At 71.1% G+C, this 55,589-nt stretch carries 49 protein-coding genes, 15 tRNA genes and 1 pseudogene (1 of these 65 running past the window's edge); 30 read left to right on the top strand and 35 right to left on the bottom strand.

The genetic code is table 11. The features are described from left to right. A protein-coding gene (locus tag ACN28A_RS02145; protein WP_421391729.1) for an alpha/beta fold hydrolase crosses the window boundary here: on the bottom strand, positions 1–314 show its 5' portion. 469 nt of this gene lie to the left of the window's left edge; the window shows 314 of its 783 coding nt (coding positions 1–314); its start codon is at positions 312–314; the stop codon falls past the left edge of the window. A 2-nt stretch (positions 315–316) separates the two neighbouring features. Further along, positions 317–1,768: an MFS transporter gene (locus tag ACN28A_RS02140; protein ID WP_421391726.1), complete on the bottom strand. Its 1,452-nt coding sequence runs from the start codon at positions 1,766–1,768 to the stop codon at positions 317–319. A gap of 225 nt (positions 1,769–1,993) precedes the next feature. Between ACN28A_RS02140 and ACN28A_RS02135 the strand changes: the two genes are divergently transcribed. Further along, positions 1,994–2,881, top strand: a complete 888-nt coding sequence (locus ACN28A_RS02135; RefSeq protein WP_421391724.1) for a LysR family transcriptional regulator — start codon at positions 1,994–1,996, stop codon at positions 2,879–2,881. A gap of 180 nt (positions 2,882–3,061) precedes the next feature. Here ACN28A_RS02135 and sigJ read toward each other — a convergent pair whose 3' ends face one another. After that, positions 3,062–3,970 (bottom strand): RNA polymerase sigma factor SigJ, encoded by a 909-nt coding sequence (gene sigJ, locus ACN28A_RS02130; protein WP_421391722.1) that lies wholly within the window; start codon positions 3,968–3,970, stop codon positions 3,062–3,064. A 261-nt stretch (positions 3,971–4,231) separates the two neighbouring features. Between sigJ and ACN28A_RS02125 the strand changes: the two genes are divergently transcribed. After that, positions 4,232–4,588 carry a DoxX family protein gene (locus tag ACN28A_RS02125; RefSeq protein ID WP_421391719.1) on the top strand — a complete coding sequence of 119 codons (357 nt, stop codon included), beginning with the start codon at positions 4,232–4,234 and terminating at the stop codon, positions 4,586–4,588. Positions 4,589–4,678: 90 nt separating this feature from the next. On the opposite strand, the gene ACN28A_RS02120 is transcribed toward ACN28A_RS02125, so the two are convergent. Further along, positions 4,679–5,173 (bottom strand): Lrp/AsnC family transcriptional regulator, encoded by a 495-nt coding sequence (locus ACN28A_RS02120; RefSeq protein ID WP_421391718.1) that lies wholly within the window; start codon positions 5,171–5,173, stop codon positions 4,679–4,681. Between the two features lie 29 nt (positions 5,174–5,202). On the opposite strand from ACN28A_RS02120, the gene ACN28A_RS02115 reads away from it, so the two are divergent. The 3 genes from ACN28A_RS02115 to ACN28A_RS02105 all read left to right on the top strand — a co-directional run bounded on the left by ACN28A_RS02115 (position 5,203) and on the right by ACN28A_RS02105 (position 8,462). Beyond that, complete coding sequence (locus tag ACN28A_RS02115) at positions 5,203–6,264, top strand: EamA family transporter (protein WP_421391716.1); 1,062 nt, start codon at positions 5,203–5,205, stop codon at positions 6,262–6,264. Continuing rightward, positions 6,251–7,018: a hypothetical protein gene (locus tag ACN28A_RS02110; protein ID WP_421391715.1), complete on the top strand. Its 768-nt coding sequence runs from the start codon at positions 6,251–6,253 to the stop codon at positions 7,016–7,018. Before ACN28A_RS02115 ends, ACN28A_RS02110 begins: the two co-directional genes overlap by 14 nt. A gap of 643 nt (positions 7,019–7,661) precedes the next feature. Next, positions 7,662–8,462: a transcriptional regulator gene (locus tag ACN28A_RS02105; protein ID WP_421391713.1), complete on the top strand. Its 801-nt coding sequence runs from the start codon at positions 7,662–7,664 to the stop codon at positions 8,460–8,462. Between the two features lie 143 nt (positions 8,463–8,605). Here ACN28A_RS02105 and ACN28A_RS02100 read toward each other — a convergent pair whose 3' ends face one another. Continuing rightward, the gene (locus ACN28A_RS02100) at positions 8,606–10,024 is read right to left on the bottom strand and encodes a non-reducing end alpha-L-arabinofuranosidase family hydrolase (protein ID WP_421391710.1); all 1,419 of its coding nucleotides are present in this window, start codon (positions 10,022–10,024) and stop codon (positions 8,606–8,608) included. Between the two features lie 560 nt (positions 10,025–10,584). Next, positions 10,585–10,657 (bottom strand) — tRNA-Leu (locus tag ACN28A_RS02095). A gap of 86 nt (positions 10,658–10,743) precedes the next feature. Here ACN28A_RS02095 and ACN28A_RS02090 point away from each other — a divergent pair. From ACN28A_RS02090 to polA, 11 genes are all read left to right on the top strand, one after another. Beyond that, entirely contained in the window at positions 10,744–11,361 is a 618-nt protein-coding gene (locus tag ACN28A_RS02090) for an ANTAR domain-containing response regulator (protein ID WP_377427159.1), read from the top strand. A 75-nt stretch (positions 11,362–11,436) separates the two neighbouring features. After that, entirely contained in the window at positions 11,437–12,606 is a 1,170-nt protein-coding gene (locus tag ACN28A_RS02085) for a hypothetical protein (protein ID WP_421391708.1), read from the top strand. Positions 12,607–12,884: 278 nt separating this feature from the next. Then, positions 12,885–14,045, top strand: a complete 1,161-nt coding sequence (locus ACN28A_RS02080) for a branched-chain amino acid ABC transporter substrate-binding protein (RefSeq protein ID WP_421391706.1) — start codon at positions 12,885–12,887, stop codon at positions 14,043–14,045. 103 nt (positions 14,046–14,148) lie between these two features. Beyond that, positions 14,149–15,099 carry a branched-chain amino acid ABC transporter permease gene (locus tag ACN28A_RS02075; protein ID WP_421391705.1) on the top strand — a complete coding sequence of 317 codons (951 nt, stop codon included), beginning with the start codon at positions 14,149–14,151 and terminating at the stop codon, positions 15,097–15,099. Further along, positions 15,096–16,205, top strand: coding sequence for a branched-chain amino acid ABC transporter permease (locus ACN28A_RS02070; RefSeq protein ID WP_421391703.1), 1,110 nt, complete (start codon positions 15,096–15,098; stop codon positions 16,203–16,205). The genes ACN28A_RS02075 and ACN28A_RS02070 overlap by 4 nt, the downstream gene beginning before the upstream one ends. 130 nt (positions 16,206–16,335) lie before the next feature. Further along, entirely contained in the window at positions 16,336–17,100 is a 765-nt protein-coding gene (locus tag ACN28A_RS02065; RefSeq protein ID WP_421404077.1) for an ABC transporter ATP-binding protein, read from the top strand. Next, positions 17,090–17,800, top strand: coding sequence for an ABC transporter ATP-binding protein (locus tag ACN28A_RS02060; protein WP_421391701.1), 711 nt, complete (start codon positions 17,090–17,092; stop codon positions 17,798–17,800). Before ACN28A_RS02065 ends, ACN28A_RS02060 begins: the two co-directional genes overlap by 11 nt. 33 nt (positions 17,801–17,833) lie before the next feature. Then, positions 17,834–18,748: an ABC transporter substrate-binding protein gene (locus ACN28A_RS02055; protein ID WP_421391699.1), complete on the top strand. Its 915-nt coding sequence runs from the start codon at positions 17,834–17,836 to the stop codon at positions 18,746–18,748. 6 nt (positions 18,749–18,754) lie between these two features. Further along, positions 18,755–19,759, top strand: coding sequence for an amino acid ABC transporter permease (locus ACN28A_RS02050; RefSeq protein WP_421391696.1), 1,005 nt, complete (start codon positions 18,755–18,757; stop codon positions 19,757–19,759). Between the two features lie 56 nt (positions 19,760–19,815). Beyond that, positions 19,816–20,568 (top strand): amino acid ABC transporter ATP-binding protein, encoded by a 753-nt coding sequence (locus ACN28A_RS02045; RefSeq protein WP_421404075.1) that lies wholly within the window; start codon positions 19,816–19,818, stop codon positions 20,566–20,568. Between the two features lie 117 nt (positions 20,569–20,685). Continuing rightward, a complete protein-coding gene (gene polA, locus ACN28A_RS02040) occupies positions 20,686–23,373 on the top strand; it encodes a DNA polymerase I (protein ID WP_421391693.1) in 2,688 nt (895 codons plus the stop codon). A 214-nt stretch (positions 23,374–23,587) separates the two neighbouring features. Here the strand turns inward: polA and ACN28A_RS02035 are convergent, their stop codons facing one another. Genes ACN28A_RS02035 through ACN28A_RS02020 form a run of 4 tightly spaced genes read right to left on the bottom strand, consistent with a single transcriptional unit; the run spans position 23,588 to position 25,766 of the window. Continuing rightward, the gene (locus tag ACN28A_RS02035; protein WP_421391691.1) at positions 23,588–24,025 is read right to left on the bottom strand and encodes a DUF3140 domain-containing protein; all 438 of its coding nucleotides are present in this window, start codon (positions 24,023–24,025) and stop codon (positions 23,588–23,590) included. After that, positions 24,018–24,230 carry a DUF2945 domain-containing protein gene (locus ACN28A_RS02030; RefSeq protein ID WP_421391688.1) on the bottom strand — a complete coding sequence of 71 codons (213 nt, stop codon included), beginning with the start codon at positions 24,228–24,230 and terminating at the stop codon, positions 24,018–24,020. The genes ACN28A_RS02035 and ACN28A_RS02030 overlap by 8 nt, the downstream gene beginning before the upstream one ends. A 59-nt stretch (positions 24,231–24,289) precedes the next feature. Then, positions 24,290–24,892, bottom strand: coding sequence for a Uma2 family endonuclease (locus ACN28A_RS02025; protein WP_421391685.1), 603 nt, complete (start codon positions 24,890–24,892; stop codon positions 24,290–24,292). 4 nt (positions 24,893–24,896) lie between these two features. Beyond that, on the bottom strand, positions 24,897–25,766 hold the full coding sequence (locus tag ACN28A_RS02020) for a class I SAM-dependent methyltransferase (RefSeq protein ID WP_421391683.1): 870 nt from the start codon (positions 25,764–25,766) through the stop codon (positions 24,897–24,899). A 316-nt stretch (positions 25,767–26,082) separates the two neighbouring features. Here ACN28A_RS02020 and rpsA point away from each other — a divergent pair, with 316 nt between their 5' ends. The 3 genes from rpsA to uvrB all read left to right on the top strand — a co-directional run bounded on the left by rpsA (position 26,083) and on the right by uvrB (position 31,501). Then, a complete protein-coding gene (gene rpsA / locus ACN28A_RS02015) occupies positions 26,083–27,588 on the top strand; it encodes a 30S ribosomal protein S1 (RefSeq protein WP_421391681.1) in 1,506 nt (501 codons plus the stop codon). Between the two features lie 217 nt (positions 27,589–27,805). After that, positions 27,806–29,008 (top strand): dephospho-CoA kinase, encoded by a 1,203-nt coding sequence (coaE, locus tag ACN28A_RS02010; RefSeq protein WP_421391680.1) that lies wholly within the window; start codon positions 27,806–27,808, stop codon positions 29,006–29,008. A gap of 381 nt (positions 29,009–29,389) precedes the next feature. Then, on the top strand, positions 29,390–31,501 hold the full coding sequence (gene uvrB, locus ACN28A_RS02005; protein ID WP_421391677.1) for an excinuclease ABC subunit UvrB: 2,112 nt from the start codon (positions 29,390–29,392) through the stop codon (positions 31,499–31,501). 134 nt (positions 31,502–31,635) lie between these two features. Here the strand turns inward: uvrB and ACN28A_RS02000 are convergent, their stop codons facing one another. Beyond that, on the bottom strand, positions 31,636–32,415 hold the full coding sequence (locus ACN28A_RS02000; protein WP_421391676.1) for an SDR family oxidoreductase: 780 nt from the start codon (positions 32,413–32,415) through the stop codon (positions 31,636–31,638). 284 nt (positions 32,416–32,699) lie between these two features. Between ACN28A_RS02000 and ACN28A_RS01995 the strand changes: the two genes are divergently transcribed. Beyond that, positions 32,700–33,542, top strand: coding sequence for an STM4013/SEN3800 family hydrolase (locus ACN28A_RS01995; RefSeq protein ID WP_421391674.1), 843 nt, complete (start codon positions 32,700–32,702; stop codon positions 33,540–33,542). A 91-nt stretch (positions 33,543–33,633) separates the two neighbouring features. On the opposite strand, the gene ACN28A_RS01990 is transcribed toward ACN28A_RS01995, so the two are convergent. Next, positions 33,634–33,933 carry an antibiotic biosynthesis monooxygenase family protein gene (locus ACN28A_RS01990; RefSeq protein ID WP_421391672.1) on the bottom strand — a complete coding sequence of 100 codons (300 nt, stop codon included), beginning with the start codon at positions 33,931–33,933 and terminating at the stop codon, positions 33,634–33,636. Positions 33,934–34,040: 107 nt separating this feature from the next. On the opposite strand from ACN28A_RS01990, the gene pnuC reads away from it, so the two are divergent. The 3 genes from pnuC (at position 34,041) to ACN28A_RS01975 (ending at position 37,209) form a co-directional block, all read left to right on the top strand. Beyond that, entirely contained in the window at positions 34,041–34,691 is a 651-nt protein-coding gene (gene pnuC, locus ACN28A_RS01985; protein ID WP_421391671.1) for a nicotinamide riboside transporter PnuC, read from the top strand. After that, on the top strand, positions 34,688–35,914 hold the full coding sequence (locus ACN28A_RS01980; protein WP_421391670.1) for an AAA family ATPase: 1,227 nt from the start codon (positions 34,688–34,690) through the stop codon (positions 35,912–35,914). Before pnuC ends, ACN28A_RS01980 begins: the two co-directional genes overlap by 4 nt. 296 nt (positions 35,915–36,210) lie before the next feature. Continuing rightward, the gene (locus ACN28A_RS01975) at positions 36,211–37,209 is read left to right on the top strand and encodes a TerC family protein (RefSeq protein ID WP_421391668.1); all 999 of its coding nucleotides are present in this window, start codon (positions 36,211–36,213) and stop codon (positions 37,207–37,209) included. Positions 37,210–37,317: 108 nt separating this feature from the next. Here ACN28A_RS01975 and ACN28A_RS01970 read toward each other — a convergent pair whose 3' ends face one another. The 4 genes from ACN28A_RS01970 to typA all read right to left on the bottom strand — a co-directional run bounded on the left by ACN28A_RS01970 (position 37,318) and on the right by typA (position 42,370). Beyond that, complete coding sequence (locus ACN28A_RS01970; RefSeq protein WP_421391667.1) at positions 37,318–38,241, bottom strand: NlpC/P60 family protein; 924 nt, start codon at positions 38,239–38,241, stop codon at positions 37,318–37,320. Positions 38,242–38,374: 133 nt separating this feature from the next. Beyond that, positions 38,375–39,469: a mandelate racemase/muconate lactonizing enzyme family protein gene (locus ACN28A_RS01965; RefSeq protein ID WP_421391664.1), complete on the bottom strand. Its 1,095-nt coding sequence runs from the start codon at positions 39,467–39,469 to the stop codon at positions 38,375–38,377. A 24-nt stretch (positions 39,470–39,493) separates the two neighbouring features. After that, positions 39,494–40,429, bottom strand: coding sequence for a serine hydrolase (locus ACN28A_RS01960; RefSeq protein ID WP_421391663.1), 936 nt, complete (start codon positions 40,427–40,429; stop codon positions 39,494–39,496). A 72-nt stretch (positions 40,430–40,501) separates the two neighbouring features. Continuing rightward, on the bottom strand, positions 40,502–42,370 hold the full coding sequence (gene typA, locus ACN28A_RS01955) for a translational GTPase TypA (RefSeq protein WP_421391662.1): 1,869 nt from the start codon (positions 42,368–42,370) through the stop codon (positions 40,502–40,504). 134 nt (positions 42,371–42,504) lie between these two features. On the opposite strand from typA, the pseudogene ACN28A_RS01950 reads away from it, so the two are divergent. The 3 genes and pseudogenes from ACN28A_RS01950 to ACN28A_RS01940 form a co-directional block, all read left to right on the top strand. Then, a pseudogene (locus ACN28A_RS01950) lies at positions 42,505–43,896 on the top strand (DedA family protein); the annotation flags it as partial. A 263-nt stretch (positions 43,897–44,159) separates the two neighbouring features. After that, complete coding sequence (locus ACN28A_RS01945; protein WP_421391659.1) at positions 44,160–45,008, top strand: transglycosylase SLT domain-containing protein; 849 nt, start codon at positions 44,160–44,162, stop codon at positions 45,006–45,008. A gap of 151 nt (positions 45,009–45,159) precedes the next feature. Continuing rightward, positions 45,160–46,032 (top strand): N-acetylmuramoyl-L-alanine amidase, encoded by an 873-nt coding sequence (locus ACN28A_RS01940; RefSeq protein ID WP_421391657.1) that lies wholly within the window; start codon positions 45,160–45,162, stop codon positions 46,030–46,032. A gap of 93 nt (positions 46,033–46,125) precedes the next feature. Here ACN28A_RS01940 and ACN28A_RS01935 read toward each other — a convergent pair whose 3' ends face one another. Further along, positions 46,126–47,232: an NAD-dependent epimerase/dehydratase family protein gene (locus tag ACN28A_RS01935; protein ID WP_421391654.1), complete on the bottom strand. Its 1,107-nt coding sequence runs from the start codon at positions 47,230–47,232 to the stop codon at positions 46,126–46,128. A gap of 181 nt (positions 47,233–47,413) precedes the next feature. Between ACN28A_RS01935 and ACN28A_RS01930 the strand changes: the two genes are divergently transcribed. Both ACN28A_RS01930 and ACN28A_RS01925 read left to right on the top strand, forming a co-directional pair. Then, complete coding sequence (locus ACN28A_RS01930) at positions 47,414–47,986, top strand: ArsR/SmtB family transcription factor (RefSeq protein WP_421391651.1); 573 nt, start codon at positions 47,414–47,416, stop codon at positions 47,984–47,986. A gap of 83 nt (positions 47,987–48,069) precedes the next feature. Then, positions 48,070–49,344, top strand: a complete 1,275-nt coding sequence (locus tag ACN28A_RS01925; protein WP_421391650.1) for an MFS transporter — start codon at positions 48,070–48,072, stop codon at positions 49,342–49,344. Here the strand turns inward: ACN28A_RS01925 and ACN28A_RS01920 are convergent. Beyond that, complete coding sequence (locus ACN28A_RS01920) at positions 49,325–49,528, bottom strand: cold-shock protein (protein ID WP_278063023.1); 204 nt, start codon at positions 49,526–49,528, stop codon at positions 49,325–49,327. The two genes, ACN28A_RS01925 and ACN28A_RS01920, sit on opposite strands and share 20 nt — an antisense overlap. A 324-nt stretch (positions 49,529–49,852) precedes the next feature. Here ACN28A_RS01920 and ACN28A_RS01915 point away from each other — a divergent pair, with 324 nt between their 5' ends. Together ACN28A_RS01915 and ACN28A_RS01910 are read left to right on the top strand one after the other, a co-directional pair. Continuing rightward, the gene (locus ACN28A_RS01915; RefSeq protein WP_421391649.1) at positions 49,853–50,461 is read left to right on the top strand and encodes a DedA family protein; all 609 of its coding nucleotides are present in this window, start codon (positions 49,853–49,855) and stop codon (positions 50,459–50,461) included. A 188-nt stretch (positions 50,462–50,649) separates the two neighbouring features. Beyond that, a complete protein-coding gene (locus ACN28A_RS01910) occupies positions 50,650–50,901 on the top strand; it encodes an SCO4848 family membrane protein (RefSeq protein WP_421391647.1) in 252 nt (83 codons plus the stop codon). 213 nt (positions 50,902–51,114) lie between these two features. On the opposite strand, the gene ACN28A_RS01905 is transcribed toward ACN28A_RS01910, so the two are convergent. The 17 genes from ACN28A_RS01905 to ACN28A_RS01825 form a co-directional block, all read right to left on the bottom strand. After that, positions 51,115–51,187: transfer RNA gene (locus ACN28A_RS01905), tRNA-Cys, on the bottom strand. 5 nt (positions 51,188–51,192) lie between these two features. Continuing rightward, positions 51,193–51,275 (bottom strand) — tRNA-Tyr (locus ACN28A_RS01900). A 47-nt stretch (positions 51,276–51,322) separates the two neighbouring features. Continuing rightward, positions 51,323–51,395: transfer RNA gene (locus ACN28A_RS01895), tRNA-Val, on the bottom strand. 2 nt (positions 51,396–51,397) lie between these two features. After that, positions 51,398–51,469: transfer RNA gene (locus ACN28A_RS01890), tRNA-Met, on the bottom strand. A 2-nt stretch (positions 51,470–51,471) separates the two neighbouring features. After that, positions 51,472–51,544, bottom strand: a tRNA-Lys gene (locus ACN28A_RS01885). Between the two features lie 431 nt (positions 51,545–51,975). Then, positions 51,976–52,722 carry a hypothetical protein gene (locus ACN28A_RS01880; protein WP_421391645.1) on the bottom strand — a complete coding sequence of 249 codons (747 nt, stop codon included), beginning with the start codon at positions 52,720–52,722 and terminating at the stop codon, positions 51,976–51,978. Between the two features lie 64 nt (positions 52,723–52,786). Further along, positions 52,787–52,860 (bottom strand) — tRNA-Pro (locus ACN28A_RS01875). A gap of 6 nt (positions 52,861–52,866) precedes the next feature. Then, positions 52,867–52,939: transfer RNA gene (locus ACN28A_RS01870), tRNA-Arg, on the bottom strand. A 12-nt stretch (positions 52,940–52,951) separates the two neighbouring features. After that, positions 52,952–53,024, bottom strand: a tRNA-Leu gene (locus ACN28A_RS01865). A gap of 74 nt (positions 53,025–53,098) precedes the next feature. Further along, positions 53,099–53,173 (bottom strand) — tRNA-Leu (locus ACN28A_RS01860). Between the two features lie 6 nt (positions 53,174–53,179). After that, positions 53,180–53,250: transfer RNA gene (locus ACN28A_RS01855), tRNA-Gln, on the bottom strand. Between the two features lie 36 nt (positions 53,251–53,286). Next, a complete protein-coding gene (locus ACN28A_RS01850) occupies positions 53,287–53,727 on the bottom strand; it encodes an HNH endonuclease (protein ID WP_421391644.1) in 441 nt (146 codons plus the stop codon). Positions 53,728–53,777: 50 nt separating this feature from the next. After that, a tRNA-Gly gene (locus ACN28A_RS01845) sits at positions 53,778–53,850 on the bottom strand. Positions 53,851–53,858: 8 nt separating this feature from the next. Beyond that, positions 53,859–53,932 (bottom strand) — tRNA-Leu (locus ACN28A_RS01840). Between the two features lie 40 nt (positions 53,933–53,972). Continuing rightward, positions 53,973–54,044 (bottom strand) — tRNA-Glu (locus ACN28A_RS01835). Positions 54,045–54,254: 210 nt separating this feature from the next. After that, positions 54,255–54,327 (bottom strand) — tRNA-Trp (locus ACN28A_RS01830). 440 nt (positions 54,328–54,767) lie between these two features. Continuing rightward, the gene (locus ACN28A_RS01825; protein ID WP_421391642.1) at positions 54,768–55,571 is read right to left on the bottom strand and encodes an alpha/beta fold hydrolase; all 804 of its coding nucleotides are present in this window, start codon (positions 55,569–55,571) and stop codon (positions 54,768–54,770) included. Positions 55,572–55,589: the final 18 nt, after the last annotated feature.

Genomic DNA, 55,589 nt, shown 5'->3' with positions numbered 1-55,589 from the left:
GCCGCGACGACCGCGGCGACGACCGCGCCGAGCGAGAAGCCCACGAGGTCGACGGGGGTACCCGGGCAGACCTCGTCGACCACGGCCGCCACCTGCTCGGCGAGCATGCGTTCGGTGAGCCGCCCGCCGGAGTCGGTGGTGGCGCCGGCGCCGGAGAAGTCGGGGCGGATCACGGTGCGTCCCGGGAACTCCTCGACCAGGTGCCCCCAGGTGCCGGCGGAGTCGAAGGCGGTGCCGTGGACGAGGACCAGCGGAGGGCCCTCACCCTCCACCGTGTAGGCGATCCTGGCGTTCTCGAGGGTGACGAAGGGCATGATCATCCTTTCAGTGCGGACTGTGCGTCGTCCGGAGGCCGGACCGACGCGGTGCTGGCTGAGATTTCTGCTGGTCGGCGCAGCCCGGCAGGCAGGAGCAGCGTCGCCACGACGCCGAGGGCGATCACCAGGATCGCGGTACGGACGCCGTCGGTCGTCGCCTCGACCGGGGCCTGCGCGCCGAGTCGCCCGGATCCGCCGTTCGCCACGGCGACCAGCACCGCGAGGCCCAGAGCGCTGCCGACCTGCTGTCCGGTCGAGACCATGCCTGAGGCGACCCCCTGGTCCGCCCCGGCGACACCCGCTCCGGCGGCGGCGAACATGACCGGATAGATGACACCCTGGCCCGCTCCGAGTAGGACCAGGCCGGGCACCAGAGCGGGATAGCTCGTCTGCGTCCCGATGGTCATCGCGAGCAGCGCCGCACCGCAGGCACCCACGGCCAGCGCGGCCGTGAGGACGGTACGCGCACCGAATCGGGTCAGCAGCCACCCACCGGAGAGCGAACCGACGAACATGACGGCCACCGGCAGCCCGAAGGCGAGGCCGGTCCGCAGCGCGCCGTACTCCCGGACCTCCTGGAAGTAGACCGTGAGGAAGTAGAGCGAGGTACCGAACGTCGCCATGAACGCGGTGGTGAGGGCCAACCCGACGGTCAGGTTGCGGTGCGAGAGCATCCGCGGCGGCAGAAGCGGATCGCGGGTGCGCCGCTCGACGAGTACGAACCCAGCGAGCAGCGCGACCGTGACCGTCGCGAGCAGCACGATCGGCGGACTGGTCCAGCCGATCTCCGCGCCCTGCACGATGCTGAACACCAGCAGTGTCACACCGGCGGTGCCGAGTACCGCGCCGGGCAGGTCGAAGGAACGCCGGACCCGTATCGCGGGGTCTGGCGGGATCAGCGTGGCGGCGCCGAGCAGGCCGATCGCGGCCAGCGGGACGTTGACCAGGAAGACCCACTGCCAGCCCAGCGTCTCGGTAAGTACCCCGCCGAGCAGCGAGCCGAGGATCAGACCGGCCCCGCCCGCGCCGGCCCAGACGCCGAACGCCTGGTTGCGCTGCCGGCCGGCGGGGAACCCGGTGCTCACCAGTGCCAGGGTCGCCGGGTAGAGCAGCGCCCCGCCGACACCCTGCACGGCCCGCGCCGCGACCAGCACCGCAGCCGTGCCGGCGAGGGCGCCGGCCACCGACGAGACCGCGTACAGCGTCAGGCCGGCGACGAACAGGCGACGACGCCCGAGTACGTCGGATGCCCGGCCGCCGAAGAGCAGGAACCCGCCGAAGGCCACCGCGTAGGCGCTGACGACCCACTGCAGGTCGGTCGCCGCGAAACCCAGGTCGTTGCCGATGGCCGGAAGAGCCACGTAGACGATGTTGTAATCCACCGAGGTGATGAGCTGGGACAGCGCCAGAAGTGCCAGGAACAGGCGCGGGCGGGAGGGTGGCTGGGCCACCGGCGGCGCAGCCCGCTCGGTCCGCTGTCGTGGTCCGCCGTGGCCCGGGCCGACGGATCGGCCGTTTTCGCCGTGCGGTTGAGGTTGCCGGAAGCTCAATTCTGACGATCCTCTCGATCCTTGACGGGCTGCCCCGGTGCCGTGCCAAAGATCCGTCGTTCCGGTAGCCGCAACAACGCCGAAGATCGGAACGTACGATAAGCCAGGCTTATCGAAGGGCTGCGGATGGACGAACGGGACATGGACGTCTTCCTGACGCTCGCCCGGGAACTGCATTTCGGGCGGACCGCACGGCAATTGCATCTCTCGCAGGCGAGCGTCAGCCAGACCATCCAGAAGTTGGAGCGGCGGATCGGCGCGGCGTTGTTCGACCGGTCCAGCCGGCGGGTGGCCCTGACGCCGATCGGCCGGCGGCTGCGGGAGGATCTCGAGCCGGCGCGGCAGCGGATCCGGGAGGCCCTGGCACGGGCCACGACGGCGGCGCGGGGTGCCGCCGGAGTGCTCCGCCTCGGCTTCGAGGCACCCTCGCTCGCCGATCTCGTCGCCGCGACCCTCGAAGAGTTCCAGCGCCGGTATCCGGACATCGACCTCGAGATCCGGGAGGTGGACTTCCGTGATCCGCTGCGGATGCTCGTGGACGACGAGGTCGACCTTCTGTTCACCCTCTTCCCGGTCGACGGACCCGACCTGCGCGGCGGCCCGGTGGTCTACCGGGAGCCGATGGTTCTCGCGGTCAACGCCGGGCACCCACTCGCCGGCCGCGAACGCGTGACGTTGGACGACCTCGCCGAGGCGCCGGTGTTGCGGGCGTCACGCCCGCCACCCGGCTACTGGGTCGACGCGGGGCCGTGGCTCACCCCGGCAGGCCGCCAGGTACGCCGGGGACCGTGCCTCGGGACCTTCCAGGAGTTGATGCTCGCCGTCTCCCGCGGCGTCGGGCACGTACCCCTCGCGGCCCATGCCGCCCGTTACTTCGCCCGGCCTCAGGTGGTGTTCGTGCCGTTCGTCGGCGCGCTCGACGCGGAATGGGGGGTGGTGTCCCGGACGTCCCGGGACACCGAACGGATCCGGGCGTTCATCGCCGTCGCCGAGGAACTCGGCCGACGGGGCTGACCGCTGCCGCCCCGGCCCGACGGCGACGCCGATGCCCGAGCGGCGATGCCCGAGCGCCGTGCCCGAGCGGCGATGCCCGAGCGCCGTGCCCGAGCGGCGATACCCGGACGCCCGGGGCACCCCTACGCCCCGGATGGGCCGGGGTGGCGGCCTCCTCGGCGGGCGGCGGTACCGGCGAGGTCAGGCCGCCGTGCCGTCCGGCTTTGTCGAGCCGAGACCGCTCAACTTGTCGGGATTCCGGACCATGAGGATCTGGTCGACCCGATCGCCGGCGAGCACCAGGTGCACGGAGACGGCGACGCCGGAGTCCGCCCAGCCGACCAGCGCCGGCTGGCCGTTCGCCTCGACCATCCGCATCCGGATCCCGAGACCCCGGCCCGTGGCGAGCGCCACCAGCAGATGGGCCACCTTCTCGGGCCCCACCACCGGTTGCCGGGCGGCCCCGACCCGGCCGCCGCCGTCGGCGAGCAGGGTGGCCCCCGCGCTCATCGCCTCGATCAGCTCGTTGACGTTGCCGCTGGAACAGGCCCGCAGGAAGCGCCGGGTCACCTCGGCATGCCGCCGACGATCGGTCTCGAAGCGCGAGCGGCGGGCGCGGACGTCCGCCCGTGCCCGGTTGGCCATCTGGCGCACGCTCGGCTCGGAACCGCCGAGATATTCGGCGATCTCCCGGTACGAGTACCCGAACACCTCGCGAAGCACGAAGACGGCGCGTTGGGTCGGGGTCAGCGTTTCCAGTACGACGAGCAGCGCCATCGACACCTCGTCCGCGCGCTCGACGTACTGTGCCGCGTCCGGCCCCGTGGCGACCGGCTCGGGCAACCAGGGGCCGACGTACGTCTCACGGCGTGCCAGACTGTCCCGGAGCCGGTTGAGCGCCAGCCGGCTGGCCATCCGGGTCAGGTAGGCCCGTGGATCCCGCACGTCGTCCACGGGCGCGTTCGACCATCTGATCCAGGCGTCCTGGGCGACTTCCTCGGCATCGGTCAGGGTGCCGAGGATGCCGTAGGCGATCGCCAGGATCCTGCGGCGATTCTCGACGAACGCCCGGGTGGCGCTCTCGTCGACGCCGTCGTCGGCTCCGGTCACTGCTGGTCCGCCTCCGGTTGTCAGGACATGCGGCCATGGCTCGCACCAATTCTCCGGTACGCGCCTTGAAACCACCTTCAAGACGCCTCGAACCGGGTGCCGGAGTGTGTTTCCGGCAGTGGTGATGTCACAATCCGCCCCCCGGCGGGTGTCCTTCTTCCGCAGGGTACGACAACCGTGAGGAGTACAGATGCGCTACCCGACGGAGAGCCACCCCCCGCACGGGGCAGGCTTCCCGACCGTGCGGGGGGGACGACCGCGATGAGACTGCCGGATCCGGTGTGGCCGGTCGTCGCGCTGGCCCTGGTCCAGATCGTCGACGCGCTCTTCTGCGTGCGGCCGGTCGCCTTCGTGCGCCGTTGCCTGACAAACGTCGGGTTTCCCCGCCGGTACTGGCGGCTGTTGACGCCGTTGAAGCTCGCCGCCGCCGCCGGCCTGCTCCTCGGCATCGTCGTGCCATACCTGGGGCTGGTCACCTCGGCTGCCCTGGTGGGCTATTTCGGGGTCGCCATCACCATGCACATCCGGCGACGCGATTTCGGCCGGGACCTGTTCCTGAACGCCACCGGGATGCTGCTGATCTGTGTCGCGGTCACCTGGTGGTCGTTCCTGCGGTGAACCCGACGTTGCCCGCAGCAGGCGTCCGCCGCCCCCGCACCGGCTGCACCGGGCGTCCGCCGCCGACGGCGTCAGCCGGTCCGGGCGGTGTCAGTCCGGTCCGGGCAGCGTCGGGCGGGGCGGCACCGGCGTGGAGACGATGATCGCGCTGGTGGTGGTGCCGTGCAGGAGGAACTCGTCGAGTACGACCGCCAGGTCCTCGACGTCGGGCACGTGCACGCGCAGGAGGAAGCAGTCCTCGCCGGTGACCCGGTGGCACTCGCTCACCTCGGGCCGGCGTCGGGCGAGTGCCACCACCCGGTCGAGTTGGCCCGGACCGGGCCGCACCCGCACCCAGGCGGAGACCGGAAGCCCGACGGCGGCGGGATCGATGTCCACCCGGTAGCCCCGGATCACCCCCGACTCCTCGAGCTGCCGGAGGCGGTCCCGGACGGTCGGCGTCGAGACGCCGAGGGTACGCGCCAGCGCGGTCACCGAACTGCGCGGATCGATCGTCAGTTCGGCGAGCAGCCGCAGGCTGAGTGGATCCAGATCGCGTTTTCCGCTTCGGAGGAAGTCTGGCCTCCCAGGCTTCTCTTTGGTCACCAGGATCGTCCCTCGGTTCGCAGTACGTCATGGATTCGCCACACAGGTCTCTCGATAATAGGCCGGTGTCCACCACCGCCCCGGCGTCGGCCGGCAGTTCGGTCCCGCCGGCCGAGCGGGCGGGCCCGGCCGATCGGGTCCCGGCCGCCGCCTACTTCGCCACCAGCGCGCTGTTCCACAATCTCGGGCCGGCCTTCGCGGTGCTCCTCTTCGCCCGGCTCGACGTACTCGGTGTCGCGTGGCTGCGGATCGCCGCCGCCGCGCTGGTGTTCGCGGTCTGGGCCCGGCCGTGGCGGGTGTTCGCCGCGTCGAGTTGGCCGCAGCGGCGCCTGCTGGTCGCCCTGGGCGCGGTGCTCGGGCTGATGAACAGCAGCTTCTATCTCGCCCTGGAGCGGCTGCCCCTGGCCACCGTCAGCGCCGTCGAGTTCCTGGGCCCGGTGCTGCTGGCCGCCGTCGGGGTCCGCACCCGGCGCAACCTGCTGGCCTTCCTGACCGCCTTCGGGGGCGTGGCCCTGCTCGCCGACGCCCGGCTCGTCGACGAACCTCTCGGCTTCGTGTTCGCGGGCCTGAACTGCGTACTGTTCCTGCTCTACGTCGTCCTCGGGCACCGGGTGGCCGGGGCCGGCGGCACGACGGGCATCCACCGGCTGGGTGCCGCGATGCTCGTCGCGGTCGTCCTGGTCAGCCCGTTCGGGTTCGACCAGGTCGCGGCGGGACTCGACGAGCCGCTGCTGGTCGTCGCCGGGCTCGGGGTCGGCGTCTGCTCGTCGGTGATCCCGTACGTGTGCGACCAGTTGGCGATGGCCCGACTCTCCCGAGCCACCTTCGCGCTGATGCTCACGCTCCTGCCGGCCACGGCCACGGTCGTCGGCATAGTCGTTCTGGGGCAGATCCCGACGGCGATCGAAGCCCTCGGGGTGGCCCTGGTCGTTACCGGAGTAGCGGTGCACCGACAGGAACGGCGAGTCCCCGGGCGGCCGACGCCGCCGGCTGCTCGCCCGCGGCTCGTCCGCCGGCCGGAACCGATGTCACGTTCCGAGGGTGCCGATGGGTCCTACCTACATGACAGAGGACCAGATGCCACGCCATGAACCGCAACCCGGCTCGACCCGGACCACCGCCCCGGCACGCTGGCCCGCCACCCGTCTGGTCGAGCCCTCCACCGCCGGCTTCGTCTTCGTGGGGATCGCCTCAGGGCGATGGCGGCTCCCCGTCGCCCTGCCGAACGCCCGACGACGACAGCTGCTGACCCGGGTCGAGGAGGTCGCCACTGCGCTGCGTGGCCGATCGGCCGTCCTCCGGGCCGACATCTTCCGCGGCCTGGTACGTCCGCCGGGCACCCGCTCCCTGCCCGGACAGCGGGTACCGGCCGCCGAGTACGACGTCGTCCTCCTCATCGAGGCGAAATCCGTCGCCGCCGCGACCGAACTCCTCTCCGATACGCCCCTGCGGGAGCTGGTCGAAACGGCGCGGCGCCGCCATGGCAACGTCCTGGCCTTCGCCGCCTCGAATGTGCGGCGGATCGGTCCCGTGGATCACGAGCGTCAGGGTGTCTTCCTCTTCAACTACTTCGCCGCCGACCAGGTGACCGAGAACCTGGCCGCCTGGCAGTACACGGCCGGGTGGTTCCAGGCGGAGACGGGGCTGGACAACTCGACGGTCCTCGCGCCCGTCGACGGCAGCGCGGACGGGTTCACCCTGGTCAACCACTGTCGCTGGTCCCGGCTGACGGAGGTGCTGCCGTCGTTGGTCCTCAAGCCCAGCTTCCGGAGCTACGTCCTGGCCACCTTCGCACGTCACCGGACCGCACCCCATCCCGTCCTCTACCGTCTCCACCGCTCCTGACCGTCCCGGCGGCGGGATGGCGCCCACCCGCGGCGTACAACTGCGGAGGGATCGGTTGAACATCCGACCGCCTCCGCCGCCGCGCCCGACAACGGCGCGGCGCGGGCGGTCGCAAGCTGCCCCGACGCCCTCTTTCCGGGGACATGACGGCCCGGGTGGGGACACCGCGCGACGCATTGATCCATTGCGTTCTCTTCGGGCCGGAGGGTAGGGTCGATCACGGCGCAGTTGGAGACGGTTACAACAGCGATTGCACGGGGGCCTGCCGTCGCATAAACATCATTTCCTTCCATCGGTGTGGAGTCGTGTCGACGATTCCACAACGGCGAGTTCTCGTGCCGTCCGAACTGGCTGGTGAATTGTCGGGTCGACGATCTTCGTCGCGACCTGCTTCACGGCCGGGTTGATCGAACGGAGGAAGTGGATGGCTGTCGACGTCGCAGTTGCCGGGTTATCGTCCGCCCAGGTGAGAGGCGCCCGGGCCGTCGTCGATGATCCCCGGGGCATCCCGGTCGTCGAGGTGGCCGTGGCCGCGCTCCGAGCTGCCGACTCTCCGCGACTCGGCGGAATCGACTCCGATCACGTGCGCGCACTCGCCGAAGTGGGAGCGGGCCTTCCGGCGATCTTCGTACACCGTCAGACGATGCGTGTGATCGACGGGATGCACCGGCTGACGGCAGCTCGGCTGATGGGTCGGGACAGGATAGCCGTACAGTTCTTCGACGGTGACGAGGCCGATGCGTTCTGGCTGGCGGTGAAGGCCAACGTCACGCACGGGCTGCCATTGACCCTGGCCGAGCGCCAGGCCGCCGCGGGGCGGATCATCCAGTCCCATCCGGAACTGTCCGACCGGGCCATCGCCTCGACCGCCGGCCTCGCCGCCAGGACCGTGGCGGCCATCCGGCTCAGGTCGGCCGTACAACCGGCACCGGTCCGGATCGGCCGGGACGGCCGGGCCAGGCCGCTGAACGCCGCCGAAGGACGCCGGCTGGCCAGCCAGGTGATCGCCGCCCGGCCCGGCCTGTCGCTCCGGGAGATCGCCAGGGCCGCCGGCATCTCGGTCGGGACGGCCCGGGACGTCCGCGCACGGGTGCGTGCCGGCCAGGACCCGGTGCCGCCCCGGCAACGCAACGGATGCGACCCGGCCGGCGGGGCCGTGCGCCCGGAACCGCGTACCGCCAACGGCGTTGGGCTCGATCCGGTCGACATCCGCTCACTGCTGGAGGGGCTGCGGCGCGACCCCTCGCTCCGGTACACCGAGTCGGGCCGTCACCTGCTCCGCTGGCTGAGCACCCGCACGGTCGCGCCGGCCGAGTGGCGGCAGGCCGTGGACGACGTCTCGCCGCACTGCGCCATCCTGATCGAGCGGATCGCCCGGGAGTGCGCCCGGGTGTGGATGGAACTGGCCGACGAACTCGACCAGCGCAGCACCGGCCGCCCCTGAGCCTGGGGCCGATCGGCGCGACGCTCCGCCGCTGTCGTCCGGGCTCTTCAGCTGGCCGGGCGGGCTCGGCTGGTGCCGAGCCCGCCCTGTCGCTCCCGAACCCGTCGGTCGGATCGTGGGTCGGTTGGGTGTTGGTCGGGTGGTCAGCGTTGCAGGGTGAGGAGTCCGGGGCGGTAGGGCAGCAGGCCGTAGTCGCCGCCGGAGTTGGGGGAGCGTCCCTGGTAGAGGAGTTGGAGGTTGCAGGGGTCGACGGTCATGGTCTGGTCGGCGTTGGTGCGGATCAGTTCGCCGTGGCTGATGTCGTTGGTCCAGGTGGCGCCGCTGTTGGCTTTGCCGGCGAAGGGGTTGCTCTCGGTGGTGGCGTTCGGGGTCCAGGAGCCGCCGAGGCTGGTGGCGGTGAAGGAGCGGAAGTAGCGGCCCTGTGCGCCGATCGCTTCGACGATCATCAGGTAGCGCTGTTGGCCCTGGAGTTTGTAGACCTGGACGGCTTCGAAGAGGTTGTTGGTGGAGTCGGTCATGATCGTGGTGTAGTTCGAGCCGAAGCTGCCGGGGAAGTTCCCGATCGGCATGCTGGAGCGGTAGATCCGGCCGTTGTCACCGGCGAAGAAGAGGTACATGTTCTGGTCGTCGCCGATGAGGGCCTGGTCGATCGGCCCGGTCCCGGAGTTGGAGATGCTCGCGGTCGACAGGGTCTGGTGTGCCGACCAGCTGTTGACGTTCGTGGGGTTGGTGGAGGTCCGGTAGGAGAACGCGGGTCCACCCCACTGGTAGGCGAGCACCCAGATGTTGCGGGGGGCGAAGTAGAACAGCGACGGCGCCACGGCGGAGAACGGCATCGCGTTCTGGCTGGCCGAGCCCATCTGGTTCCAGTTGGAGAACAGGCCGAAGTTCATCGAGCCCCACGAGGTGCCGGTGTCGTGGGTGGTGGCGTAGACGAGGTGCTGGCCGTTGTAGGGGGCGTGGGTGAAGTCCTTCAGCGACACCCAGCCCGACCTCGGCTGGGCCAGGGCGCCGGTCGACGACCACCGGTACGACGACGGCAGGTTGCACGTACCACCCGGCGGCGGAGTCGTGGTCGGTGCCGTGGTGGGCGGGTTGGTCGGAGGATTGGTCGGCGGGTTGGTCGGGTTGGTGGTCGGCACGGTGCCACCGGTGCACGTCACGCCGTTCACGGCGAAGCTCGTCGGCACCGGGTTGCTGCCGGTCCACGATCCGTTGAACCCGAAGGACACCGAGGCGTTGGTGCCGACCGAACCGTTGTAGCTCACGTTCCTTGCCGTCACCGTCGAACCGCTCTGGGTCAGCGTCGTGTTCCACGCCTGCGTCACCGTCTGTCCGGCGCCGAACGACCACGTCAACGTCCAGCCGTTCAACGGGTCGCCCAGGTTCGTGATCGACACGTTGGCGCCGAATCCGCCCTGCCACTGGGACGACACGGCATAGTTCACCGAGCAGCCGGCAGCCGCGGCACCTGCCGGCAGTGCCACGACAACCGCGGACGACGCCAGTAACGCGACGGCGGCCGACGCCAGGCCGGCATTTGTCGCCCTGGACCTAGTCATAAAACATCCTCCTGACGGAGAGCGGGCCTGCGCACGCATGGAGGTCGCTCCATGTGAGCGCTAACAGTGCGCCGGTATGTTACGGCTGTGTTCCGCAACGCTCAACCTCGATGGATTGCCGGAGATTAATCCTTATTCGTCCGTTTCGCTCTGGCCGCTCGATCCGGTGGCGCGGGCCCTCGCATGCCGGGCGTTGCGGGTAGGTGATCGTGACAATCGGGCGAACCACCCGTAACACTTTTTCGGCCGGCGCTTCTTGCGGATGGGGCGAACCATCAACGGAGCCCGATGTGTCGGTTGCCCGCATAGCGGGACGATGGCCAGGAAAACACTTTCCTGGCCATGCGCCCGGCCGGGAAAACTCTTTCCTCACCCTGATCGCACGGATGGGGTTGGCGCCGCCGCGTCCGCCGGTGCCGCTGCGGCGGCTGCGCGGATGGCCCGCCCCGTCGCTACTGGCCGCCCCCGGAGCGGTCCGGGCCCGCCGGCGGCGCGCTGGAGGATCGGGCGAGTGTCGTTGTGCTGGTGCCTCTGAACAGGCGAGACACGGATGTGTGCGGTGCCCCCGGTGGGATTCGAACCCACACTGTCGATCTTTTGAGAATCGCGCCTCTGCCGTTGGGCTACAGGGGCCTGGCGTCGATAAGACTACCCACTACGCTGAGGGCGGCGACACCCGGCTGGGCAGGTGTCGGAAACGTAGTTGGGGGTAGGGGCTCGTGGCCGACATTCAGGCTGGTGCCGAGCGTAGGCGGGTGTTGATCGCCGAGGACGAGGCGCTCATCCGGCTGGACCTGGCCGAGATGCTGGTCGAGGAGGGTTACGACGTCGTGGGGGAGGCGGGCGACGGCGAGACCGCGGTACGGCTCGCCGAGGAGCTGAAGCCCGACCTCGTCATCCTCGACATCAAGATGCCCATCATGGACGGGCTGGCCGCGGCGGAGCGGATCGCCGGTGGCCGGATCGCCCCGGTGGTCATCCTCACCGCGTTCAGCCAGCGGGACCTGGTGGAGCGGGCCCGCGCGGCCGGTGCGATGGCGTACCTGGTGAAGCCGTTCCAGAAGAGCGACCTGGTGCCGGCGATCGAGATCGCGCTGTCGCGCTACTCGGAGATCGCCGCCCTGGAGGCCGAGGTGGCCGGCCTGACCGACCGCCTGGAGATCCGCAAGACGGTCGAGCGGGCCAAGGGTGCCCTGATGACGACGTACGGGATGACCGAGCCGCAGGCGTTCAAGTGGATCCAGCGCACCGCGATGGACCACCGGATGACGATGCGCGAGGTGGCCGAGCGGATCCTGGCCGAGGGGACCGGCGCGGAGCCGGCCGAGGCGGGCTGACCCGGACGACGGCGTGGACGTCAGTCAGGTGTGCGGCAGAGTGGATCTCGGGCGTCGGCTCCGTACCATCGCCCCATGTTCCCCGGGCTGAGGATGGCGGCGCTGTCCGGCGGGCTGGTCGCCCTGCTGCTGGCCGACGGCTGCCGTGAGCCGGCCCCGGCCGACCTGCCCGGGGTCGCCCCGGTCGGCCTCACCTGGCAGCCGGTGGCCCTGCCCGGCGGAGATGATCGGCTGATGCTGCGGGACGTGGCTACCTGCGCCGGCCGGTGGTACCTGGTCGGGGGAGCGGCGGCGACCGACGGTACGGAGCGCCCCCTCGCCTGGCGCAGCGTCGACGGCCGGCACTGGGAGCCGCTGGTCGTACGCGCCGCCAGCTTCTACGGTCGGCAGAGCGTGCTGTACGCGGCGGCCTGCCGGGACGGGCGGCTGGCCGGGCTCGGCTCCCGGGTCGGCGGTGTGCACGGCAATCCCCGGGTGGCCGGCTGGCGGCAGGCCGCTGACGGTTCGCTGGTCGAGGTGCCCGCAGGTGCCGAGCTGTACGGCGGGCCCAACGCGGCCGGCGTCACCCGGATGACCGCCGGCCCGGCAGGTTGGCTGACCGTGGGCAACCGGATCAGTGGTGCTGCCGTCTGGGTGGCGACGGACCCGGCCCGCTTCGAGATCGTCGAGTCGGCTCGCGAACTGGCCAGCGACGCCGCCGGCCGTACCTGGGTGTTCGACGCGACCGCCAGCCCCGGCGGCTGGCTGGCCGTCGGAGGCGTGGGCCGGTCCGGACGGGTCGAGAGGGATTCGGTGGCCTGGGCCTCGCCCGACGGCCGGACCTGGCGACGGCAGGAGGTGCCGGCCGCCGCCGGTTACGACGAGCTCCAGCGGGTGACGACAGTGGCCGACCGTCCGGTAGCGGTCGGCCCGCGTGGCCCGGCGTTCGGGGCCTGGCGGGACGACGGCGCCGGGTGGAGCGCGGCGGGTGAGTTCGACAGTACACAAGGCGGTGGCGTCGCTACCGTGAGTGATCTGGTCGCTCTGGACGGCCGCCTCTATGTGGCGGTCTCCGACGGCACGGCGCACCGCCTGTGGGCTTCCGACGACCGGGGTGACTCGTGGCGCCCGGTCCTTGCCCCGACGCCGGTGCTGCCGGCCGGAGCCGGTCGGATGGTGACTCTGGGTGCCCAGGATCACCGCCTGTTGGTGGTTGTCGACGACGGGGCAGGCGTCGCGATCTGGTCGGCGGTGTCGCCGGCCTAACGCCCCGGGCTGCGGTCCGGCCGGTCTGCGCCACCCGGCGCGGGACGGGATGATCGTGCCGAAAGGGCCCGGTTGGTCTTACAGCCACGCAGTCGATTGGCCACGCCTTGTAACGTTTAGGTCAACGCCCTCCTGCGGGTCTATCGTCGCTGCGATCGGTGGGATAACGTCCCGCCCCAGACCGCGACAACGGTCTGGTTCACCCATCTGCGCGTTTGCCGGCAAGAGCCAATTCGCGGCGGGTGGTTTGGACCCCTGGACGGAGGAGGGTTCGGGCCTTGAGGCAGAGAATCGCACGCACACTCGGTGGCGTTGCCCTGGTGGCGCTCGTCGCTAGCGGAGCGGCGTGCTCCGGCGGCGGCGAGGAGAATGCCGCCGAGGGCGACGCTTGTGGCAGCAAGATCGCCTTTTTTGGGGCGCTGACCGGAAGTTCGGCGGCGCTGGGCATCAATGAGAACAATGGCGTCAAGCTCGCGGTTGACCAGTACAACAAGGCCAACCCCGACTGCAAGGTCGAGCAGGTGGAACTCGACTCGCAGGGCAGCCCGGACCAGGCACCGCAGCTCGCGCAGCGGGCCATCGACGACGAGAAGCTCCTGGGAATTGTCGGGCCGGCCTACTCGGGTGAGTCCGAGGCCGCCAACCCGCTCTTCTCCGAGGCGGGCCTGGTGCACATCACGCCCTCCGCGACCCGGCCGAGCCTGGCCGAACAGAACTGGAAGACCTTCTTCCGGGCGGTCGGCAACGACCTGAGCCAGGGTCCGGCGGCCGGTGCGTACATCAAGAACGTCCTCAAGGCCGAGAAGGTCTACGTGATCGACGACCAGTCGGCGTACGGCGCCGGCCTGTCGGACGAGGTCAAGAAGATCCTGGGCAGCGCGGTCGTCGGTAGCGACAAGGTGCAGGGCGAGGGTAAGCAAACGGACTTCTCGGGTACGGCCACCAAGGTCAAGTCGTCTGGCGCGACGGCCGTCTTCTACGGCGGCTACTACCAGGAGGCCGGTCTGATCCGCAAGCAGCTGACCAGTGCCGGTGTGAACGCGACGATGGTCGCCGGGGACGGCGTCAACGACCCGGCCTTCATCTCGAGCGCCGGCCAGTCCGCTGCCGAGGGCACCATCCTGACCTGCCCCTGCCAGCCGGCGAACAAGGCCCGAGGCAGCTTCGCGACGGACTACCAGACGCTGCACGGCGTGGCGCCGGGCACCTACAGCGACACGGCGTTCGACGCGGCGAACATCCTGCTCGCCGGCATCAAGGCGGGCAAGACCAGCCGCGCCGACATGCTGGAGTTCGTCCGGTCGTACAGCGGCGAGGGTGTGGCAGCGACCTACAAGTTCACCGAGAAGGGTGAGCTCGACCCGGCCCAGGTGAAGGTCTGGGCGTACAAGGTCCAGGGTGGGCAGGTTGTGCCGGACCAGGAAATCCCCAAGGTCTGACCGTTCTTCGCCCAATTGATCGATCTCGGGTGCGGCCGGGAGCAGTAGAGCCCCGGTCGCACCCGATGTTCGTCGCCGAGCACCTCACCAGGAGCACCCTTCCTTGGACTTCAACGGACTGTTCTCCAACTTCGGGGAACTCACCACGACGGGCCTGACCCAGGGCGCCATCTATGCCCTGGTCGCGCTCGGCTACACGCTGGTTTACGGCGTGCTCAAGCTGATCAATTTCGCCCATTCCGAGGTCTTCATCGCCGGCGCCTTCGCCGCGATCTGGACGTGGGGCGCTCTCGGCCTCAACCAGGACTCGACCGTCTCCGGGATCGGCACGATCATCCTGTACCTGGGCATCGCGATGATCGTCGCGGCCCTCGCCTCGGCGGTGACCGCGAGCGTGATCGAGCGGGTGGCCTATCGCCCCCTGCGCCGACGCAACGCGCCGCCGCTCGCCTTCCTGATCACGGCCATCGGCGCCTCGATCGCCATCTCCGAGGCGTTCGGCATCTACACCCGGCGGCTGCCGCAGGGCGTGCCGAACCTGGTCAGCGGCGAGCCGCTGTTCACCATCGCCGGTACGCCGATCCGCCCCATCGAGCTGCTGATCGTCGGCGCGGCGCTGACCATGATGGTGGTGCTCGACGTCTTCATCAACCGCACCCGGTTCGGTCGCGGCATCCGCGCCGTGGCACAGGATGCGAACACCGCGGCGCTGATGGGGGTCAACAAGGACCGGATCATCCTGCTGGTCTTCGTCGCCGGTGGCGTCATGGCCGGCGTCGCCGGGCTGCTGTACGACATCAGGATCGGCGCGCTGAGCTACAGCGTCGGCTTCCTCCTGGGCCTGAAGGCGTTCACCGCCGCGGTCCTCGGCGGCATCGGCAACCTTCGCGGCGCGTTGCTGGGCGGATTGCTGCTAGGCCTGGTGGAGAACTACACGGTCGGTTTGGGGCTCTCGCAGTGGAAGGACTTTGCCGCGTTCGTGGTTCTGGTCGTCCTGCTGATGTTCCGGCCGACCGGACTGCTGGGCGAGTCGTTGGGAAGGGCGCGGGCATGAGTGACTTCGCGGGGCGGATTCGTAACGATCTGCACGGCATCGGCGAGCGCTGGCACAGGGCTCCGAAGTGGATGCGCTGGGTCGTCCTGGCTGCAGTGATCATCTTCTTCTACGCCCTGCCGAACAAAGAGTTCTACCAGTACCTGGGACCGATCCCGACCACCGAGTCCAACTTCGGCCAGGTGCTGTTCACGGTCTCCATCTACGTACTGCTGGCGGTCGGGCTGAACATCGTGGTCGGCTTCGCCGGCCTGCTGGACCTCGGCTACTTCGGCTTCTTCGCGGTCGGCGCGTACACGGTGGCGGTGCTCACCTCGCCGAGCAGCGACCTGAAGACGCTCTGGCCGTGGTTGGCGGTGGTGCCGATCGCGATCGCGCTCACCATGCTCTCCGGAGTCACCCTCGGCACGCCGACCCTGCGGTTGCGTGGTGACTACCTGGCGATCGTCACGCTCGGCTTCGCCGAGATGATCCGGATCGCGGCCACCAGCTCGACGTTCCTCAAGGGACAGCGGGGCTTCAACCAGATCCCGCACCCGCCCGGCGAGTACGCCGACGGCCGCCCGGTCTTCGGCGTACTCGACGCCCGTCCGTACTACTGGCTGGTGCTGACGCTGATCATCCTGGTCGTGATCGGGGTGCGGAACCTCAGCCGCAGCCGGGTCGGCCGGGCCTGGGTGTCGATCCGCGAGGACGAGGACGCGGCCCAGCTGATGGGCGTGCCGACCTTCAAGTTCAAGCTCTGGGCGTTTGCCGCCGGGGCCGCGATCGGCGGTCTGGCGGGCGCGCTGTACGCCGGCAAGCAGAACTTCGTCAACTCGCAGAACTTCGAACTGCTGAACTCGATCATCATCCTGGCTGCGGTGATCCTCGGCGGGTCGGGCAACATCGTCGGCGCGATCGTCGGCGGCGGCCTTGTGGCGTACCTGATCGAGCGGTTCCGGGGCATCGAGATGTTCGGCGTGGAGCTGTACGAGTACCGCTTCCTCTTCTTCGGCGTCATCCTGGTGGTCATGATGATCTTCCGGCCGCAGGGTCTGATCCCGAACCAACGACGAGCGGCCGAGTTCAAGGACCGCCGCAAGGAGGTGACGGTCGGTGGCTGACACCGGACGGAAACCGGCGGTACCGGCACAGCCGACTCCGGCGGAGACGGGACCGGCGAGCACCGCCCCGGAGCCGACCGCGTCCGAGCCGACCCCGGACCCGGCGGCGAGGGCCGGCAGTCGCGAGCCGCTGCTGGAGGTCGACAACGTCACGCTGCGTTTCGGCGGCGTGGTCGCGCTCGACCAGGTGGACTTCACGCTCTACAAGGGCGAGATCCTCGGTCTGATCGGCCCCAACGGCGCCGGCAAGACCACCTGCTTCAACGCGATGACCGGCATCTACCAGCCGACCGAGGGCGAGATCAGGTTCCGGGGATCGCGGATCACCGGCAAGAAGCGGCACCAGATCACCAAACTGGGCATGGCACGTACGTTCCAGAACATCCGGCTCTTCCCCGAGATGACCGCTCTGGAGAACGTCCAGGTCGGTGCGGACGCACACCACCGGACCAGCGTCGTCTCGGCGCTCTTCCGGCTGCCCAGGCACTGGAAGGAGGAGCGGGACGGCCGGGAGAAGGCCGAGCAGCTGCTGGAGTTCGTCGGCATCCGGCACCGGATGCACGAGGTGGCCCGCAACCTGTCCTACGGTGAGCAGCGCCGGCTGGAGATCGCCCGGGCGCTCGCCACCGACCCGGTCCTGCTCTGCCTGGACGAGCCGGCGGCGGGCTTCAATCCGGCGGAGAAGGAGGAGCTGCTCCAGCTCATCCGGCAGATCCGCGACCGGGGCGTGACCGTGCTGTTGATCGAGCACGACATGCGCCTCGTGATGGGGGTCACCGACCGGATCGTCGTGCTGGAGTTCGGTAAGAAGATCGCCGAGGGCCTGCCCGCCGAGGTGCGCGAGGACCACCGGGTGATCGCCGCATACCTGGGGGTGCCGGAAGATGCTGCTTGAGATCGAGGACGTGAGCCTGCTCTACGGGCGCATCCAGGCGCTGCACGGCATCAGCCTGACCGTCGACGAGGGTGAGATCGTCGCGCTGATCGGCGCGAACGGCGCCGGCAAGTCGACGACGATGCGGGCCATCTCCGGAATCCGGCCGGTCGCCTCCGGGCGGATCAGCTTCGCCGGGGAGGACATCACCAAGCTCCGGGCGGACCTGCGGGTCCGGCGCGGGCTGTGCCAGGCGCCGGAGGGCCGGGGCATCTTCCCGGGCATGACGGTGCTGGAGAACCTGGACATGGGCGCCTACACCCGGCGGGACCGGGGCGAGGTGGCCAAGGACCTGGCCCGGGTGCTGCAACTCTTCCCCCGGCTCGCCGAACGACGCAAGCAGCTCGGCGGCACCCTCTCCGGTGGCGAGCAGCAGATGCTCGCGGTGGGTCGGGCCATGATGAGCCGGCCAAAGCTGCTGCTGCTCGACGAGCCGTCGATGGGGTTGGCGCCGATGCTGATCCAACAGATCTTTTCGATCATCACGGAAATCAACCAACAGGGCACCACGATCCTGCTGGTGGAGCAGAACGCTCAGCAGGCGCTGGCCCGGGCACACCGGGCGTACGTGCTGGAAACCGGTCGGATCGTCAAACACGGTACCGGCGCTGAACTGCTGCACGACCCTGCGGTGAAAGACGCGTACCTGGGTGTGGCCTAACCTGTCGGCTGGCTCAGTTATCAGGAGGAGTGCATGTTCAACATCTACAGCGGCCGGCGGCGGGCCGTGTTCGGCATCGCCGGCGCGGCGCTGCTGAGCCTGACGCTCGCCGCCTGCGGCGAACAGGAGGATGGTGGCGGCGACGCCCCGGGAGCCGGCCCCACGGTCAGCGCGGGTGCTGACTCGGCACTCGCGGCCAAGGTGCCGGACGCGATCAAGGCGGACGGCAAGATCGTCGTTGGCACCGACTCGTCGTACGCCCCGGCGGAGTTCCTCGACCCGGACGGCAAGACCGTGATCGGGTTCGACGTCGAGCTCTTCACCGCCGTGGCGGCAAAGCTCGGCCTGCGGGCGGAGTTCGTGTCGGCGAACTTCGGCGAGATCATCGAGGGTGTCAACTCGGGCAAGTACGAGGTCGGCGTCTCGTCGTTCACCATCAACGACGAACGCAAGGCGCAGACCAACATGGTCAGCTACTACCAGGTCGGCACCCAGTGGGTGACCAAGAAGGGCAACCCGGCCGGGGTGGCGATCGACAACGCCTGCGGCAAGAAGATCGCCGTACAGCGGGACACCGTCCAGGTCGAGGACATCACCGCCCGCTCGAAGGCGTGCACCGACGCCGGCAAGCCGGCGATCGTCATCGAGCAGTTCCCCGGCCAGGACGCGGCCACCGCCGCGGTGGTCTCCGGCAAGGACGACGCGATGCTCGCCGACTACCCGGTCGGGGCGTACGCGGTGACCCAGGCGGGCGGGCAGCTCGAACTGCTGGACAAGATGTACGACGCGGCCCCGTACGGCTACGTGATCGCCAAGGACCAGACCGCGTTCGCCGAGGCGGTGCGGGATGCCACCAAGGCACTGATCGCCGATGGGGCCTACCGGACGGTGCTGGACAAGTGGCAGGTGGGCGACGGCGCGATCACCGATCCGGCGATCAACCCGTGAGATGAGATGACCATCGAGGAAGAATCGACCGTACGGGCACGGCCAGAACCGATCAAGGCCGTGCCCGTACGGCATCCCGGCCGCTGGATGACCGTCGCGGTGCTCGCCGTGCTGACGGCGATGTTCCTGCACGTCCTGCTGACGAACGACGCGTTCCAGTGGTCGTTCATCGTCGACAACATGTTCCGGCCGCCGGTAATCGACGGGCTGGTCCAGGGCACCGTGCTGATGACGGTGAGCGCCATGCTGATCGGCGTCGCGCTCGGCGTGGTGGTCGCGGTGATGCGGCTCTCCCCGAACCCGGTCCTCCGGGCGGTCGCCTGGCTCTACACCTGGTTCTTCCGGGCGGTGCCCCGACTGGTCCTGCTGGCGGTCTTCGGCAACGTCGGGATCCTGTGGAGCCGGCTCGAGTTCGGGGTGCCGTTCGACACCCAGCTCGGGCAGCTCTTCGGCATCGACGGGCTGGAGCTGCGGCTCTTCGGCTTCGACTCGCGGGACGTGCTGACCGGGTTCGTGGCCGGGCTGCTCGGGCTCGCGCTCTCCGAGGCCGCGTACATGGCGGAGATCGTCCGGGCCGGGATCCAGTCGGTGGACCCGGGACAGACCGAGGCGGCGGGTGCGTTGGGCATGTCCCGGGGGCAGACGCTGCGCCGGGTGGTGCTGCCACAGGCCATGCGTGTGATCATCCCGCCGACCGGCAACGAGACGATCGCGATGCTCAAGGACACCTCGCTGCTGATGTACGTACCGGTCAGCATGGAGCTCTTCTTCCAGCTCGACGCGGTCGGCAAGCGAACCTTCCAGATCTTTCCGATGTACGTCGCCGCCTGCCTGTGGTATTTGCTCCTCTCCAGCATCCTGCTGATCGGGCAGTACTTCCTCGAGCGGCACTTCGGCAAGGGCTACGGCGGGGCCGAGCGGGCTCGGTTCCGGCTGCGGAACATAGCGGCGGAGGCCGGGGGTGGCGCCATCGGCGCCGGCGGCACCGGACCGGGAACGGGATCGAGATGACCATTCCGGAGCAGGCTGGTCCGGTCGACCTCCGGCCCGGGGCCGTGCCCGCCGTGATGGTGCGGGCGGAGAACGTGCACAAGTCCTTCGGACACCTGGAGGTGCTGCGCGGCGTCGATCTCGAGGTGCGGACCGGCGAGGTGTGTTGCGTGCTCGGCCCGTCCGGCTCGGGCAAGTCGACCCTGCTGCGCTGTGTGAACCACCTGGAGAAGATCAACGCCGGCCGGATCTGGGTGGACGGCGAGCTCGTCGGCTACCGGGAGCGCGGCGGCAAGCTGCACGAGCTGCGCGAGAAGGAGGTTGCCGCACAGCGCCGGTCGATCGGCATGGTGTTCCAGCGGTTCAACCTGTTTCCGCACATGACCGTGTTGGAGAACGTGATGGAGGCGCCGCTGCGGGTCCGCCGGGAGCAGCGGGACGAGGTTCGGCGGCGCGCCGGCGAGCTGCTCGACCGGGTCGGCCTGGCGGACAAGCTGAACACCCATCCGGGACAGCTCTCCGGTGGCCAGCAGCAGCGGGTGGCGATCGCCCGGGCGCTGGCCATGCGGCCCAAGGTGATGCTCTTCGACGAGCCGACCAGCGCGCTGGACCCGGAGCTGGTGGGCGAGGTGCTGGACGTCATGCAGGACCTGGCCCGGGACGGCATGACGATGGTGGTGGTCACCCACGAGATCGGGTTCGCCCGCGAGGTGGGGGACTCGCTCGTCTTCATGGACGGTGGTGTGGTCGTCGAGTCCGGCGTGCCGCGAGAGGTGATCGCCAACCCGAAGCACGAGCGGACCCGGGCTTTCCTGGCCAAGGTTCTGTAGCGCGCGGGGGGCGCAGCCTCCGGGCCTGACCGCCCCGAGCTGCGCCTCTCGGCGGCGATCGGTGTTCCGCCGGGCTGGGCGGCAATCTGTCGGGGACCCGGGCTAGAGTCGCCTATCGTGACAGCCTCCACGCCGCGCCTGCTGCTGCTCGACGGTCATTCGCTCGCATACCGGGCGTTTTTCGCCCTGCCGGTGGAGAACTTCTCCACCACGACCGGGCAGCCGACGAACGCGGTCTACGGCTTCACCTCGATGTTGATCAACGTGCTCCGCGACGAGCGCCCCACGCACATCGTGGTGGCCTTCGACGTCTCCCGACGCTCCTTCCGCACCGAGCGCTACGCGGACTACAAGGCCGGCCGCTCCGAGACGCCGGGCGAGTTCGCCGGACAGGTCAGCCTGGTCAAGGAAGTGCTGGCCGCGCTCCGGGTGCCGACGGTGGAGAAGCCGGGTTACGAGGCCGACGACGTGCTCGCCACCCTCGCCACCCAGGGTCGGGAGGCCGGCATGGAGGTGCTGATCTGCACCGGTGACCGGGACGCGTTCCAACTCGTCGACGACCGGGTGACAGTGCTCTATCCGCGCAAGGGCGTTTCCGACCTGGCCCGGATGGACCGGGCGGCGGTCACCGAGCGCTACGGCGTCGGCCCCGAGCAGTACCGCGACCTGGCCGCGCTTGTCGGCGAGACCAGCGACAACCTTCCGGGCGTGCCGGGGGTGGGCCCGAAGACGGCGGCGAAGTGGATCGTCCAGTACGGCGGCGTCGAGGGCGTCATCGCCCGGGCCGACGAGATCAAGGGCAAGGCCGGCGACAACCTGCGCGAGCGGCTCGCCGACGTGATCCGGAACTACGAGATCAACTGTCTGGTCTCCGACCTGGAGCTGTCGCTGCGGGCCGAGGACACCCGCTGGGCCGGTTGGGACCGGGAGGCGGTGCACCAGGTCTTCGACACCCTGGAGTTCCGCATCCTGCGGGACCGCCTCTACCAGTACCTCGACGCGGTGGAGCCGGAGGCCGAGGCCGGGTTCGACCTGGCCGGCCGGGTGCTGCCGACCGACGAGGTGGCCGGCTGGCTGGCCGAGCACGTCCGGCCCGGCATTCCGGTCGGGATCGCGGTCTCCGGCTCGTTCGGCCGGGGGACCGGCGCGCTGACCGGGGTCGCCCTGGCCACCGCGGCGGGCACGGCGGGCTGGTTCGACCCGGCCGGGCTGACCCCGGAGGACGAGACGGCGGTGGCCGACTGGCTGGCCGACCCGGAACGGCCCAAGGTGCTGCACGACAGCAAGCCGGCGTTGCTGGCCTTCGCCGCGCACGGCTGGACGCTGCGCGGGGTGCACCGGGACACCGCGCTCGCCGCCTACCTGGCCCGCCCCGACCAGCGCTCCTACGACCTGACCGACCTGGCCCTGCGCTACCTGCACCGGGAGTTGAAGGTCGACGCGCCGGAGACCGGCCAGCTCACCCTCGACGGCCTCGGCGACGACGGCGAGGTCGAGCAGAACCTGATGCTCCGGGCCCGGGCCACCCTGGACCTGGCCGACGCCCTCGCCGCCGAGCTGTCCCGGGACGGCGAGCAGTCCACCCGGCTGCTGGCCGAGGTGGAGCAACCGCTGGTCGAGGTGCTCGCCGCGATGGAGCGGACCGGCATCGCCGCCGACACCGACTACCTCTCCGAGCTGGAGGCACACTTCGCCGGTGAGGTGAAGGCGGTGGCCCAGGCGGCGTACGGGGTGATCGGCCGGGAGTTCAACCTCGGCTCGCCCAAGCAGTTGCAGGAGATCCTCTTCACCGAGCTGGGCCTGCCCAAGACCAAGAAGATCAAGACCGGCTACACCACCGACGCCGACGCCCTGCAGTGGCTCTACGCGCAGCAGCCGCACCCGCTGCTGGAGCACCTGCTGCGGCACCGCGACGTGGCCCGACTCAAGTCGACGGTCGACGGCCTGCTCAAGTCGGTCTCCGACGACGGCCGGATCCACACCACCTTCCACCAGACGGTGGCCGCCACCGGCCGGCTCTCCTCCACCGACCCGAACCTGCAGAACATCCCGATCCGCACGGAGGAGGGCCGGCGGATCCGCCGCGCCTTCGTGGTCGGGCCGGGCTACGACTGCCTGCTCACCGCCGACTACAGCCAGATCGAGATGCGGATCATGGCCCATCTGTCGGCCGACACCGCCCTGATCGAGGCGTTCAACTCCGGTGCCGACTTCCACGCCGCGACCGCGTCCTCGGTCTTCGGGGTGTCGGTGGGCGAGGTCACCGCGGATCAACGGCGCAAGATCAAGGCAATGAACTACGGCCTGGCGTACGGGCTGAGCGCGTTCGGCCTCGGTCAGCAGCTCGGGATCGCCGCCGACGAGGCGCGTGCCCTGATGGAGGAATACTTCAGCCGCTTCGGCGGCGTCCGGGACTACCTCCAGTCGGTGGTGCGCAAGGCGGTCAAGGACGGTTACACCGAGACCATCCTCGGCCGTCGGCGCTACCTGCCCGACCTGGTCAGCGACAACCGGCAGCGCCGGGAGATGGCCGAGCGGATGGCGCTCAACGCCCCGATCCAGGGCTCGGCGGCCGACATCATCAAGGTGGCGATGCTGCACGTCGACAGCGCGCTGCGGGCCGCCGGCCTACGTTCCCGGATGCTGCTCCAGGTGCACGACGAACTCGTCTTCGAGGTGGCGCCGGGCGAGCGGGCCGACTTGGAAACGCTGGTCCGACGCGAGATGGGCGACGCCTACCCGCTGGCCGTTCCGCTCGAGGTCTCCGTCGGCGTCGGGTCGGACTGGAACAGCGCCGACCACTGAGCGCCGACCACTGAGCGCCGACCACTGAGCGCCGACCACTGAGCGCCCACCACTGAGCGCCGGCTCCGAAGCCGGAAGGCGGAGCCGAACCCGACCCCGACCCCGAGCCCGGACCCGAGCCCGACCCCGAGCCCGGAGCCGAGCCCGGAGCCGAGGCCGAGAGCCGAAGCCCGGTGCCGAGCGCCTGGGCCCGGCGTCGAAAGCCGGGTCGAGGTCAGCGGCGACGGTTCCGGCCGGAGGAGCGCTCGGCCTCGCGGTGCCGTTGCTGTGCCTTCCGGGACGGTCCGCCGACCTGCGGCAGCGGCTCCTTGAGCGGGTCGTGACCCCAGTTCATCAGCGAGTACCGCCACCTGGTGTTGCGTACGTCGCCGGCCGGTCGTTGCGCCATGTGCCGCCGGACGTACCCGACCACCTTGCGCATGTGCGCGAAATCCCGGTCGGTGAACTGGTTCGCCCGCTTGCGCAGCAGGTCGATGATCCGCCGGCCGGACTCGTGCCCGACGGACTCGCCGCCGCCCTTGCCGCCCCTGCGCCAGCCCGCCGCCTTCGAGTCGTCGGTGTCCAGCCACTTGCCCAACTCGCCCGGGTTCATGTTGACGGCGTCCCGGAACTCCCGGACGGTGTCCCGGCCGTCGTCGGCGCGACTACTCATCGAACAACGCCTCCGATCTGTGCACCGCGTCCCGCCCCTCGTCGGTACGGACCCGGTACTGCGGATCCTGCTGCGACGCGGCGACCGTCCGCTGCGCGGCGTACGTCCGTTCGGTGATCTCCTCCTGCACCGTGCCGTACGCCCTGGAGCCGTGGCTCCGCCAGCTCACCCGGTCGCCCCTGCGCAGCTTCCTCCGCTCTGGCATACGGCGGACTACCCGGCTGCCCCGGGCGGTAACGCGGGACGGCGGGGCGGGAAGGGGAGTTACGGGGTGATCTCGCTGATCGGCAGTTCGACCGGGAACGGCTGGGTCAGCTCCAGCGACTCGTCGGCCTCGGCGAGCAGTTCGTACTCCCGGTTGCCGCTGCGTCCGGGCCGGTCCGCCAGCCGGTACGCGTACACCCGGACCGGGTTCTGCTCGACCCGCCAGTAGCACGCGATGCCGGCCGCCGCGTACTCCGCCGGCTTGCTGAACCGGTCGGTGCGCCGGGTGCCCGGCGAGACGACCTCGACCGCGAGCACCACCTCGTGCGGCAGCAGGAAGTGCCGGTCACCCGGAACCTCCGCCCGGTAGACCAGGACGTCCGGTTCCCGGGTGAAGTCCGGACCCAGCGCGACGCCGACCGCCTGGGCCACCCGCAGGTGCTCCGGTGCATGACGGTGCAACCAGCGCCAGAGCAGGCTGGCGATGTGCTGATGGCCCAGGGTGGGGGAGGGGACCACGTGGATGACTCCGTCGACGAGTTCGACCCGGGGGGCGTCCGGCGGCAGGTGCAGCAGGTCTTCCAGCCGGTAGCCGGCCTGGCGCTGCCGGACCGGGTCCGGCTGCCACGGCCCGGGCGTCTCGGCCACCGGCTCGGCGCTCATCCGCTCAGCTTACTGAGCCGGACCGGTGCTGACCGGACCCGTTGTCCGGTTTGTCGCAGACGAAGATGGCGGTGCCGGGAAAGAGCCGGCCGCGCAGCGGGCTCCACTGCCCCCAGACCTGTTCGTGTCCGGCCGGCCACTCCGGCTCGAGCACGTCGTGGAGCACGAAGCCGGCACCGACGATCTCGCGTACCCGGTCGCCGAGGGTGCGGTGCTGCTCGACGTAGCTGGGTGTGCCGTCGGCGTCCTGCTCGACGTAGGGGCGGCGGTCGAAGTACGAGTGCGTGGCGACCAGCCCACGCTCGCCCGGGTCGTCGAGGAAGATCCACCGCATCGGGTGGGTGACCGAGAACACCCACCGGCCGCCGGGGCGGAGCACCCGGTGCACCTCGCGCAGTGCCGCCGCCGAGTCGGCGACGAACGGGATGGCGCCGAACGCCGTACAGACGATGTCGAAGCTGGCCGCCCGGAACGGCAGGGCGAGGGCGTCGGCCTGGACCAGCGGGACGCGTACCCCGGAGGTGCTGGCGCCGAGCGCGGCGTGCCGCAGCATGCCGGCGGAGAGGTCGAGTCCGACCGGCCGGGCGCCCTCGGCGGCCAGCCAGCGGGCGGCCGAGGCGGCGCCGCAGCCGAGTTCGAGCACCCGCCGGCCGGGCAGCTCGCCGAGCAGCCGGGCGTCGGCCTCGCGCAGCCGCTCCGGACACCACACGAAGTCCGCGTCGCCCAGGAAGGCCCCGTGTTCGGCCTGGTAGGCGTCGGCGTCCGCGTCCCACCAGCGACGGTTGGCCCACCGGCTCTCCCGGTCGCTGACCGGGCGCCGGAGCACCCCGGGCGGGTCGTCCTCGGCCACGCCGGCCAGGCTGTTCTCGGACATCCCGTCACGGTAGTGCCCGGGCTGGGCCCGGACACCGCTCGGGTACGGCGCGCCCGGCCAGCTCTTCCCGAGCAGTGGACAGCGGATCTCATCACGTGCGGGGAGGGCTTGCATGCTGTGGTAATGCGCACGGTAAGCTGTTCGATGCGCTCGCGGATCGTGTGCCTCGGCAGGGAGAAGGTCCGCGGTCGTCGGATACATCCCAGCGGTCGCCAGCAGTGGCCGCCCGGAGACCTGACGACGGATCCGCAGGCGTAAACGGGTCACCGCGACACAAACCTGCTGTGACATCCATCCGACCGGAGCAACCGCCCACATGACGAGCAGCATCGAGGCCCCCTCGAGCGCCACCAAGGTCACCGTCGACGACCTCGGTTCCGAGGAAGCTTTCCTCGCCGCCATCGACGAGACCATCAAGTACTTCAACGACGGCGACATTGTCGAAGGCACCGTCGTCAAGGTCGATCGGGACGAGGTCCTGCTCGACATCGGCTACAAGACCGAGGGTGTCATCCCCTCGCGCGAGTTGTCGATCAAGCACGACGTCGACCCCGCCGAGGTGGTGTCGGTCGGTGACCACATCGAGGCCCTCGTCCTCCAGAAGGAGGACAAGGAGGGGCGGCTGATCCTCTCGAAGAAGCGGGCCCAGTACGAGCGCGCCTGGGGCACGATCGAGAAGATCAAGGACGAGGACGGCGTCGTCCGCGGCTCCGTCATCGAGGTGGTCAAGGGCGGCCTCATCCTCGACATCGGGCTGCGTGGCTTCCTGCCCGCCTCCCTGGTCGAGATGCGTCGGGTGCGGGACCTCCAGCCGTACGTCGGCCGGGAGCTCGAAGCCAAGATCATCGAGCTGGACAAGAACCGCAACAACGTGGTGCTGTCCCGCCGTGCCTGGCTGGAGCAGACCCAGTCCGAGGTGCGCACCGAGTTCCTCAACAAGCTGCAGAAGGGCCAGGTCCGCAAGGGCCTCGTCTCCTCGATCGTCAACTTCGGCGCCTTCGTCGACCTTGGCGGCGTGGACGGCCTGGTGCACGTCTCCGAGCTCTCCTGGAAGCACATCGACCACCCGTCCGAGGTCGTCGAGGTCGGCCAGGAGGTCGAGGTCGAGGTGCTGGACGTCGACCTCGACCGCGAGCGGGTCTCGCTCTCGCTCAAGGCGACCCAGGAGGACCCGTGGCGGCAGTTCGCCCGCACCCACGCGATCCAGCAGATCGTGCCGGGTAAGGTCACCAAGCTGGTGCCGTTCGGCGCGTTCGTCCGGGTCGACGACGGCATCGAGGGTCTGGTGCACATCTCCGAGCTGGCCGAGCGCCACGTGGAGATCCCGGAGCAGGTCGTCCAGGTCGGCTCGGACGTCATGGTCAAGGTCATCGACATCGACCTCGAGCGTCGGCGGATCTCGCTCTCGCTCAAGCAGGCCAACGAGGGCTTCGTCGAGGGCGAGGAGCACTTCGACCCGACCCTCTACGGCATGACCGCGACCTACGACAACGAGGGCAACTACATCTACCCGGAGGGCTTCGACCCGGAGACCGGGGAGTGGCTCGAGGGCTTCGACAAGCAGCGCGAGGCCTGGGAGACGCAGTACGCCGAGGCCCGGAACCGCTGGGAGGCGCACACCAAGCAGGTGCAGAACTCCCGGGCGGCCGACGCCGAGGCGGCGGCCAACCCGACTCCTGCGACCGGTGGCGGCGGTGGCGGCGGTGGCGGAACCTCGTCCAGCAGCCCCGCTCCCGCCCGCCAGGCGGAGGAGCCGGCCGGCACGCTGGCCACCGACGAGGCGCTCGCCGCCCTGCGGGAGAAGCTCGCCGGCGGCAAGTAGCCGACGGGTACAGCGCGCACGCGGCGGAGGCCCGCTTCCACCGACCGGCTCGTCCGGTCCGGGGGAGGCGGGCCTTCCCCGCGTTCTCCGGCACCGCCAACGGCTCGGCGGCTCGGCCGACCAGCGGCTCGGCGGACCGGCGGACCGGCGGACCGGGGGACCGGCCGACCAGCCGACCAGGTTTGGTGGCGGGCGGCCGATCCGGTTGACTGGACCGGTGCTGAAGGTCGGACTGACCGGTGGGATCGGATCGGGAAAGAGCGTCGTCGCAGCCCGGCTCGCCGACCTCGGGGCGTTGGTGGTCGACTCCGACCGGATCGCCCGGGAGGTGGTCGAGCCCGGCACCGACGGGCTGCGCGAGGTGGTGGCCGAGTTCGGCACCCGGGTGTGTGCGGAGGACGGCAGCCTGGACCGGGCGGCGCTCGGGGAGCTCGTCTTCGCCGACCAGTCGGCGCGGGCCAGGCTGGAGGGGATCATCCATCCCCGGGTACGCCGGCGCACCGCCGAGCTGGTCGACGGGGCGGCTCCGGACGCGGTCGTGGTGAACGACGTACCGCTGCTGGTGGAGGTCGGGCTCGCCCCGACGTACCACCTGGTGCTGGTGGTACGGGCCGCCGAGGCGACCCGGATCGGGCGGCTGGTCCGGGACCGGGGCATGACCGTCGAGCAGGCGGCCCAGCGGATCCGGGCACAGGCCGGGGACGAGCGGCGGGCGGCCGCTGCCGACGTACTGCTGGACAACGACGGTGGGCTGGCCGAACTGCACGCCGCGGTGGACGCGCTCTGGCGGCACCGGCTGACGCCGTACGAGCGGAACGTCCGGCAGCACCGGCCGGTACGAGCCGCCCGGGTGCGACCGGTCGAGCCCGATCCGAGCTGGCCGGCCCAGTACCGTCGACTGGCCGCCCGGCTCCGGCACGTCCTGGCCCCCACCGGGGTACGCGTCGACCACGTCGGCCCGACCTCGGTGCCCGGCCTGGCGGCAGAGGACGTCCTCGACCTCCAGCTGGGCGTCGCCAGCCTGGCCGAGGCCGACGCACTGGCCGACCGGCTCGCCGACGCCGGCTTCCCGCGTTGTCCGGGCGACTGGTGGGACAGTGCCCGCTCGTCCGGCGGCGCCTTCCGGTGGCCGAAGCGGCTGCACGGCAGCGCGGACCCTGGCCGGCCGGTCAACCTGCACGTCAGGGAGCTCAACTCGCCGGGCTGGCGGTTCGCCCTGCTGATGCGCGACCACCTGCGGGCCGACCCGGAGCGCCGGGCGGAGTACCTGGCGGTCAGGCGGCGGCTGGCGGCGGCCGGCCCGGACCTGGACGCCTACGCCGAGGCGAAGGAGCCGTGGTTCGACCTGGAACACCAGTATGCCGAGGAGTGGGCGGCGACCGCCGGCTGGCAGCCGGAGCCGCTCGACGAGCAGAGCTGACCGGGCCACCGGACGGTGCTGCCGGCTGGACGGGGCCTGCCGAAGGTGCTGCCGGCTGGACGGGCCTGCCGGACGGTGCTGCCGGTTGCCGAGGTGAGCTGACTGGTCGGAAGGCGACGAAAGGGCGCTCGCGGCGGCCGGTCTGCGCTCTCGCGCGACCACAGCGGTGCGCTCGCCGGCCTGAGCCGGGGCTGCAACCCCTGCGCCGGATGCGACACAGCCGGTGTGGCGGCTGGCGTCGCAGACCCGGTCGGCCGCCGCGAGCGGCCTACCCTAGAACGGTAGCGCGGTGATCTTTGCCACACAATGACCATATTGAAGCCGGTCGTGTACCCACCGTGGCCCGGCGGCCTGTCACACCGTCGGCGTACGGTTGAGGTCATGGCGCTCGACATTCCGCGGCTCGACGGCCGCTTCCAGGTGGTCTCCGAGTTCCAGCCGTCGGGCGACCAGCCGGCCGCCATCGACGACCTGGAGCGCCGGGTGCGGCGGGGCGAACGGCACACCGTGCTGCTCGGCGCCACCGGCACCGGCAAGAGCGCGACCGCCGCCTGGTTGATCGAGCGGTTGCAGCGCCCCACCCTGGTGCTGGCACCCAACAAGACGCTCTGCGCCCAGCTCGCCAAGGAGTTCAGCGAGCTGCTGCCGCACAACGCGGTCGAATACTTCGTCTCGTACTACGACTACTACCAGCCCGAGGCGTACATCCCGCAGACCGACACCTACATCGAGAAGGACTCCTCGATCAACGAGGAGGTCGAGCGGCTGCGGCACGCCACCACGATGTCCCTGCTGACCCGGCGGGACGTGGTGGTGGTGGCCACCGTGTCGGCGATCTACGGCCTGGGCACGCCGCAGGAATACCTGGACCGGTCGGTGCGGATCCAGGTCGGCCAGGAGGTCGAGCGGGACAAGCTGCTCCGCCGGCTGGTCGACGTGCAGTACACCCGCAACGACATGGCCTTCAACCGGGGCACCTTCCGGGTCCGGGGCGACACCCTGGAGATCATCCCGGCGTACGAGGAGCTGGCGCTCCGGATCGAGTTCTTCGGCGACGAGGTGGAGAAGCTCTACTACCTGCACCCGCTGACCGGTGAGGTGGTCCGGGAGGTCGACCACCTGCTGATCTTCCCGGCCACCCACTACACCGCCGGCCCGGAGCGGATGGAGCGGGCGCTCGCCGACATCGAGGTCGAGCTGGCCGAGCGGCTGGCGGAGCTGGAGCGGCAGGGCAAGCTGCTGGAGGCGCAGCGGCTGCGGATGCGCACCAGCTACGACGTGGAGATGATGCGCCAGGTCGGCTTCTGCTCCGGCATCGAGAACTACTCGATGCACATCGACGGCCGGTCGCCGGGCAGCGCCCCGCACTGTCTGCTCGACTACTTCCCGGACGACTACCTGACCGTGATCGACGAGTCGCACGTCACCATCCCGCAGATCGGCGGCATGTACGAGGGCGACGCCTCCCGCAAGCGGATGCTCATCGACCACGGTTTCCGGCTGCCCAGCGCGGCCGACAACCGACCGCTGCGCTTCGACGAGTTCCTGGAGCGGGTGGGCCAGATGGTCTTCCTCTCCGCCACCCCCGGCCCGTGGGAGCTGGAGCAGGCCCAGGGTGAGGTGGTCGAGCAGGTGATCCGGCCGACCGGCCTGGTCGACCCCGAGGTGGTGGTCAAGCCCACCAAGGGGCAGATCGACGACCTGATGCACGAGATCAAGCTGCGCACCGAGCGGGACGAGCGGGTGCTGGTCACCACGCTGACCAAGAAGATGGCCGAGGATCTCTCCGACTATCTGCTGGAGCACGGCATCCGGGTCCGCTACCTGCACTCCGAGGTCGACACGCTGCGCCGGGTGGAGCTGCTGCGCGAGCTGCGCAAGGGCGACTACGACGTGCTGGTCGGGATCAACCTGCTCCGGGAGGGGCTGGACCTGCCCGAGGTGTCGCTGGTGGCGATCCTCGACGCCGACAAGGAGGGCTTCCTACGCAGCGGCCGGTCGCTGATCCAGACCATCGGCCGGGCCGCCCGGAACGTCTCCGGCCAGGTCCACATGTACGCGGACAAGATGACCCCGTCGATGGCCGAGGCGATCGAGGAGACCAACCGGCGCCGGGCCAAGCAGGTGGCGCACAACGAGGCGAACGGGATCAGCCCGGAGCCGCTGCGCAAGAAGATCCACGACATCCTGGACGACATCTACCGGGAGGCCGAGGACACCGAGGGGGCCACCACCAGGGTCGGCGGCGCGGTCCGGCAGATGTCCCGGGGCAAGGCGCCGGTGAAGGAGACCCGCAGCCGGGGCCGGGTCGGTGCGGCGCCGGCCCGGGAGGGGATGGCCCGTGCCGAGCTGGCACAGCTCATCCAGGAGCTCAACGACCAGATGCTGGCCGCCGCCCGCGAGTTGCAGTTCGAGCTCGCCGCCCGGATCCGTGACGAGGTCTCCGAGCTGAAGAAGGAACTGCGCGGCATGGACGCCGCCGGGGTGAGCTGACTCCGGCTGCCCTCCGCTCCGGCCGATGTGTGACGGGCCGGTCCGGGCGGGCCCCCGCCCGGAGGCGACCGCACCGCCGGCCGGGCGGGCACCCGGCCGGGAAGGCGGGCGAACGGCGGGCGCGGGTGGAACGGTCAGCCGTAGCGGTTGAAGCCGCCCTCGGAGTCGATCACCTGGCCGGTGACCCATCTGCCCTCCACCGAGCAGAGCCACTCGACGAGCCGGGCCGCGTCGTCCGGCTGGCCCCACCTGCCGCCCGGGAACAGGTGACCGCCCGCTGCCAGGTCCTCCGCCGAGGCCCACCCGGTGTCGGTGGGGCCCGGATTGACGCAGTTCACCGTGATCCCCCGCGGCATCAGCAGGAAACTCAACTGCCGGGTCAGGTTCTCCACTCCGGCCTTGCTGGCCGCGTAGGCCAGCTCGGTCGGCATCGGGCCGAGCCGCTGCCCGCTGGAGAAGAGGACCAGCCGACCCCCGGAGCCGGCCCGGAACGCCGCCGCGAACGCCTCGGCCAGCAGCAGGTTGGCCCGGACGTTCACCACCAGGTGCCGGTCGACCTCGTCCGCGTCGAGCGTGCCCAGGGCGGTCTCGGTCGAATACGTGTGCGCGGAGACGACGACGTCGAGCCGGCCGTGTGCGCGTACCGCCGTCTCGACCAGCTCGGCCGGGGCGGTCGGCGAGGTCAGGTCGGCGGCCCGGAACCGGGTCACGTCGGGGTCGCCGGTCACCTGTTCGAGTTCGGCGAGCAGCCCGGGGATGCCCTCGGGGTCACCGCCGTACGGCTGTGCCTCGTCGTAGCCGGGCAGGCCGGTGAGCTGTAGCCGGTAGCCGTCTGCGGCGAACCTCCGGGCGACCGCCGCGGCGATCCCGGCCCGGCGGCTGACCCCGGTTATCAGGGCAACCCGTTCTTCCATGCCGCAGAGTCAACCCGATCCGCCGGGTCGCGGCCAGTATCGGCACGCCCCACCGACGGGCCGGCCGGGCGGTCGTCCACTGTGAACCAGGCCCGGACACCGCACCGGCCAGGCGATTCGCGGCGGACCCGGTCGTCGTACCGGACCGGTCTGATCGTCGCACCGGACCGGTCGTCGTGGCGGACCCGTCGGGTGGGCCGGCCGCAGGGGGGTCAGTTGCGCGGGCGACGGTGGCACCGGGCAGCATGACACCACGGACGTGACCGAAAGGTGGAGAGGGCGGCATGAGGGAGCTGATCGGCAGCCACGACCTGTTGTTCGTCACCCTGGACACACTCCGGTACGACGTCGCGGAGGAGTTGGCCGCCGCCGGGCGCACTCCGAATCTGGTGCGCGCGTTGCCGGGCGGGGTCTGGGAGCGCCGGCACAGTCCGGCCAGCTTCACGTACGCGGCACACCAGGCGTTCTTCGCCGGCTTCCTGCCCACCCCCACCACACCCGGCCCGCACCCCCGGCTCTTCGCGGCAGCCTCCCCGGGCAGCGGGACCACCGGTGAGCAGACCTGGGTCTTCGACGCCCCGGACGTGGTCCGGGCCCTCGCCTCGGCCGGCTACCACACCGTCTGCGTCGGCGGGGTCGGCTTCTTCAGCGGCAGGTCCCCGCTCGGCGGGGTGCTGCCGGCGCTCTTCGCCGAGGCGCACTGGGAGCCCGAGTTCGGCGTCTCCGCGCCGCGCTGCTTCGAGGCACAGCTCGACCGGATCGCCACCGTGCTGCCGACGGTGCCAGAGGAACGGCCGCTCTTCCTCTTCGTCAACGTCGCGGCGATCCACCAGCCGAACCGGCACTACCTGCCGGGTGCCGACCGGGACAGCCGCGACAGTCACGCCGCCGCGCTGGAGTACGTCGACCGGCACATCGGCCGGCTCTTCGCCCTGGCCACCTCCCGGGACCGGCCGTGCCTGGTGCTGGTCTGCGCCGACCACGGCACCGCGTACGGCGAGGAGGGGCACAGCGGTCACCGGCTCGGTCACGAGGTGGTGTGGACGGTCCCGTACGGGCAGTTCGTCCTCGAACCGGGTGACTGGGGCAAGCCCGGCGACTGGCCGGGGTCGGACCAACCCGGGTGACCGGCCCGCCGGGGCGCACCGGCCGCCGCGCCCGACCGGGCGGACCGGGCCGCAGCCGACGCTGACTGCGGCCTCGGCGAGGGTGCGGGCGTCAGGCCGGCGGCGGTACGTCGGTGAAGTGCTCGACCACCGGCGGGGCGGCGAAGTACGGGCCGATCAGCGAGCGCCAGGTGTCGAAGCGTTCGGTCGCCCGGAAGTTCTCCAGGTGCGCCTCGACCGAGTCCCACTCCACCAGCAGCACGAACCGGGACGGCGACTCGATCCCTCGGGTCATCCGGACCGACCGGCAGCCGGGGGTGCCGGCGAGCGTCAGATGACCCTTGGCGTACGCCTCGGCGAACGCCTCCTCCTGACCGGCCAGCACGTCGATAAGCGCAACTTCGAGCACCACGACCAGAGGATGACACGGGTCGGGCCGGGGTGGTCGATCGGGGTATACCCGTCCCGCCCGCAGGTACCTACGGTAGGAACTCCGGAAGATCTTGCGGGAGGTGCGGCATGCTCGACTGGCTGACCGGTACGGCGTTCACCGTGGCGGGTACCCCGACCAGCCGTGCCGAACTGCTCGGCTTCGCGACCGGCGTACTCAACGTCTGGCTGCTGACCCGGCAGAAGATGTGGAACTGGCCGGTCGGCATCGCAAACGTGCTGCTGCTGATGGTGCTCTTCTGGACCGCCGGGCTGTACGCCGACGCCGGCCTCCAGATCGTCTACGTCGGGCTCGGCCTGTACGGCTGGTGGGCGTGGCTGTTCGGCGGTGCGCAGCGGAGCCGGCTGGTGGTGAGCCGGACCGGCCGTCGGGAGTGGACCGTGCTGGTCGCCGCCGGTGCGGTGCTGACGCTGCTGCTCTGGTTGCTGCTGGACCGGGCGACCGACTCGACGGTGCCGTTTCCGGACGCGGTGACCACCGCGCTGTCCCTGATGGCGACCTACGGCCAGTGCCGCAAGCTGGTGGAGAGCTGGTGGATCTGGATCACCGCCGACCTCGTCTACATCCCGCTCTACGCCTACAAGGGGCTCTATCTGACCGCCGGGCTCTACCTGGTCTTCCTCGGGCTCTGCGTGCTCGGGCTGCGCAACTGGCGGGCGGACCTGCGCCGGCTCTCGGCCGCCGCCCGGCCGCTGGCGCCCGGTCCGGCCCCGGCATGACCGCCGGGCACGACGGTGGCCCGCCGGCCGCCCCGCGCTCCGGCCGGGCGGCCCGGCCGACCGCGCCGAACACCGGCAACTTCTCCGGCGGCCCGGCCGTGCCCCGGCCGCGTCGGGGCGCGGAGGTGGCGGGCCCGGCCCGGGCGGGCACCGGAGCGCCGGGGTTCGGGCACGGGCTGGTGGTGGGGAAGTTCTACCCGCCGCACGCCGGGCACCACGCGCTGATCGCCGAGGCGGCCCGCCGGTGCGCCGCGGTCACCGTGCTGGTGACGCCGTCCCGGCGGGAGTCGATTCCGCTGGAGCTGCGGCTGGACTGGCTGCGCGAGGTGCACGCCACCGACCGGCACGTCCGGTTCGTCGGCCGGTACGACGAGCATCCGGTCGACTACGCCGATCCGGCGGCCTGGGACGCGCACTGTGCGGTGTTCCGGGCGGCGCTGGGCGGTGCCCGGGTGGACGCGGTCTTCTCCTCCGAGGCGTACGGGGCGGAACTGGCCCGCCGGTTCGGCGCGGTGGACGTACCCGTCGATCCGGCCCGGAGTGCGGTGCCGGTCTCCGGCACGGCGGTCCGGGCCGATCCGGTGGCGCACTGGGGGATGCTCAGCGCGCCGGTGCGGGCCTGGTTCGTCCGCCGGGTCGTCGTGGTGGGTGCCGAGTCCACCGGTACCACCACGGTGGCCCGGGCGCTGGCCGGGCACTACCGGACCGGCTGGGTACCGGAGTACGGCCGGGAGTTGACCGCCGCCAAGCTGGACCGGCTGCGCCGGACCGATCCCGATGCGACGATCTTCGACGTGGTCTGGGACCGGGCCGACTTCGTCACGGTGGTCCGGGAGCAGCAGGCCGCCGAGGATGCCGCCGCCCGGCGCAGCGGTCCGCTGCTCTTCTGCGACACCGATGCCCGGGCCACCGCGGTCTGGGAGGAGCGGTACCTCGGTTCGACCTCGCCCCGGGTCCGGGCCGCCGCCCGCCGACCCGACCTGTACCTGCTGACCGACCATCGGGGCGTGCCGTTCACCGACGACGGGCTGCGGGACGGCGCGCACCTGCGGAGCTGGATGACCGAGCGGTTTCGCACGGTGTTGGCCGAATCCGGGGTACCCGTGATCGAACTCACCGGTCCGCTTCCGGACCGGCTCCGGACCGCGACCGGGGCCTGCGACGACTTGCTGGCGGCCGGTTGGTCCCTTGCCGACCCGATACTGCCCCGGAAGAGCACCTAGGGTCCTAGGATGGCTACCGGAGGTGACCCGGGTAGCGCCGACCGGGGGGAGATGCGAAACGGGCGGGGAATGGTGAACAATGGCGCTGTAGGAGGGGAGTATTCCTTCGCGACGGTGTCGTCAACACGGTCGTCCGCCGGTGGACCGGCGCGAGGACCCGGCACCGTAGGTTGTCGCCGTGGTGTCCTGACACGGCGATGGCGGAAGAGACCTCCGACAGTCACCACCGTCCACACCGCCTGAGGTGCGCCGCCCGCGTGCTGACGGCGGTGCCGCGTGCCTGCCGGAGGAGTGCCTTGAACGTGTCCACCTGGGTGTGGGTCATCTCGCTTGTCGCACTGACAGCGATCCTGCTGCTCGATCTCGTGATCATCGGTCGGCGACCGCACGAGCCGAGTCTGAGGGAGTCCGGCCTCTGGGTCGCCTTCTACGTCGGTCTCGCCATCGTCTTCGGGATCGGCCTGGCCCTGACCACCAACTTCACGGTGGCCGGAGAGTTCTACACCGGTTGGCTCACCGAGTACAGCCTCTCGGTGGACAACCTCTTCGTCTTCGTGATCATCATGTCCCGGTTCGGTGTGCCCCGGCAGTACCAGCAGAAGGTGCTGCTGATCGGCATCGTGCTGGCGCTCGTGATGCGCGGCGGCTTCATCGCCGCCGGTGCCGCCCTGATCAACCAGTTCTCCTGGGTCTTCTACATCTTCGGCGCCTTCCTCATCTACACGGCGATCAACTTCTTCCGCCAGGGTGAGCCGACCGAGGACGACTTCAAGGAGAACATCCTGATCCGCTGGACCCGGCGGGCTCTGCCGGTCTCCCGGGACTTCTCCGGTACCCGGATCATGGTGCACGAGAACGGCCGCCGGCTCTTCACCCCGATGCTGATCGTGCTGATCGCGATCGGCACCACCGACCTGGTCTTCGCGCTCGACTCCATCCCGGCGATCTTCGGGATCACCCAGGAGCCGTACCTGGTCTTCACCGCCAACGTCTTCGCGCTGATGGGGCTGCGGCAGCTCTACTTCCTGCTCGGCGGGCTGCTCGACCGGCTGGTCTACCTCAACATCGGGCTCGCCGTGGTGCTCGGCTTCATCGGCGTCAAGCTGGTGCTGGAGGCGCTGGCCGGCAACAACCTGCCGTTCCTCAACAACGGTGAGCACATCAGCTGGGCGCCGCACATCCCGATCTGGCTCTCGCTCACAGTCATCCTGGGCACGCTGGCGGCGGCGACCGTCGCCAGCCTGATCAAGTCCAGCCGGGATCGCAGGTCGGCCGAGAAGGTGCCGGTCGCCTGACGGTCGCGGTGCCGGTCGCCTGACGACGAACGGCGCCGGTCGCCCTGCCGGGCGACCGGCGCCGTTGCCGTTCGGTCGAGGTCAGCCGAGAGTGGGCCTCCGTGGAGGTCAGCCGACCCGGTGCGCGCCGACCAGGGTCGCGGCCCGCTCGGCGGGCATCGGTTCCTCGAGGACCCGACGCCTGGTGTAGCAGGCGTGCAGCATCCGCCGGTCGCCGTGCGGTCCCGGTCGGGCGGTGACGATGCCGATGTGGTGCACCCGGCGGCCGGGCCGGGCGAAGAAGTACAGGTCGCCGGGGCGTTCGGCGCCGAGCGGTACCGGCGCGGTCGCCGCCGCCTGGTCGTCGGCGTCCCTCGGCAGGCGTACGCCGAAGCGCCGCCAGGCCAGGTGCACCAGCCCGGAACAGTCGATGCCGTACGCCGAGACGCCGCCCCAGAGATAGACCACGTCCCGCAGCCGGTTGGCCACGGCGAGCACCTCGGTCGCGCTGGGCTGCCGGCTCGGCGCCGGCGCCAGGTGGGTGTCGGGTGCCCATAGCGGCTGCTCCCGGTCGGGGACCCAGACCGGCCGCCAGCCGGCCCGGACCGGCCCCGCCCCGGTCAGCCGGGTGCCCAGGACGACGCCGGGCAGCACCACCGCGCCGGCCGGGGCGTCGTGCAACCGGGTGACCATCGCCGCGACGACCAGGTCCGGCGGTGCGGGTGCCGGCTCGGCGGGCTCGGCGAGCTGCTGGAGCGGCAGCCAGCCCGGATAGCCCCGGGGATCGAGCTTGGCCGCCGGCTGCTCCAGCGCGACCAGCCGGACCCAGCCGTCCGGGCGGACCTCCTCGATCAGTACCCGCTCGCCGAGCAGGAGCTGGCTGAGCACGCATTCGCCGACGCGCTGGTCGGCGGTCATCCCGGAGATCCAGCCGGCGATGTCGGTGCGGCGGGACAGGGCCGGCGCGTCCACCGGCCGGACGGCCTCGGGCCTCGCCCACAGGGTCGCGACGGCGACCCGGACCACAGCCTGCTGCCCCGAGCGCAGCACCATGCCAGTACCACCACCCGTCCTCGCCCGCCCTCCGCCCGAACGATATGAAAGTTAGCGCCGGACTGCAACAGGCGAATGAATGTTGCCTTCATAGTGCCGCTCGTCGGCCCGGGACCGGACAGCGGCGGGGGCGTCAGGGGGTCGGTGCCGGGGTGCGGTGCAGGCCGGCGACGCCCAGGCCGGGTGCGTCGGGGAGCACGACGGTGGCCTGCTCGTACCGGATGCCGCCCTGGACCGGCGTCCAGGCCAGCCACCACGCGGCGTCCAGGTCCGCGACCGCGCTGGTACCGTGCGCCGCCACCAGGCTGGCCGCCGCGCCGAGCCCGATCTGGCTCTCCATCATCGAGCCGACCAGGGTGCCGAGGCCGTGCTCGGCGGCGAGTTCCAGCAGGGTACGGGCCGGACCCAGGCCGCCGCACTTGGCCAGCTTGACGTTCACCAGGTCGGCGGCCCGGCGCTGGATCACCTCCATCAGGTCGCGCACCCCGTAGACGGACTCGTCGGCCAGGATCGGCACGTCGACCCGGTCGGCGACCCAGGCCAGCCCGGCCAGGTCCCGGGCGTGCACCGGCTGCTCCACCAGCTCCACGTCGAGTCCGGCGTCGGAGATGCTGCGGATCACCCGGACCGCCTCCCGGGGCGTCCAGCCCTGGTTGGCGTCGAGCCTGATCCGGACCTGCGGCCCGGCGGCGGCCCGTACCGCCCGGACCCGGGCCAGGTCACCCGCCGCGTCGGTGCCGACCTTCACCTTGAGTACGTCGAAACCGTCGGCCACCCGCTGTTTCGCCGCACCGGCCAGCTCGACGGCGTCCCCGGCCGACAGGGTGACGTCGGTGGCGACCCGCCGGGAGGTCCCGCCGAGCAGCCGGTACAGCGGTACGCCGAGCCGCCGCGCGGCCAGGTCGTGCAGTGCGACGTCCACCGCCGCCTTCGCCGCCTCGTTGCCGACCACCGCCCGGCGCACCTCCGCGCACCGGGCCACCAGGTCGTCCGGGTCGCGCCGGACAAGCAGCGGGGCGAACACCTCCTCGACACAGGCCCGCGCACCGCCGATCGACGACCCGGTCACCTGCCACACCTGGGGCGCCTCGCCGAACCCGGACCGCCCGTCGGCGTCGACCACCTCCACGACAAGGGTCTCTACTGTGGAGGTACGGCGCAGCGCGGTGACGAACGGGGTGTGCAGCGGAGCGGAGAGCCGGTGGGTGCGTACCGAGGCGATCGACATGCAGGCACCATATCGACCGTCGGATCAGCCGACGGTCCCCAGTCGGTGCCGGGCGGCCCAGACCAGGGCCGAGATCCGGGCGATCAGCCGACGCGCCCGCCCGTCGGTGTCCTCGTCGGCCGTGCCGCCGTCGCTCGTGCCGGCGTCGGTCGTGCCAGTGCTGCTCGTGCCAGTGCTGGTCGTACCGCCGTCGGTCGCACGGTTCCCGGTCGGGGGCGGGACGCTGGTGCAGACCACCACGGTGTATGGCGGGGCGTCGTCCGGGAAGACCACGCCGGCACCGTGCCGGACGCCGCGTACCCAGCCGTTCTTGTGCGCGATCCGGGTCCCCGGCGGCAGTCCGGCGGCCAGGTCCTCGGTGCGCTCCTGGCCGAGCAGTACGTCGAGCATCGCCGCGCAGGCGGCCGGGGAGCCGAGCCGGGACCGGGCGATCCCGCCGAAGAGTCCGGCCAGGTCGGCGGCGGTGACCCGGTTGTCGAGCCCGGCGTCCCGGGCGGCGAAGTCCTCGATCCCCCGCTCGGTACGGCTGTGCCGGGCACCGCTGTCCGCCCAGACCTCGGCGACGGCGGCCAGCCCGACCTGCCGCAGCACCAGGTTGGTGGCGAGGTTGCTGGACCGGACGATCATCCGTTCGGCGAGCCAGCGCAGCGGTGCGGTGCCGCCGAGCCGGGCCCAGACCTGCTCGTCGTTGTCGTAGTCGGGCGCGCAGGAGAACCGGCCCGCGCCCGGCCGGGCCGAGTCGAACTCGTTCACCACCGGCACCGGCGCGTCCAGCGCCAGCTTTCCGGCCTCGGCCGCCCGGTGCAGGGCGGCCAGCACCGCCACCTTCATGGTGCTGGCCGCGTAGTGCGGTGCGTCCGGCAGCCGGGTGTAGCCGGGCCGGCGGCCGAGCCGGCCCGCGTACACCGAGACCGTGCCGGGCACCGCCGCCAGTTCGGCGTCGATCTCGTCCCAGGACACCTGAGCAGGGTACGACCGCATCCGGGCAGCCTACGACCCGTTCCGGAACCTCCGCGCGGCCCGCTGCCGGGGTCAGTTGGCGTGCTTGCGCCGGGCGGCGGCCCGGGCCCGCGACGGTGCGTCCAGCACCACCTTGCGCAGCCGGATCGCCACCGGGGTCACCTCGACGCACTCGTCCTCGCGGCAGAACTCCAGGGCCTGCTCCAGGGAGAGCCTGCGCGGCGGGATCAGCTTCTCCGTCTCCTCGCTCGTCGAGGAGCGCATGTTCGTGAGCTTCTTCTCCTTGGTGATGTTGACGTCCATGTCGTCGGAGCGGGAGTTCTCGCCGACCAGCATCCCCTCGTACACCTCGGTGGCCGGCTCGACGAAGAGGGTGCCGCGCTCCTGGAGGTTGAGCATCGCGAAGGCCGTCGCCACCCCGGACCGGTCGGCGACGAGCGAACCGGTGTTCCGGGTACGCAGCTCGCCGAACCACGGCTCGTAGGACTCGAAGACGTGGTGCAGGATGCCGGTGCCACGGGTGTCGGTGAGGAACTCGGTGCGGAAGCCGATCAGCCCCCGGGCCGGCACCAGCCACTCCATCCGGATCCAGCCGGTGCCGTGGTTGACCAGTTGCTCCATCCGGCCCTTGCGGGTGGCCAGCAGCTGGGTGATCGCGCCGAGGTATTCCTCCGGGGCGTCGATGGTCAGCCGCTCCACCGGCTCGCAGGTCTTCCCGTCGATCTCCCGGGTCACCACCTGCGGCTTGCCGACGGTCAGCTCGTAGGACTCCCGGCGCATCTGCTCGACCAGGATCGCCAGGGCCAGCTCACCCCGGCCCTGCACCTCCCAGGCGTCCGGCCGGTCGGTGGGCAGCACCCGCAGCGAGACGTTGCCGATCAGTTCCCGGTCCAGCCTTTCCTTGACCATCCGGGCGGTGACCTTGGCGCCCTTGACCCGGCCGACGAGTGGCGAGGTGTTGGTGCCGATGGTCATCGAGATCGCCGGCTCGTCCACGGTGATCAGCGGCAGCGGCCGGGGGTCCTCCGGGTCGGCCAGGGTCTCGCCGATCATGATCTCCGGGATGCCGGCGATCGCGATGATGTCGCCCGGCCCGGCCGAGGTGGCCGGCTTGCGCTCGAGTCCCTCGGTCATCAGCAGTTCGGAGACCCGGACCCGGGCCACGCTGCCGTCGGTGCGGCACCAGGCCACGGTCTCGCCCTTGGTGACGGTGCCCTGGCGGACCCGGCACAGCGCCAGCCGGCCCAGGAACGGGGAGGCGTCCAGGTTCGTCACGTGCGCCTGCAACGGCGCGTCCTCGTCGTAGGCCGGCGGCGGGATGGTGTCGAGCAGGCTGCGGAAGAGCGGCTCCAGCGAGCTGCTGTCCTCCGGCACGGTGCCGTCGGCGGGCTGGGTGAGCGAGGCGATGCCGTCCCGGGCACAGGCGTAGATGATCGGGAAGTCGATCTGCTCGGCGTCGGCGTCCAGGTCCAGGAAGAGTTCGTACGTGTCGTCGACCACCTCCTTGATCCGGGCGTCCGGCCGGTCCACCTTGTTGATCACGAGGATGATCGGCAGCCGGGCCCGCAGCGCCTTGCGGAGCACGAACCGGGTCTGCGGCAGCGGACCCTCGCTGGCGTCCACCAGCAGCAGCACCCCGTCGACCATGGTCAGCCCGCGCTCCACCTCCCCGCCGAAGTCGGCGTGCCCGGGGGTGTCGATGATGTTGATGGTGACCGGCCCCGAACCGTCCGCCGGCAGGTAGCGCACGGCGGTGTTCTTGGCCAGGATGGTGATGCCCTTCTCCCGCTCCAGGTCCATGGAGTCCATCACCCGGTCGGCGGGCTCGGCCCGGGCGGAGAACGCGCCGGACTGCCGCAGCATGGCGTCGACCAGGGTGGTCTTGCCGTGGTCGACGTGGGCGATGATTGCGACGTTACGAAGGTCCCCGCGGGTCTGCATGCTCTCCATCCTCCCGCCTGCGCGATCCGGGCCGGCGTCCGGGTTCCCCCTGGGGTTACCCCGGTCTCCGTGGAATCGCCGTGCCATCACCGCACGCGACTGGCATGCTGGCCGAAGTGTTCGGGGGGTCGGGCGTGCAGGAGGTGTTGACGGTGGTGCGGGAGTTGCCGCCGGTGCTGGTCTATCTGGCCGCCGCGCTGCTGGTGGCCACCGAGACGGCGGTGATCGTCGGCCTGGTGATGCCGGCCGAGGCGACCCTGCTGCTGGTCGGCTTCCTCAGCTACACCGGGATGCTCCGGCTCGGACCCGCCCTGGTGGTGATGATTCTCGCAGCGGTGCTCGGCGACGCGCTCGCCTTCCGCAGCGGCCGGCGGCACGGCCCCCGGTTGCGGACCGGCCGATGGGGCGTCCGGGTCGGGGCTCAGCGCTGGGCGAAGGCCGACGCGATGCTGGCGCGGCTGGGCGGGCGCGGCGTCTTCGCCGCCCGCTGGGTCGCCTTCGCCCGGACCCTGGTGCCCCGGCTGGCCGGCAGCGCCGGGATGCCGTACCGGCGGTTCGCGCCGTGGAACCTCGCCGGGGTGACGACCTGGGTCGGCGGTTCGGTGCTGGCCGGCTTCCTGGCCGGGGAGTCCTACGAGACGGTCTCCCACCATCTCGGCCGGGCGACCGGGGCGGTACTGCTGCTCATCGTCTTCATCGTCGCCATCGTGCTGGTCGGCCGCTGGCTCGGCCGCAACCCGGATCCGGTGCGGTCACTGCTGTCCCGGGCCGTCGCCCGCCCGCCGCTGCGCTGGCTCGCCCGGCGGTACGGGGTGCTCTTCTTCCTCCTCTCGATGCACATCGGGCCGGGCTGGACGCTGCTGGCGAACCTGGTCGCCGGGCTGGCGCTGCTCTTCGTGACCGGGCTGGTCCTGGCCTGGCTACTCGACCTGGTGGTGACGCAGAGCGGGTTGTCGGTGGTCGACAGCGCGATAGCGGAGTGGTTCGCGTCCCGGCGTACCGACGGGGTCGCCGAGTTGGCGCACGGCACGATCGGGGCGCTGCGGGGACCGGCGCTGATCCTGGTGGTGGCGCTCGTCGCCGCGGTGGTCGGCTGGCGTACCCGGCCGTGGCGGGTGGACCTGCTCAGCGTGCTCGGTACGGTCGGCGCCTTCGTGCCGTTGCTGGTGCTGCTCCTGGTCACCGACGTCACCGGGCCGACCCGGAGTACCCCGGTGGCGCTGCTGCCGGCCCAGAACGCGGTGGTCGCGGCCAGCTTCTGCACGCTGGCCTGGCTGCTGGCCCGGCAGAGCCGGTGGCCGACGGCGGTGGCGGCCTGGACGGTGGCGGCGGTCGGCGTGGTGACCGTCGGGGCGGCCCGGCTCTACGTCGGCTGGAGTTCGGCGAGCGAGACGGTCACCTCGATGCTGCTCGGCGTGCTCTGGACCGCCGTCTTCATGGTGGCCTGGGCGACCCGGGACCGGGCGGTACGCGCCGCCGGAGCGGGGCCGCACGCCGGTGCCCAGCCGTCGCGGCGACCCGAACCAACAACCGCCGAAGACACCGCGCAGCAGGCGGCGCCGGTCGCCGGGGAGGCCGCGCAGCAGGCGGCGCCGGTCGCCGGGGAGGCCGCGCAGCAGGCCGCGTCGGTTGCCGGGGAGGCCGCACAGCGGACGGGGGAGGCGGCAGGGCAGGGAGTGCCGGTCGCGGGGGAGGCGGCACAGCGGGCGGCCCCGGCCGGCCGGGTGGTCGAGGCCCCCTGATCTGGCGGTGTGCCTGTTATGGTGCGCCGGGAGATCGGGGGCTCGGAGTGACTGAGTGGCTGCGCAGGACGTTGGTGCCCGGGGTGGTGGTCCTGGCGCTCGCCGCCGCGGTCGGCTGCGCCAACGGTGAGCCGACCGGCGGCACGAGCACGGTGGCGGCCGAGGTCGACCCCTCCGACGCGGCCCAGCCGGCTGCGGCCGGCGAGCCGACGACCGGGCCGCCGGCCGTGGCGGGGCTCGGTGTCCGGCCGACGCCGTCGGCGAAACCGAGTCGCACCCCGAGCCGGAAGCCGGGGCCGCGTAAGGTGCCGAAGCCGTCGACCGAGACCAGGCTGCCCCCGCCGCCGCCGAAGCCGGAGACCGGCTGCACCAAGCCCCGCTACGAGGGCGACCAGGCCAGCCGGGCCCAGGTCAAACAGGCGCTCACCGAGGCGGCCGGCCGGACGTACTGGCCGAACTCGGCGCCGAGCATCCGGGTGCCGGTGAACCTGGTCAAGGCGACCGCCTGGCAGGAGAGCGGTTGGCAGTCGAACATCGTCGCCTGCGACGGCGGGGTGGGACTGATGCAGGTCATGCCGGACACCGCGGCCTTCGTCAACACGCGTTTCGACAAGTCGTACGACATCGACGACCACCGGGACAACGCCACGCTGGGCGCGAACTACCTGGCCTGGCTGATCAAGTACATCGGCGACGCGTTCTTCGACGGCGCCTACGGCGTCTCCGCCGACGACTGCACCGGCGAACTCGACTCCTGCCTGTTGAACGCGGTGATCTCGGCGTACAACTTCGGACCGGGAGCGGTGGTGACCGACGACGGGTTGAAGATTCCCAACCCGCAGTACGTCCGGAACGTCCGGGCGCTGATGACGGAGTGTGAGTGCCTGGCCTTCTGAGGCGGGCTGCGCGCTGACCGTCCCTTCCCGAGTTCCGACCCGGTTGACCATGGGTTTTGCTCAGATTGGCAGCTCTGACGACTGGACGCAGCCAGACCACGCGGATACGGTCAGTAGTGAAAGCCTGCCTCCGAGTCAGGAGGGCTGACCGATGCGACTGCTCTGGCTGGCCGACGTGCTCCGGGCCGCCGGGCTCACCGTGCACGAGGTGGGCGGTTGGCGGAGCCGCGGCTCCACGTCGTTCGATCCACACGGGATCATGTGCCACGAGACCCGTGGCTCGCTGCGCTCCACCGACGCCGGCGAGATCTACGTCCTGCTGCACGGCTCGGCCACGGCCCCGCCGCCGATTGCCCAGCTCTACCTCTCCCGTACCGGGCACTGGCACGTGATCGCATCCGGTCGGTGCAACCACGTCCGGGTCGGCTGGGCGGGGCCGTTCAAGGGGGTCGGCAACTCCGGGCTGGTCGGCATCGAGGCCCAGCACGCCCTCGGCGAGCCCTGGACCGACCGGCAGTACGACTCGTACGTGCGCGGGGTTCGGGCGCTGCGCGACCGTACCGGCTGGGGGATCGGCGGGCACAAGGAGCACCAGCCCGCCGGTTACGGGCATCCCAGCGTCAAGACGGATCCGAGCTTCAACATGAACCAGTTCCGGCGCGACGTCGCGGCGGCATCGTCCGGAGGGGAGAACATCATGCCGGCACTGTCCGACCAGGAGCAGGAGCAGCTGCTCAAGTTCGCCAAGGACAACAACTACCTGCTGTGGCAGGGTGCGCAGAAGCCGGACGGCAGCGGGCGCACCGACATCCGGCAGCACTTCTACAACATCGAGGGGATGCTGACCGAGGTCAAGGCGAACCAGATGGCCATGCTCGGCAAGGACTGGGTCAACGAGCAGCAGATCATCGACGGCGTGCTCAACGGGCTGGGCTCCAAGGACCTGGACGCCGCGGCGACCGCACTGCGGGCGGCGTTCGGCGACCGGGTCGCCGAGCTGGCCGCGAAGCTCACCGCCGCCTGAACTGCCGCCACGGTCAGCGGCTGCGCGGCTCAGCGGCCCGTCAGCTCAGTGGCTGGCTCAGCGGCCCTTGAGCGCAGTGGCTGGCTCGGCGGCTCAGTGACTGCGGCGGCGTAGCCAGGCGTCCTCGGCGAGGTAGTCGAAGTAGTCGGTGCGGTAGTTCTGGGCGAGATCGGGGAAGACGGTCCGCCAGTCCCGGCCGTGCGCGGCGTCCACAAGCCACCGTACGGTCTCCGGCAGCGAGTCGAGATAGCTGGTCACCGGCCGGTAGCCGAGCTGCCGGTGCGCCAGGCCCATGTCCAGCACCACCGGGTGCTGCGTCGACCACGGGGTCATGCCCACCGGCGGTGCCGGGGACGGGCCGTCGATCAGTACGTCCTCCGCGTCGTGGTCCAGCGCCGCGTGCACGGCGGCACCGATCTCGCGTACGGTCGGCGGCTCCGGGTCGCCCGCGTTGAGTACCCGGGCACCGGGCTCGGCGGCGCAGAGCCGGATCAGTTCGGCCAGGTTGGCGGTGCAGACCGGGTGGAACCGGCTCTGCCCGGCGTACGCCAGCACCCGTACCGGGCGGTTGTCCAGGGCGCGTTTGACGAAGTGCCACTCGCGCGGGTGCACGGTGTGCGGCCCGTGGATCGCACCGGCCCGCAGCAGCGAGGTCGGCAGCACCGCCCCGGCGGCGAGCAGTTCCCGTTCCAGGGCCGCCTTGCCGGCCGCGTAGGTGTCCGCACCCGCCCCGGATCCCGGGTCCGTGTCCGTGTCCGGATCGGGGTCGCGCTCCGAGTCGGGGGCGGGGTCCGGTTCCGAGGGTGCCACGGTCGGTTGGGTCTCGGCGATCGGCACCGGGAACCGGACCCCTTCGGCACCGAACCCCCGGCCCTCGTCGTCGAGGTAGACCCCGGCGCTGGAGACGACCACTGCCGAACCGACCCGGTCGGCGAGCCGGAGCAGTTGGCGGGCGTGCCTGGCGTCGTACGCCACGGTGTCGACCAGGACGTCGCAGCCGGCGCCGACCGCGACCGCCAGCCCGGCGTCGTCCTCGCGGTCCAGCGGCACCAGTTCGACGTTCCAGTCCGGCGGCCAGGGTGCGCCGGCCCGCAGGCCCCGGGCGGCGGCCCGGACGTGCCAGCCGTCGGCCACCAGGGCGCGGACCGTGGCCCGGCCGACCTGGCCGGTGGCGCCGACGACCAGGGCGATCTTCTGCATGACGTCACGGTAGATCGGCTCGGTCGGATGTGCCGAGCGCTTCCGCTATCAGCCGAACCAGCTCTGCCGTCGATCTGTCCCGGCGGCCGTCGAAGTCTCCCGGCGGGACCGCCAGAAGCCCGCAACCACTATTGCACAACATCTCTTGCGCAACTGCTGTTGCGTGTGCGAGTCTGAGTGCATGAAGCGAGAGATCCGCCAGGTCACCGACTCCCGGGTGCTGGCCGCGATGTCCCATCCGCTACGCCGCCGTCTGATGGACGTGTTGAAGGTCTACGGTCCGGCCACCGTCAGCACGCTTGCCGAACGCACCGGACAGGCGGTGGCGAACGTCAGCCACCACCTCAGGGTGCTCGCCGCCGCCGACCTGGTGGCGGAGGCGCCGGAGCTGGCCCGGGACCGCCGGGAGCGCTGGTGGCGGCTGGTCTCGTCCGGCCTGCGTTGGTCCACCGCCGACTTCGCCGACGACCCGGCCAGCGAGGCCGTGCAGCAGGCGGCCGTCTCGCTGAACCTCGACCGCCAGGTCGGCCTGGTGCGGGACTGGCACGCCAGCGGGGAGGAGCAGCGGGCCGCCTGGGGGGAGGCGCCCTTCTCCACCGACCGCTGGCTGCGGTTCACCCCGGACGAGCTGGTCGAGTTCGAGACCGAGCTGCTCGCCCTGCTCTCCCGCTGGGGCGACCGGGAGCTGCCGGACGACGGGCAGCACCGCGAACCCGTCTTCTTCTTCGCCTACGGCGTCCCGGCCCAACCCTGACCCAGCCGACCCCTGCGCCCGCCGCTTCGCCCGCCCCGGTGCGGGCCGAGCGCGGCCAGCGGGCCAGCGGACGAGGAGAGAAGATGAGCCTGCTCCGGCAACGAGACTTCAGGCTGCTCTGGATCGGCCAGGGCGGCAGCACCTTCGGGGCCAGCGTCACCAGCGTGGCACTGCCGCTGGTGGCGGTCGCCACCCTCGGTGCCAGCACCTTCCAGGTGGCGCTGCTGACCGCCGCCGCCTGGCTGCCCTGGCTGCTGGTCGGACTGCCGGCCGGCGCCCTGGTGGACCGGCTGCGCTGCCGGCCCGTGATGGTGACCTGCGACCTGGTCGCCGCGCTGCTCTTCGCCAGCGTGCCGGTCGCCGGCTGGCTCGGCGTACTCGGCGTCGGGCACCTGCTGGCCGTCGCGCTGGCCGGCGGCACGGTGAGCGTCTTCTTCAAGACCGCGTACCAGGTCTACCTGCCCACCCTGCTGGACCGGGCCGACCTGGCCGAGGGGAACGCGAAGCTCCAGGGGACCGAGGCGGTGGCCCAGGTGGCCGGTCCGGGTGCCGCCGGCCTGCTGGCCAACCTGTTCGGTGCGGCGGCCGCACTGGTGGTGAACGTGTTCGGCTTCCTCGGCTCGGCCGCCTGCCTGCTGTCGATCCGGCGCCCGGAGCCACCCCGGGCCGCCGCGCCGGACGCGGGTCTCGGTCCGCAGATCGCCGAGGGGGTACGCTTCACCGTCCGCGACCCCTACCTGCGGGTACTCACCGTCTGGGGTGCCGTCAGCAACCTCGGGCTGGTCGGCTACCAGGCGATCCTGGTCGTCTTCCTGGTCCGCGAGGTCGGGCTGGGGCCGGGCACGGTCGGCGCGCTGGTCGCCGTGATGAGCGCCGGCGGGGTGGTCGGAGCCGCCGTCGCCACCGCGCTGTCCCGGCGCCTCGGCAGTGCCCGCGCGCTGCTGCTCTGCGCCCTCGGTGCGGAACCGTTCGCCCTGCTGATCCCGCTGACCGCCCCCGGAGCCCGGCTCGGACTGGTGGTGCTGGCCGGGGTGGTGATCGGTGCCGGAGTGGTGGCCGGGAACGTGATCAAGGCCGGCTTCCGGCAGGCGTACGTGCCGCACCAGCTGCTCGGCCGGGTCATCGTGACCATGCAGGTGGTCAACCTCGGCACCATGCCGCTCGGCGCGGTGCTCGCCGGCGCCCTCGGTACGGCACTCGGCCTCCGCCCGGCCATGTGGGTACTCACCGGCGGTCTGGCGCTGACCGGGCTGATCCTGCTGGTCGGTCCCCTGCGCAAGCGTCGTGACCTGCCGGAGGAGCCGGCCGGACCGGCCCGCCCGGGGCGCTCCGAGCTGGTCAGCGCGGCTGGACGTTAGCCGCCTGTGGACCCTTCTCGCCCTGGGTGACGTCGAACTCGACCTTCTGTCCCTCGTTCAGCTCGCGGTAGCCGGACGACGCGATCGCGGAGTAGTGGACGAACACGTCCGGTCCTCCGCCGTCCTGCTCGATGAAGCCGAAGCCCTTTTCCGAGTTGAACCACTTGACGGTTCCGGTTGCCATGGGTGTCTCCTTAGCGGCGCGCCTGGTGCGTGGCCCGCCCTGTACGCCACCGACAGTAGCCGCCCGGGATAGCCGGTGCGGGCGGAAGTCGGGAGTCGTACCAACCTCCGTTCCGGTCGGCGGCCACCTGCGGCGGGTCGGGTCGACCTCCGGGCGGTCGCGGTCGACCCTCGGCAGGCGGAGACGTCCGTCGGCGAGCGGGGGTCGTCCGTCGGCCTACGCCGGACGGCGGAGTCACCCCTAGACCGGCTCAGGGTCGCCGGTGCCGCCAACCAGGGCTCGCCCCGGATGTCCGGATGCCGCCACCTCCGTAACGTTCCTGACGTGGCGGACTGGCTGGTTCAGGTGGGGGAACTGCCGTCGTGGATCTTCCTGACGGTGCTCGGCGGGGTCATGCTGCTGGACGCGATACCGCTGCTCGGCGTACTCGTGCCAGGTGACGTGGCGGTACTGGCCGCGGTGGGGGTCGGCAGGCCGGCCAGTCTGGGGGCGTTCCTGGCGGTGATCATCGGCTGTCTCGGCGGCTGGTCGCTCACCTTCTTCGCCGGCCGGCGGTTCGGTGCCCGGTTGCGGCGCAGCCGGACCGGGGGGTGGATCGGGGAGGCACGCTGGGTGGCCGCCGAGCGGATCCTCGGCAGCGGCGGGGGCCGGATGGTGATGGTGGCACCGTTCCTGCCGGTACTGAACGCCGTGCTGCCGCTGGCCGCGGGTGGGCTGCGGATGTCGTACCGGCGGTTCCTGGGTTTCGCGGCGATCGGCGCGGTGCTCTGGGCCGGCCTCTACATGCTGCTGGCCATCCTGGCCCGCTCGGTCGGCGGGCTGCTGCCGGGGGAGTCGTTCGCGCTGCTCGGCACGGTGGGTGTCGGGATGGTCCTCGGCGGGCTCGTCCTGCTGGGGGTGCGCCGCCGACTCGGCTCGACCGTGCAGGGCTGACCGGGGCAGGGCTCTACCGGGCAGAGCTGTACCGGGGCAGGGCTGGCCGGGGCGCAGGGAGCAGACCGGGGGGCCGAGGCCGGCCGGGCGGCTTGTGGGGGACCGGGGGGACGGGTGGTGCCGGCCGGCTGGGGCCGCCGGCCGGCACCACCCGGGGGCACAGGCCGCGGCTGGCATACTGGGCTGCCATGGTGTTGTCGCGGCGTTGGGCCGGCTTCCTGGTCCTGGTCGGCGTCTGGACCTGGGTGATCTGGCCCCGGTTCGCCGTCGCCATCTGGAACGATGCCCGGGCCTGGTCGACCGGGGAGATCGGGCAGGGCAGCCCGACGAGCTTCCTCTGGGTGCACGCGCTGCTGATCGCGGCGTCCCTGGCGATCGGCACCACCGTCGGCGTCCTCGGCGTACGGGCCTGGCGGGCGGGTCGGGCTCCGCGATCCTGACCCGGTTCCCGGTTCCCGGTTCCGAGCCGAGCCGAGCCGAGCCGTGGCCGAGCCGTGGCCGGGCGGTCGGGGCCGGCCGGCGTTCCCCCGTCACCACAACCACCGCCGGCCGGCGAGTCATGGGCCCCGGTGTCGAACCGGGCACACCGCCAGAATGAGTGGCGGCCGAGCAGCCGACGCCCGCGCCCATGGCATCCACAGTGGATGGCATCGAGACCTCGCCGGGAGTCGAACCCGCATCACCCGCGTTGCAGGCGGGGCGCCCCACCGGGGACGAGACGAGGCCGGGCGTGCGGGTGGGAGGATTCGAACCTCCTGCGCGCGAGGCACCTGTTTTACAGACAGGCCCGACTCTCCGACGTCGGCGCACCCGCTCGGCCGACCGGCGGGACCGGTACGTGTTCCGGGCTGGACTAGTACGTGTTCCGGGCTGGACTCGAACCAGCGACCTTCGCGATGTCGACGCGATGCTCTTCCGACTGAGCTACCGGAACGGGAGCGGGACCGGGAGTCGAACCCGGGACCTGCGGCTTATGAGGCCGCCGCGCTACCACTGCGCTACCCCGCGAGTACGCCGCCGGGGACTCGAACCCCGAACCCACGCATTAAGAGTGCGTTGCTCTGGCCAATGAGCTAGCGGCGCGAGGACGTCCCGCCGCCAGGCGGGCTCGTCAAGAGTTGGCGGACCCCCGGGGTATGCCCTGCCCCGGGGGCCCTCGAATTCCACCCGTTCGCACGCCAGCGGCGTTTAAGCTCCACGATCAGTCTGCGGTCGACGTGCTTTGCCATTAAGCGACCGCCGCAGGGAGAGCGGCAGACTGGACTCGAACCAGCATCTCGTCGAGATTGTCGTGGTCGGTAGGTCTGGCGATGGGTGGGGGTGCTGAGTCTGGAGCGATAGTCTCAGCCTGCTCGGCGCCGGTCTGCCTCTGCCAGTTGGGCTACCTCGGCCCGGAGTGCCGAGGGGAGGACTTGAACCTCCACTGGAACCGTCGCCTTCGATGAGCCTGACAGATCAGCCTCAGTCTCGGCGCTCGTCGCGCCACCCCCCGCTCCACGGGGGTGTCTGGGAGGCTACCCGAACAGGTAGCCGAACACCTCGTCGCCGACGGTGCGCTCCTCGACGGTGCTGCTGTTCGCCTCCTCGCGGGCCACCTTCACCGCCTCCAGCAGCCTGTCGACCCGGCCGCGCAGCAGTTTCACCCGCTCCGCCGGCAGCGCGCCGGAGAGCTTCACCGTGGTCCAGATGCCCACCGGTACGTCCTCGGTGTAGACCTCGACCTGCGCCGGGTGCTTCTCGGTGGCCTCCGCCTTGACGTGGTTGCGGTGCACCTTGCGCATCTTCTGCGTCTGGCTCGGCGTACTCGCGTAGCAGCCCCGGTCGGGGTCGAACTCCCACCGTTCCGCCGCGTCCAGGGTGGCCAGCCCGTCGACGAAGGTACGCAGGTCGACGAGCTGCTTCTCCAGGAAGAGCAGATAGGTGACCGGTGCCTGGCTGATCAGCGTCCGCCCCTCGACCAGCACGTCGGCCTTTGCGCTGGCGTTCCCGGTGTCCTGCATGAACTGAAGGTCGAAGAGCCGACCCATGGTCGAGGCGACCTCGTCGAGCACCTCCTGGACGGTGTACTGCACCCGGGTCGACTCCGGCGGCAACTGCTCCCGGATGTCGTCGGCGAACGGCTGGTAGGTCCGGGAGATCCCGGACAGCGGCGGCGCCTTCTGGGTACGCCGGTGCGCGTCGGTCAGCTCACGCTTGGCCTGCGGCTTGAAGCCCTGCACCAGCGCGTTGACCTTGTGCAGTTCGGTGGGGTTCGGCACCATGATCCTCTCGGTCTCGTCGGGCAGACGATAGTCGTCGTCGTCGGCTGCGGCGACCCTGTCGAAGTCGGGACGGCCGGATTCGAACCGACGGCCTCCGCACCCCCAGTGCGGCGCGCTGCCAAGCTGCGCCACGTCCCGATGTCGTGCCCCTGGGAGGATTCGAACTTCCGACTTCCTGGTTCGTAGCCAGGCGCTCTGTCCACTGAGCTACAAGGGCTTGAAACGGCAGTACCCGGAGCAGGAGTCGAACCTGCAACACACCGGTTCTGAGCCGGCGGCCTCTTCCGTTGGGCTACCCGGGCATGGAGTGACGCGGGATCGAACCGCGCACGCGGAGCTTGCAAGGCAACGCTGTGCACCAGCACCCACCCCGAAGTGCCCTCGGCGCGACTCGAACGCGCACGTGACCAGGCTCTCGACCTGGTGCCTCTGCCAATTGGGCCACGAGGGCATCGCGCTTCCGGACGAGGATTCGAACCTCGATCGCCTGAGCCAGAATCAGGTGTCCTGCCGTTGGACGATCCGGAAAAGGCGGCCGGCGGGGGAGAATCCGCCGGCCGGCCGTCAGCGCCGGGTCAGCGCGGCCCAACTCGGGACCGTCGCCGCCGACCGCAGTTCCATGCCCGCCTCGGCAGGGGTGCGGTCCGCCTTGCGCTGATTGCAGCCGTCGCAGGACGCGACGGTGTTGGTCCAGGTGTTCCGGCCACCGCGGGAGCGGGGCAGGATGTGGTCGACGGTGCTGGCGTGGCCGCCGCAGTAACCGCACCGGCGTCCGTCCCGGGTGAGCACGCCCGACCGGGACCAGGCCGGCCCCGAGCTGAACCGCCACCTGGTGACGACGTACCTGACCAGCCGGACGACGGTCGGCACCGGGTACACCCCGATCAGCCGGTCCGGTACGGCCTCGTGCACCTCGGCGACCCGCCGGACCAGCATCCGTACGGCGTGCCGGAGACTGACCCGGTGGAGCGGGCCGAGGTCGGCGTTGATGACCAGGACGTCCACCGGATACCTCCTTCTCTCGTCGACGTCACGGAACTCTGGAAGTGTTCGAGAGCGGCTACCGGGATTCGAACCCGGGACCTCCACCATGGCAAGGTGGCGCGCTGCCAACTGCGCTACAGCCGCACGGGAAATGCTCCGGGTGCGATTCGAACGCACACTGTGCGCGTCTTGAGCGCGCTGCCTCCTGCCGTTGGGCTACCGGAGCGGATGGTGCCGACCGGGCCCGGAGAACGGGCGCGGTTCCGTAGACCGTGCCGGAATCGAACCGGCCTCTTCCAGGTTGAGAGCCTGGCGAGATACCACTACTCCAACGGTCCGAGCGGGGTGTCCACAACCCCTGGTTCCGTCCGGGACCCGAGAATCGAACTCGGTTTCTCCTGTACCCAAAACAGGCGGGTCAGCCGTCTCCCTCGCCCCGGATCCGCCCGGCCGGCGCGGTGGTGCGGCGCCGGCCGGGCATCGGTAATGCCATCCACTGTGGAGTTCTCAAGTTGGTGCCGTGTCCGCCGGTCGGGACCGGGGAGAAGCAGGGGCGACAGGACTCGAACCTGCAACCTTCGGATTTGGAGGCCGCTGCGCTGCCAGTTGCGCCACACCCCTGTGCGGAATCGTGCACGGTGAAAGAGACTTGCGGGGCAGGGAAACATCCGTGCCGAAGAAACGCGCACGGTAAGAGAAACGCCGCCCGGTCCCGGGTCTGGGAGGGCGGCGTGGACGCGAGTGCAGTCGCGTTACGTCCGCCAGCCGCCCAGCTCGGCACATTCGCCGGCGCTGCCTAGGACGGGGTGCCCGAGGATGGCACAACCCGTCGAGCCGGACGGCAGTTGCCGCCACGCTCGCGATGAGTTCTGCCACAACATCGGATGCTCCCTGTCGTTCGCTGTCGATTCGGTGTTGATCGCTGTGGTAACTACGGTAGGGGCGGCTCTGCGACCGGGCAACATCTTTTTCGACTTTTCCCGGGCACTTTCGGATTCCGGGCCGCGGTGCCTGCCCGCCGGCACCGGGTGAGCCGGTGCCGGCAGGCGTACACAGTGGAGTCAGGAATCCCGCTCGACCAGCCGCTTCACGGCTGCGGCCACCGCCTCGGGGGCCTGGGCCTGCGGGAAGTGGCCCACGCCGGGCAGCATCACGACCTCGGCCCTCAGCTGCTCCCCGATCCAGTGCGCCTCGGCCGCCGGGTCCTTCCAGTCCACGTCGGCGGCACCCATCAGCACGACGGCCGGGGCGGACACCTCGGGGAGCCGCTGCCGGGCCGGCTCGTGCGAGGTGCGGGTGGTCCGGACGAAGGCCCGCCAGTGTCCCGGCCGGAGCAGGTTGTCGCGGACCCGGGCGAGGTGTTCGGGGTATCCCTCGGGCTTGGTGCCGGGCACCCACTTCGGGTAGTAGCCGAGGAAGGCCGCCGGGCCCCACGGCCGGACGAGCATGATCCGGAAGAGCAGGTTCAGTACGGCCGCGCCGGCGGGCTGCCGGACGAACGGGCCGAGCAGGACGAGGCCGGGTACCTTCGCCGGGGCGTCGGCGGCGGCGATCACGGCGGCTCCGGCTCCCATCGAGTTGCCGACCAGGTACGCCGGGCCGCCGAGTTCGTCGGCGAGCGCGAGCATGTCGCTGGCGAGCGCCACGTCGTCGTACCCGGCGAAGCTGGTGTCGCTGTCGCCGTGCCCCCGGATGTCCAGCACCGCGACCCGGTAGCCGGCCGCGACCAGTTTCGGGGTCAGCAGCCGGTACGACTGGCGCAGTTCGCCCATCCCCGGGGAGCAGATAACCAGCGGCCCGTCACCGTCCCACAGCTCGTACGCGATGCGCCCCTCCGGGCGGTGGAGATACCGGGTATCTGTCATAGCTTAAAAGCTACACCC

Origin of the sequence: Plantactinospora sp. WMMB782, from assembly GCF_049179135.1 — a bacterium.
GTDB lineage: Bacteria > Actinomycetota > Actinomycetes > Mycobacteriales > Micromonosporaceae > Plantactinospora.
The sequence above is the reverse complement of the archived record's forward strand: the minus strand, read 5'-3'. Positions and strand labels throughout refer to the sequence as shown.

Bases quoted from the DNA above. Each gene is read 5' to 3' on its own strand.
- ACN28A_RS02135 (WP_421391724.1), top strand. From the start codon at position 1,994: ATGGACGAACGGGACATGGACGTCTTCCTGACGCTCGCCCGGGAACTG.
- ACN28A_RS02125 (WP_421391719.1), top strand. From the start codon at position 4,232: ATGAGACTGCCGGATCCGGTGTGGCCGGTCGTCGCGCTGGCCCTGGTC.
- ACN28A_RS02115 (WP_421391716.1), top strand. From the start codon at position 5,203: ATGGATTCGCCACACAGGTCTCTCGATAATAGGCCGGTGTCCACCACC.
- ACN28A_RS02110 (WP_421391715.1), top strand. From the start codon at position 6,251: ATGCCACGCCATGAACCGCAACCCGGCTCGACCCGGACCACCGCCCCG.
- ACN28A_RS02105 (WP_421391713.1), top strand. From the start codon at position 7,662: ATGCGTGTGATCGACGGGATGCACCGGCTGACGGCAGCTCGGCTGATG.
- ACN28A_RS02100 (WP_421391710.1), bottom strand. From the start codon at position 10,024: ATGACTAGGTCCAGGGCGACAAATGCCGGCCTGGCGTCGGCCGCCGTC.
- ACN28A_RS02085 (WP_421391708.1), top strand. From the start codon at position 11,437: ATGTTCCCCGGGCTGAGGATGGCGGCGCTGTCCGGCGGGCTGGTCGCC.
- ACN28A_RS02070 (WP_421391703.1), top strand. From the start codon at position 15,096: ATGAGTGACTTCGCGGGGCGGATTCGTAACGATCTGCACGGCATCGGC.
- ACN28A_RS02060 (WP_421391701.1), top strand. From the start codon at position 17,090: ATGCTGCTTGAGATCGAGGACGTGAGCCTGCTCTACGGGCGCATCCAG.
- ACN28A_RS02055 (WP_421391699.1), top strand. From the start codon at position 17,834: ATGTTCAACATCTACAGCGGCCGGCGGCGGGCCGTGTTCGGCATCGCC.
- ACN28A_RS02050 (WP_421391696.1), top strand. From the start codon at position 18,755: ATGACCATCGAGGAAGAATCGACCGTACGGGCACGGCCAGAACCGATC.
- ACN28A_RS02045 (WP_421404075.1), top strand. From the start codon at position 19,816: ATGGTGCGGGCGGAGAACGTGCACAAGTCCTTCGGACACCTGGAGGTG.
- ACN28A_RS02035 (WP_421391691.1), bottom strand. From the start codon at position 24,025: ATGAGTAGTCGCGCCGACGACGGCCGGGACACCGTCCGGGAGTTCCGG.
- ACN28A_RS02030 (WP_421391688.1), bottom strand. From the start codon at position 24,230: ATGCCAGAGCGGAGGAAGCTGCGCAGGGGCGACCGGGTGAGCTGGCGG.
- ACN28A_RS02025 (WP_421391685.1), bottom strand. From the start codon at position 24,892: ATGAGCGCCGAGCCGGTGGCCGAGACGCCCGGGCCGTGGCAGCCGGAC.
- ACN28A_RS02020 (WP_421391683.1), bottom strand. From the start codon at position 25,766: ATGTCCGAGAACAGCCTGGCCGGCGTGGCCGAGGACGACCCGCCCGGG.
- rpsA (WP_421391681.1), top strand. From the start codon at position 26,083: ATGACGAGCAGCATCGAGGCCCCCTCGAGCGCCACCAAGGTCACCGTC.
- uvrB (WP_421391677.1), top strand. From the start codon at position 29,390: ATGGCGCTCGACATTCCGCGGCTCGACGGCCGCTTCCAGGTGGTCTCC.
- ACN28A_RS02000 (WP_421391676.1), bottom strand. From the start codon at position 32,415: ATGGAAGAACGGGTTGCCCTGATAACCGGGGTCAGCCGCCGGGCCGGG.
- ACN28A_RS01995 (WP_421391674.1), top strand. From the start codon at position 32,700: ATGAGGGAGCTGATCGGCAGCCACGACCTGTTGTTCGTCACCCTGGAC.
- pnuC (WP_421391671.1), top strand. From the start codon at position 34,041: ATGCTCGACTGGCTGACCGGTACGGCGTTCACCGTGGCGGGTACCCCG.
- ACN28A_RS01980 (WP_421391670.1), top strand. From the start codon at position 34,688: ATGACCGCCGGGCACGACGGTGGCCCGCCGGCCGCCCCGCGCTCCGGC.
- ACN28A_RS01970 (WP_421391667.1), bottom strand. From the start codon at position 38,241: ATGGTGCTGCGCTCGGGGCAGCAGGCTGTGGTCCGGGTCGCCGTCGCG.
- ACN28A_RS01965 (WP_421391664.1), bottom strand. From the start codon at position 39,469: ATGTCGATCGCCTCGGTACGCACCCACCGGCTCTCCGCTCCGCTGCAC.
- typA (WP_421391662.1), bottom strand. From the start codon at position 42,370: ATGCAGACCCGCGGGGACCTTCGTAACGTCGCAATCATCGCCCACGTC.
- ACN28A_RS01940 (WP_421391657.1), top strand. From the start codon at position 45,160: ATGCGACTGCTCTGGCTGGCCGACGTGCTCCGGGCCGCCGGGCTCACC.
- ACN28A_RS01935 (WP_421391654.1), bottom strand. From the start codon at position 47,232: ATGCAGAAGATCGCCCTGGTCGTCGGCGCCACCGGCCAGGTCGGCCGG.
- ACN28A_RS01930 (WP_421391651.1), top strand. From the start codon at position 47,414: ATGAAGCGAGAGATCCGCCAGGTCACCGACTCCCGGGTGCTGGCCGCG.
- ACN28A_RS01925 (WP_421391650.1), top strand. From the start codon at position 48,070: ATGAGCCTGCTCCGGCAACGAGACTTCAGGCTGCTCTGGATCGGCCAG.
- ACN28A_RS01920 (WP_278063023.1), bottom strand. From the start codon at position 49,528: ATGGCAACCGGAACCGTCAAGTGGTTCAACTCGGAAAAGGGCTTCGGC.
- ACN28A_RS01910 (WP_421391647.1), top strand. From the start codon at position 50,650: ATGGTGTTGTCGCGGCGTTGGGCCGGCTTCCTGGTCCTGGTCGGCGTC.
- ACN28A_RS01880 (WP_421391645.1), bottom strand. From the start codon at position 52,722: ATGGTGCCGAACCCCACCGAACTGCACAAGGTCAACGCGCTGGTGCAG.
- ACN28A_RS01825 (WP_421391642.1), bottom strand. From the start codon at position 55,571: ATGACAGATACCCGGTATCTCCACCGCCCGGAGGGGCGCATCGCGTAC.